Genomic DNA, 57,671 nt, shown 5'->3' on the forward strand with positions numbered 1-57,671 from the left:
ACCGCGACCATCACCGACGGCGATGGCGACACCGCCAAGGCCTCGGTCGACCTGGCGGGCCTGGTGGCCTTCGAGGATGACGGCCCGGACATTGTTGAAGCTTCACAGTCAGCCTCTTTGGCTAACTCGGATACGGGACATGTTGAGGGCACCTATACCGTTGATCTTGGTAGTGATGGTGCTGGCTATGGTGACTTAACGGGCAACATCTCTGGCTGGAATGGAACCACCACTACTTATGCGGCTAGTATGTTGACCTCAAATGGAGACACTATCTATTACTACGTGAATCCGGTTTCGCCGGGTGCCTTGTTTGCTTATACCAGCACTGTGCCAAGTGCATACACTGGTGGCAGCGGACAGGATCTGATCTTTACCATGACCCTGGATGCTACTGGCCACTATGTCATTGACATGGACGGTAAGGTTGATGGGGCAATAGAAGAGTTCTCTGCAACGTTCAACAAGAGTATCGGCGGCTATCAGAACTATCTGGTTATTACCGATACAGGTGGTATTTACAAGCCTGGTGATATTATCCCCAATGGGCAGAATGTCATCATGACGGTAGATTCACTGGAGGGGACTGTTAACTCAAGTACGCAAGGTCTGGCGACTGACAATCAGTGGATCGAGGGGGTGAATAAGATTTACTTTGATTTTTCAAACCCCGCATTAGAGGTTTCTTTCTCTGTTGAAAATAAATCGAATGCAGCCACAAATTTAGTGAGCTGGACTGTCTATGGTACTAACTCGAATGGTGATCAGGTAACTCAAAGCGGTAGCACACTCTTTACAAATCACATAGAGGCAACCATCCCCACTACGTTGACAAATATCACACGAGTGGAGTTGTCTGATGCTGGTGGTGATGGTTTCAGAGTTACTGGAGCGAATTTGCTCGAGCGTATTGAAGAAGACCCAGTGCTCACAGATTTCAATGTTGCCGTAGTTGATGGCGATGGTGACAAAGATACATCAATATTGCAGGTGACCTTTGAACCGGTCGTTGCTCCTGTCCTTATCGTTGGTAGTAATGTAGACGATGTCAGCGGCAGCTCAGTGCCATTTGTCGTGTCTGGTGACGCTGGCGAAATCGATGGAAAAGGTGGCAATGATGTCTTGATCGGGGATGCCGGAGGTTCGAACCAGTTACCTGGACAGAAGGCGAATATCGCTTTCGTGCTGGATAACTCCGGCAGCATGATCAGCAATACAATTCAGTTCACCAATGCTAATGGCGTCACATCCAGTATCACTCGCCTTGAAGCTATGAAGCAGGCAGTGATCAGTGCGATTAATGGGCTTTACAACTCGGGTGCGAGCGATATTCGAATTCATATTGATGCGTTCGCTACCCAAGTCAACAGCTCCGCTAGCTTCACTTTGACAACTAGCGGAGTTGATGACAATGCCCAACGCTTGGCTGCGATTGCTTTTGTCAACGCCATTACGGTGCCAAGTGCAGATGCAACAAACTATGAAGCGGGATTAATCGCAGCTAATAATTGGATTGAGTCGGTCGGCCCTAACGCTCCGATTGCAGCGGCGGATGTGAACAAGGTGATTTTTGTTTCTGATGGGGAGCCCAACCGGGCATACAATGCAAATGGCATAACGACAGTTGATAATGTCAGCAGTAATGTGGCAATGCAGCATGTGCTCGGGACATATAATCCTAGTGGCTCAAGCAATGATGATAATGTCAGTGAAGTAAATCGTATTGAGAATATAGGTTCATCAGCCGGACAGACTTTCACCATTGAGTCTGTTGGAATTCAGGTCGATGCAAATGCATTGACGCTACTTGGCCAAGTTGAGGGAACAGGAGGTAGTGCAACCAATGTCAACAATGCCAACCAGCTTAATACCGTTATTGGTCAGCTTACTGGCGGGGGGAGTGCAGCTGCTTCGGTAGGCAACGATCACCTGCAAGGTAGTGCTGGCAATGATGTGATCTTTGGTGACAGCATCTATGCCAATAATGCAGATGGTGGCTGGGCGGCATTTGTGGCTGCGCATCCTGGGCTTACATCAAATCAGTTGCTAGCAGAATTGGCAACCAACCATGCAACCTATGCTCAAGAAGGCTCAGTCGGTGGCGATGACATATTGGATGGTGGGGTTGGCAACGATATCCTCTATGGTCAAGGTGGCAATGATGTCCTGATCGGCGGTTTGGGTGCGGATACCCTGGAGGGAGGGAGTGGTAACGATACCTTCAAGTGGCAGGCGGGAGATGCCGGTGGTACCGACGTCATCAAGGACTTCACGACGGGGGTCAACGGAGATGTACTGGATCTGAGCGAACTGCTCAGTGGCGAGCATGCCAACGCAACCTCTCTGGATCAGTATCTGACCTTTGCCCCTGGTCCGGGAGTGAATAAATCGACCCTGACGATCGATCTGGATGGTTCGGCTGGGGGCACAACGACCCATACCATCTTCTTTGACAATGTGGATCTGACGGCCAATTCGACACGGACCGATTTGCAGATCATTCAGGACCTGTTGAACCAAGGCAATCTCAAGGTTGATCCATAATCAAAGCGTGGGGGCCGGGTCTGCCCGGCCCCTGTTATTTGATGAAGTGGACGGCTAAGATAGCGTCAGTATCAGGAGAGGGTCACCATGCAGTCATTCAACTGGGTCGACATCGATGGCATTCGCTATAGCTGGGATGGGCAGGACAGCATCGTCTGCTCTGGCCGCTTTGGCTATCAGGCCGCGATGACGGGTGACAAGCTCAATGGTCTGGAGCTGGAGAGTGAAGATGGCGATGTGGCGGGGTTGCTCAATGTGGACTTTGCCGCCTCCAGCATCAGCTTCACGCCGGCAGAGGATGCGCCCTTGCCTCACATGATGGTGCTGGTTGGCCATGAGTGGGGGCAGCAGGAGTATTCGTTGCAGAGCCTGAGCGACAGCTCCTTGCAGGGGCTGCTCAGCCATGGTGAAGAGCTTGACTGGAGTAGTCTGGCGGTGGTGACGGCTTCCGAGCCGAGCGTGCCATCGCAAGGTCACGTTCTGTCGTGGGATTCATTCCATTTCGAGGATGAGTCTCTGCTCGGAGCCGAGGTTCCGTCGTCCGTGATCGCGAGCCATGGCAATCCGCTTGGCGCAGAGATCAGCATCAACATCGACATGACCAATCAGGTGCTGGAGCAGATCCCCCCATTGCACGATATATGAATCCCAATCGACGACGTGCATAATGGCCTCCATCTAATCGATGGAGGTTTTTTTCTATGTGGCGTCCCCTTCTTACCCTGTCTGCGCTCGTTGTCAGTGCTCCGCTGCTTGCCATCGAGGTGCCCCAGGCTCCTCATCTGGTGGTCAGCGGCTACGCGGAGCAGAAGGCCGAGCCCGACATGCTGACGCTCAACGTCGCCGTGACCGCCCTGGAGAAACAGGGCCTCAAGGCCAAGCAGCAGGTAGATACCAAGGTTGCCGCCTTCTTTGGTCAACTGGAGAGCCTCGGCATCAAGCGCAGCGATGTGGAGGCCGGCAATCTGGTGATCTCCCCCGAGTACCAGTATCCGCAGAACAAGCAGCCCGAGATGGTGGGTTACCGTGCCCAGCGCCAGCTGGCGGTCAAACTTTACCAGCTCGACAAGCTGAGCCAGCTGATGGATACCGCCCTCAAGGCGGGTCTGGAGTCCGTCTCCCAGATTGAGTACGGCCTCAAGTCACCACAGATCATCAAGGATCAGGCCCGTCTTGGCGCTGTGGCAGATGCCACCAGCAAGGCGGAATCCCTGGCCAAGGCCTTTGGCATGAAGCTTGGCAAGGTGTACAGCGTCGAGTATCGCAACAGCTCCCCCATTCCTGTGTATAGCCGTGCCATGAAGGCGGCCGCCGCGCCTGCCGCCGACATGGTGGAGAACAGCTACCAACAGCAGCAGATCAGCATCACGGACAACGTGGAAGCCGTCTTCCTGCTGGAATGATGGACCGTTCAACCGGCCCTGATCTCTCCAAACCCGAGGCTTCTGCCTCGGGTTTGTCGTTATAGGGTCTGTGCATGGGCGCTGAGTGAAGGTGCACAAGGGGCGCATCTTATCTGGGCAGGCCAGGGGAGTGATGGACGGCTTCGCCCATGCCAGGGGAGCTGGCGCATAAAAAAATGCCGGTCACTGACCGGCATTTTCGTAAGAGGATCGGGGAGGCTTAGCCCAGATTGGTGGCCACTCGACCCTGGCGCTTCTGCTTGAACAGATAGCCCATACCCAGCACCAGTACCCAGGCCGGGATCAGCTCGACCGAGATGCGGGTGCCGTCGTTCATGTACATGATCACCAGGATGGCGGCCATGAAGGCGAGGCAGAGGTAGTTGCCAAAGGGGCTCCAGAGCGCCTTGAACTTGGGTTCAACCCCCTCGGCTGCCTTGACCTTGCGGAACTTGAGGTGCGCCAGGCTGATCATGGCCCAGTTGATGACCAGGGCGGAGACCACCAGGGACATCAAGAGGCCGAAGGCCTTGCCCGGGATCAGGTAGTTGATCAGCACGCATAGCAGGGTGGCGGCCGCCGAGATGGAGATGGCCATCAGGGGCACACCGCTCTTGTTGGTCTTGAGCAGGGCCTTGGGGCCGTTGCCCTGTTTGGCCAGGCCGAACAGCATGCGGCTGTTGCAGTAGACGCAGCTGTTATAGACGGAGAGGGCCGCAGTCAGCACCACCAGGTTGAGCACGTTGGCCACCAGGTTGCTGTCGAGAGCATGGAAGATCATCACGAACGGACTGCCGCCTTCCACCACCTTGCCCCAGGGATAGAGGGAGAGCAGCACGGCCAGGGCGCCGATATAGAAGATGAGGATGCGGTAGATCACCTGGTTGGTGGCCTTGGGAATGCTCTTCTCGGGGTTGTCGGCTTCCGCCGCCGTGATGCCGACCAGCTCCAGACCGCCGAAGGAGAACATGATGAAGGCCATGGCCATCACCAGGCCGCCCACCCCGTTGGGGAAGAAGCCGCCCTGGGCCCAGAGGTTGCTGACGGAGGCATCGGGGCCGCCGGTGCCGGAGAACAGCAGGTAACCGCCGAAGCCAATCATGCCGAGGATGGCCACGACCTTGATGATGGCGAACCAGAACTCCATCTCGCCGAACGCCTTGACGTTGGAGAGGTTGATGGCGTTGATCAGCACGAAGAAGAAGGCCGCCGACATCCAGGTCGGGATCTCGGGCCACCAGTACTGCACGTAGATGCCGACAGCCGTCAGCTCCGCCATGCTCACCAGCACATAGAGTACCCAGTAGTTCCAGCCGGAGGCGAAACCGGCAAAGTCACCCCAGTACTTGTAGGCAAAGTGACTGAACGAGCCGGCTACCGGCTCTTCCACCACCATCTCGCCGAGCTGGCGCATGATGAGGAAGGCGATGAAGCCGCCGATGGCGTAGCCAAGCAGCACCGAGGGGCCTGCCATCTTGATGGTGTCGGCAATGCCGAGGAACAGGCCGGTACCTATGGCACCGCCCAGTGCGATGAGCTGGATGTGGCGGTTTTTCAGGCCGCGCTTGAGCTCTTCGCCGTCTTGTTGAAGATCCATTCTTCCTTCCTTACGTCGCTGAATTCACTCGTCTCGCGCCTCGTCTGCCATGGCACCTCCTGTGCCAGGCGCGGCATCTTGTGCCGAAAACGTGACGAAATCCGTATTAATATCGTTACGGTTTGCCGCGCACTGTTTTTTATGGCGGCTACCAACCCGAGCAGAATAGTGATAATCGACCGCTTGTGCACCTGTTTTCCTCATCAATGGTTTGCTTTGTGGCCAATGTTCAGGTTTTTCATGATCTGGAAAGGGTTTTTGGAAGTGATTGATGGTTTTGTGCGCGGTTGATTTTTATGCTATTGACATGGCGGTGGTTTGATGTGCTAGTAGCCTTTTTTCAAGAAAGGACTCATATGATCGAAAGTATTGTCGGTGGCTTGCTGCTCGCCGCGCTCTGGCTGGGAGTCTGGCTCTCCCCCATGTTGTTGACCATGGCAGCGGCCTGCTTGATGGTCTGGGGATGGCAGGGGGCAGATTATCTGGTGAACAACATCGCCATGGTGCTGACGCTCGCCGCCGGACTTGGCCTGCTACCCGCCTGCTGGTTGAGCGAGCGGGTGCGCAAACGCCACGGCTTGCTGCGTTTTCATGGCATCTTGATGAACAACCGGGAACTCAACAAGCCAGGCACCCACCCTCGCCCCTGAACCTCATGACGCCGGTGGATCCGCCGGCGTCATTTCTCCCACTCTTGCTGTCTCATTATCTTGCCACTCGGCAATCTGTCTGATAGTGCTTGATATGGCTATTTTCATGCCGGCTAGCAGAGTTGGCGGCGCAGGCCGGTTGCCTCCAGGATCTTGGCGCTGATCTCCTCCACCGAGTGGGAGCTGGTGTCGAGGAAGCGGATCGCCTCCTGGCGGAACAGCCGCTCCACGCTTGCCAGCTCCTGTTCGCACTGCTCGAGAGAGGAGTAGCGACTGTTGGCGCGGCGCTGGTTGCGGATCTCGTGCAGCCGTTGGGGGGCTATGGTGAGACCGAACAGCTTGTGGCGGTTGGCCTTGAGCGGGGCGGGCAGCTCCAGCGAGCCCATGTCCTGCTCGATGAAGGGGTAGTTGGCGGCACGGATGCCAAATTGCAGCGCCAGATAGAGGCTGGTTGGCGTCTTGCCGCAGCGGGAGACCCCGATGAGGATGATGTCCGCCTCGTCATACTCCTTGGTGGTGATGCCGTCGTCATTGCTGAGAGCGAAGTTGACCGCCTCGATGCGATCGTCGTACAGCTTGCGGTTCTCCATGCCGTGGGTGCGGTGGAGCCTGGGCTCGGCCTTGATCCCGAGCTCCTGCTCGAGGGGGCTCACGAAGGTGTTGAGAAAATCGTGGCTGCTGGCCTGGGCCTTGAGCACCTCTTCCCGTACCAGGGGGTCGACTATGGTGTGAAACAGTATGGGGCGCACCCCGGTCTGGCGAAACTGTTCATCGATGCGGGCCCGCACCTGGCGCGCCTTTTCCTGGGTCTCCACGAAGGGGATGGTGACCTGTTCGAAGATCAGCGGAAACTGGCTCAGCACGGCGTGGCCGAACACCTCGGCGGTGATGGCAGTGCCGTCGGATACATAGAATACGGTGTGCACAGCGGACTCCTGTGGTGTGCTCCTGGGGGGTTGCGAGCATTCAGTATCTCTCGAAACCATATCTCTTTTGTCAACAGGTCTGCCATTCCCAAGTTGTGAACTCGCTTGCAAACCTGAGTCGTTACCTTTTTGTGTCGCCATTGTAGAATGTCTGTGTCAGACGGCCATCCCCAAATCTTGCTCGGGGATTTTTTTGATAATCAGTAGAAAACGTTTTCATGGTCGTTGGCAACACACACATACAAAAACACATGATTTGGCACAGCAGGTGCTCGGCACCCTGGCCCACCAACCTGGAGACATGCAAATGCAACAGTACGTACTCTGGTACGAACAGCTCGGAATGCAGGACGTTGAGCGCGTTGGCGGCAAGAATGCATCCCTTGGCGAGATGATCAGCAACCTCTCAGGTGCCGGCGTGTCCGTGCCGGGCGGCTTTGCGACCACCGCCTTTGCGTTTAACGAGTTTCTGGAGTTAAGCGGCCTCAATGGCAAGATCCACGACCTGCTCGACAGCCTGGATGTGGACGACATTGCCGCCCTCAACCGGGCCGGTCAGCAGATCCGTGACTGGGTGGTGGATGCCCCCTTCCAGCCTGCGCTGGAGCAGGCGGTGCGTGCCGCCTACGACAAGCTGAGCGCCGGGATCGAGGCCTCCTTCGCGGTGCGATCCTCCGCCACCGCCGAAGACATGCCGGACGCCTCCTTCGCGGGTCAGCAGGAGACCTTCCTCAACGTGCGCGGCATAGACTCTGTCATGACCGCCATCAAGCATGTGTTTGCCTCCCTCTTCAACGATCGCGCCATCTCCTACCGGGTACATCAGGGGTACGATCACAAGGGCGTGGCCCTCTCCGCCGGGGTGCAGCGCATGGTGCGCTCGGATCTCGCCGCCTCCGGCGTCATGTTCACCCTGGATACCGAATCCGGCTTCAACGACGTGGTCTTCATCACCGGCGCCCAGGGCCTGGGGGAGATGGTGGTGCAGGGGGCCGTCAACCCGGACGAGTTCTATGTGCACAAACCGACCCTGAAATCCGGTCGCCCCGCCGTGGTGCGCAAGACGCTCGGTTCGAAACTTATCAAGATGACCTACTCCGAGGACGCCGGTCACGGCCGCCAGGTGAAGATCGTCGACACCGTGGATACCGAGCGCAACCGCTTCTGCATCACGGACGAGGAAGTGATGGCGCTGGCGAAGCAGGCCCTCATCATCGAGCAACACTACGGTCGCCCGATGGACATCGAGTGGGCCAAGGATGGTCAGGATGGCAAGCTCTACATAGTCCAGGCGCGTCCGGAAACCGTGCGCAGTCGCCAGGAGGCGAACACCCTGGAGCGCTTTGCCCTCAAGCAATCCGGCAAGGTGCTGATCGAGGGGCGCGCCATCGGCCACAAGATAGGGGCGGGCCCGGCGCGGGTCATCAGCTCCATCAGCCAGATGGACGAGGTGCAACCCGGCGACGTGCTGGTCACCGACATGACGGATCCGGACTGGGAGCCCATCATGAAGCGGGCCTCCGCCATCGTCACCAACCGGGGTGGCCGCACCTGCCACGCCGCCATCATAGCCCGTGAGCTCGGCATCCCGGCCGTGGTCGGCTGTGGCGATGCCACCGACCGCATCGAGGCGGGTCAGCTCATCACCGTCTCCTGCGCGGAAGGGGACACCGGCTTCATCTACGACGGCGAGCTCGACTTCGACGTGGCGGTGACCGAGGTGGGCAACATGCCGCGCCTGCCCATCAAAGTCATGATGAACGTCGGCAACCCGGACAGGGCCTTCGACTTCGCCCAGTTGCCGAACGCCGGCGTGGGTCTGGCGCGCCTCGAGTTCATCATCAACCGCATGATAGGGGTGCACCCCAAGGCGCTGCTGGAGTTCGACAAGCAGACGCCCGAGCTGCAAGCCACCATCACCAGGATGATCGCGGGCTACGAGAGCCCCCGCGAGTTCTACGTCGCCAAGCTGACGGAAGGGATCGCCACCCTGGCCGCCGCCTTCTGGCCGGAGCGGGTCATAGTGCGGATGTCGGACTTCAAGTCCAACGAATACGCCAACCTGGTGGGGGGCCGTGGTTACGAGCCTCATGAAGAGAACCCCATGATCGGCTTCCGTGGCGCCTCCCGCTACATCGCTGACAGCTTCCGCCCCTGCTTCGCGCTGGAGTGCGAGGCGATGAAGCGGGTGCGCGACGTCATGGGCCTGACCAACGTCGAGGTGATGATCCCCTTCGTGCGTACCGTGGGCGAGGCGGAGCAGGTGGTGGAGATCCTGGCGGAGAACGGCCTGCGCCGTGGCGAGCGGGGGCTGAAAGTCATCATGATGTGCGAGCTCCCCTCCAACGCCCTGCTGGCGGACAAGTTCCTCGAGCACTTCGACGGCTTCTCCATCGGCTCCAATGACATGACCCAGTTGACCCTGGGGCTGGATCGGGACTCGGGCCTCATCGCCCACCTGTTCGATGAGCGCAACGAGGCGGTCAAGGCGCTGCTGGCCATGGCCATCGCGGCCGCCCGCAAGGCGGGCAAGTACGTCGGCATCTGCGGCCAGGGGCCGTCGGATCACCCGGACTTCGCCGCCTGGCTGGTCGAGCAGGGCATAGACTCCGTGTCGCTGAACCCCGATACCGTGGTCGACACCTGGCTCTATCTGGCCGAGCAGAATAAGGCAAGCTGAGCCAGCACAGGCAGCTCACTACCATAATCCATGACGGCACCTTCTCGGTGCCGTTTTTTATTACCAGCAAGGGGCTGCGTCGATGATTCGTATGTGCAAGGTGAATTGGATCTCGTCTCTCGCACTCTCTATGGGGGGTCATCGCCGGGTGGGGATTGGAGGATGAGGTTGCTGCGGCGTCGTGGCTAAAGACGAGGGGGCCCATGGCCCCCTCGATGAGATGACAGCTTCAGAGCGAGGCGCGCGTCACCTGGGCTGCTGCTCGGCGCCGGCCAGCTCGATCTGCACCTTCACACCTTCCTGCTTGAGTCGGGCGCTGACGGCGTTCAGATCGGTGCCTGGCTTGGCCTCCAGCAGGGCGATGCCGCCACTGCTCTGCTTGAAGCTCAGACCGTGGCGCGTGGCCAGTGCCCTGGCTTGAGGCTCGTCGGCCTCGATCAGCAGGGTACCGCTGACGGTGAGCTCGGGGCTGGCGACCCCCTGCAGCAAGACGTCACCGCTGCGCAGGCCAGGTTGTGCCGTCTTGCCATCCAGGCTGCGGGCGACGCGCTTCTTGCTGCCGTTGTCCGGCGTGAGGTAGGTCTGACCGTTCACCTCTATGGTGCTGTACTGCTTGCCCTCGATGACCACCGACTCTTCGGCCGTGGCCTGAGCGGAAACCGAGGCCAGCAGGCTTGCCAGGGCAAGGCTGAGTAAGCTGTGTTTCATGTTGTGACTCCTGTGGAATTAGAGGGAGGTTGCTTCATGGCCGATCACCCGCAGGGACCAGTTGAGCAGTTGACCCGGCTGGCTGTTGTTGCGCTCGGTCAGGGTCGTGCGGACATTGGTGCTGCGATTGAGCAGCGAGACCTGACGGGTGCCGCTGGCGACGTCGGTCACCGCCAGTTGCCACTCGCCCTCGGCGGATTCCCCGTAGAACTTGTGGGAGAGCATGCGCATGTCGCGCAGCCCCTTGGTACGCACATAACCCAGCTGCTGCCGGTCGAGGGATTGACCCACCAGGCTGTTGTTGGGGTTGAGCAGCACGCTGCGGGTGCCGGAGGGGGAGACCAGCTCGATCAGCAGATCGGGCAGCCGCTGGTGATCCAGACTGATCTGCACCTGCACCGCTTCCACGGTCAGCGGCTGACTGACCCGGGTGCTGGAGGTGGTCGGGCTGCTGCCCAGATCCGGGATGGCGCCCTGGGCGCCTTGCACAGTGACCTTCTGCCAGGGCAGCTGTACCAGCGGCGGCAAGGGATTGTGGGTGGCGGCGCTCGCCAGGGCCTTGTTCACATCGATGAGGCCAAAGCCGTAGGTCGGGTTGAACCAGACCCCGGCGGCGTTGCGCTCCCAGCCTTCCAGCCCGGTCACCCGGCGTTGCTGACCATTGGCGGCTGTGTAGCTCAGTGTGACCGCTGCCTGGTTGGCATCGATGCGGGTGGCATTGCGCGCCAGCAGATCCCGCAGATCCCGTACCGACAAGTCCGGATAGGCCGACATCAGCAGTGCCATGGCGCCAGCTGTGTTCGGGGTGGCCGATGAGGTGCCGTTCATGGTGCCGTTGTAGTCGCAGCTGGCATCCAGCGCCGGGTTGCCGTGCAGTCGGTTGGTGCTCTGACGATCGGTGCGGTTGTAACCCAGGTCGCAGCCGGGCAGATCCGTGGTCACCATGGCCGGTGAGGCGGTGCCGTACTCGCCGCCCGGGGCCGTCAGGAAGACGTTGCTGCCGACGCTGGAGTAGGAGGAGCGCACGCCGTCCGCGTTGCTTGCACTGACCACCAGGTTCCAGAAGTTGCTGTTGGAAGGATCTATGTTGCTGTTTTCAAACGGCAGTCTGAGTTCGCCGCCGGTGCGGTTGAGCACATAGTTGCCGGCGGCAATGCGGCTGAAGCCGTTGCCCGCGGCCTTGATGTAAGCAGCCCCTTGCGCCTTCAGGGTCATCTGCTCGAACAGGCGATCCAGTTGCACCTGGTTGAGCCCGCCGGCCCCCTGGGGATCGACCAGGCTCATGCCGTAGCTCTGGTTGAAGACGCGGTTGTCGCGGCTGGCCTGGCTGTTGCCGAGGGCATAGAGCCAGTCTTGCTGCAACTGCTGGCTATTGTCGTCGAGCAGGTTGAAGCCTTGCAGCTGGGCACGGGGGGCCACGCCCCGAGTGCCGATGGCGTTGTCGACCGCCGCTATGATGCCGGAGACAGAGGTACCGTGGGCACTGTCCGGATCGGTCGGCGTCGGGTCGTCGCTGCCTGTCACCACGTTCTTCGAACCGGGGCGGACGTTGTCGGCGAGATCCGGGTGGGCGATGGCCAGGCCGTCGTCCACGACGGCCACATTGATCCCCTGGCCGAGCACCTCTGTGCGGTGGGCCCACCAGAGGTTGAGATCATTGCCCGCCACGCCGCCACGGGCACTGAAGGCATGCTGGCCACTGTTGAGCAGGTGCCACTGCTGGTCTTGCAAGGGGTTGATGCCGGGCAGACAGCGCTGTGCGCTGGTGCGGCCGGTATCCATGTCGACTTCTCTGCCGGTGAGGGGGGCACAACTCTCTGCAGCCTGCGCCGAGACCACAGGCAGGGCCGAGAGCAGGGCCGTGATTGCCAATGCTAACGATGTTTTTCTCATTGATAAACTCCATCTTAAGGGCGCACCGTCCGAGGTGCGACGGGCATCTATACATGAGAAAAGACGATTCAAAAGGCTCTCGTTCCGGAGTTGAGAGGGGGCTCAAAGAAATCTCATTTGAGCCCATATGGGGGTATCAATGGGGCAGATTACGTGTTTAATTGAGAGTTATTCGCATTCAACGCTAATGATCTTTTTGTTGATAGAAGGGCCTGTTGTGAAGCGCCCTCACCCCAGTCATGGCTGCCGCTGGTCGCTATCCCTGTTAAGGTAAGGGCAAAACAGCACTCAGGACGGATCCATGACTCTTTTGCAGTGGCAATCGGCCAGCTTGGCTCTTCACGGCGACCAGACCCTCTTCATCCCCGACCTCAAGCTGGCGCCTCAGGCGTGCTGGGCCTTCGTCGGCAGCAACGGCAGCGGCAAGACGGCGCTGGCCTCTGCCCTGTGCGGCGAGCTGGCCGTCCGTGCAGGGGAGGTAACTGGCCGGGTGAGGGCCGAGCGCCTCTCCTTCGAGTCGCAGCAGCGGCTGGGGGAGCTGGACTGGCAGCGGCGCAACACCGACATGCTGGGGGAAGAGGAGGAGGCAGGCTATCGGGTGTCTACCCTGATGCTGGAGGAGGGGGGCGAGGAGGCCCAGGCCCGCTCGCTGCTGGCGCGCTTCGGCATCGAGTCCCTGTGGGATCGTCCCTACCGCCATCTCTCGAGCGGGGAGGGGCGCAAGCTGCTGCTGGCCCGCGCCCTGCTGGGGCGGCCCGAACTGCTGGTGCTGGACGAGCCCTTCGATGGGCTGGATCAGGGCTCTCGCCAGGAGCTGATGAGGCTGCTGGCAGAGCTGGTCGGGGAGGGACAGCGGTTGGTGGTGATCGTCAACCGCTTCGACGAGATCCCCCCCTTTGCCACCCACCTCGGCCTGCTCGGGGAGCTCAGCCTGCTGCTGGCGGGGGAGCGTGACGCCGTGCTCGGCAGCCGGGAGGTGGCCCAGCTGGCACGGGCCGAAATCGCCTCACCCCGCTTACCGCCACCGCTGACGGCACCCGCACCCTTGCCCCCCGGCCCCCGGGTACAGATGCGCGCCTTGCGCGTCGCCTACGGGGAGCAGGTCATCATCGACGGGCTCGACTGGACCATAGAGGAGGGAGAGCACTGGCAACTGGTGGGGCCCAACGGTGCCGGCAAGTCGACCCTGCTCGCCCTGATCACAGGGGATCATCCGCAGGGGTACAGCAATGATCTGCGCCTGTTCGGAGTGCGCCGGGGCAGTGGCGAGAGCATCTGGGAGATCAAGCGCCACATCGGCCTGGTGAGCCCGGCCCTGCACCTGGACTATCGCGTCAATTGTTCGGTGCAGGCGGTGGTCCTCTCCGGCTTTTATGACTCCATCGGCCTCTATACCCACCCGGGGGATCGCCAGCTGGCGCTCGCCAACCAGTGGCTGCTCCAGCTGGGGCTAAAGGAGCAGGGGGCGCAGCCCTTTCACTCCCTCTCCTTCGGCCAGCAGCGCCTGGTGCTCATCGCCCGGGCCCTGGTCAAGCATCCGCCGCTGCTCATTCTGGACGAGCCCCTGCAGGGGCTGGATCCCTTGAACCGCCACCTGGTGCGGGAGATGGTGGTGCGCCTCATAGGGGAAGGCACCCAGTTGCTGTTCGTCTCCCACCACCCCGAGGATGCGCCCCCCGGCCTCAGCCACCGGCTGAGCTTCGTGCCAGACGGCGTGGAGGGGTATCGCTATCTACAGGAGAAGCTGGATGAGGGGTCTGCATAGGCCTATTTGACGAGCACCAGGACCTCCCGAAACGCCGGATGGTGGTAATCCCCCATCAGCTGGTAGAGGCACATCTCCACCGAGGTGAGGGATGCGCCCCGGGTCGCCAGCTGGCCGATGGCGAGCTCCCGGTTGGCGGCGGTGCGGGACGACACCGCATCCACCACCAGAGAGACCCGGGCGCCGCTCGCCAGAAGCCCCAGCACGCTCTGGTAGACGCAGATATGGGCCTCGATGCCGCACACCAGCCAGTGGCCGACCCCGGTTCCGGCGAGGGCATCGGCGACCGTCGGCTCCCCCAGGGCGCCGAAGCTGAACTTGGCCAGCACAAGGGCACCTGCCTGCAGCGGCTGCAACTCGGGCACTGTGGCCCCGAGCTTGTCCGGGTTCTGCTCCAGCCAGACAACCGGCAGCCCCAGCGCCTTGGCTCCCTGCACCAGCCGGGCCGTGTTGGCGATGAGCGAGTCGCTCCCCTCTACCAGGCGGGCCAGCTTGCCCTGGATATCGACCACCAGCAGGCCTGTGTCGCGGCTTTCAAGCATGATTTTCTCCTTTGTTTGTGGCGAGCCTCCCGGTCCCGAGCTCAACGACGCCGGGCTCTTGCTGACAAAGCTGCACGGCGCCCCTTCACGCGCTCGTCATGCCAGGGGGGTCAAGGTAGGCCAGGGCCTCTATGTTGTTGCCGTCCGGATCGAGCAGGAAGGCGGCGTAGTAATTGGGGGCATAGTGGGGGCGCAGCCCCGGCTGCCCGTTGCAGGCAAAGCCGGCCCTGACGCCAGCCTGGTGAAACTCATCCACCTGCGCCGCGCTGCTTGCCGCGAAGGCGAGATGGCAGGGGGCACCCTGCTGGCCCCGCTCTATCAGGAAGCCCACCTTGTCGTGACCAAACCGGCCAAAACCTGCGGCGTCTTTGTCTGCCCATTTGAGTGTTATCAAGAGGGGGGCCAGCACGGTTTCATAGAAGCGTCGGCAGTCGTCGACGCGCACCACCTTGATTTCAACATGATCGAACACGGTTACTCCTTGTGCTGTCTGGGGGCTGAGCAGGCTCTCGGCACCCTTATGGGATCCCGTGAAGATGGGTATCGAATGACCACAATAAGCCGGTTTTGCGTCAAGCGGGGAGAGGGCAAGCCGCATAACTGCGTGCTCCGTCAAAGATTTCTCATCCAGGGGGCGGATGGGCTTTGCCTCTATTTGGCCAACCTTGCCCGGTTTTGTTGCTTGGCGAAGGGGAAAAGCTCTGTTATGGTGTCCTTAATTAGCCGTTTGGATGGCTAGATGGTTGTGGTGTCGGACTTCATGATGACAACCGCGGCCCCACCATTTTGATGATCATTTCGACAGGGAGTTTCTATGCAGCGTCGTTCCTTCTTCACCCTCTCCGCCCTCGCGCTGCTCGCCAGCAGCCTGCCGCTGTCAGCCTTTGCCATCGATGAGGCGAAGAAAGAGATAGTGATAGGCACTACTGTCGGAGACTTCGCCGACATGGTGACCGACTCCATCAAGCCGCAGCTCGAAGCCAAGGGATACAAGGTCAAACTGGTGGAGTTCACCGACTACGTGACCCCCAACATCGCCCTGGCGGACGGGTCCCTGGACGTCAACTGCTTCCAGCACAAACCCTATCTGGAGAGCTTCTCCAAAGACAGGGGCCTCTCCCTGGCACCCATCACCCAGGTACCGACCGGTCCCATGGGGCTCTACGCCGGCAAGCTGGGGGACCTCAAGGCCCTGAAAGAGGGCAGCACTGTCGCCATTCCCAACGACCCCACCAACCAGGCGCGGGCCCTGCTGATGCTGCAGGACCTGGGCTGGCTCACCCTCAAAGAGGGGATCAACCCCCTCAAGGCGAGCGAATTCGATGTGGTGAAGAACCCCCACGACATCAAGCTGGTGTTGCTGGAGGCGGCGCAACTGCCCCGCTCCCGTGAAGACGTGGACTTCTCCGTCATCAACGGTAACTTCGCCGCCTCGAGCGGGATCCCGTTCAGCACGGGTCTCTTCCTCGAGCGCAGCTACGACTTCATCAACTGGGTGGTGGTCAAAGGAGCCGATGCGGACAAGCCGTTCGCCAAGGATGTGGCGGCGGCCTACAACTCCCCCGAGTTTAAGGCCTATGCCGCCAAGCGCTTCGTCGGCTACAAGTACCCTCAGGGCTGGCAGAGCCAGGGCTGAGAGCAGCACCTGCAACGAAAAACGGGCACCCTGGTGCCCGTTTTTTCATCTGGGAGATCAGTAGCGGTGCAGCCACCAGCGGGCGGCGACGAGAGCGGTGAGGCTGCCAAGCAGGGCGCTCGCCAGCACGTCCAGGGGCCAGTGCATGCCGATCAGGGTGCGCGACAGGCCGATGCCGATGGCCCAGAGCGGCAGCAGCCAGACCCCGGCGGGGGCCCGGGCCAGCCAGATCAGCCCGAAGAACTGGGCCAGGCTCATGGCGGCGATGCTGTGGCCGGAGGGGAAGGCGTAGTTCACCTCCGTCTGCCAGTGGTGGCCGAGCCAGGCGGGCAGCGCCAGCAACTGGGTCGCGGCGTGGACCTGTTCGCTGCGAAGCGCACTGCTGCCGGCATAGAACTGGCGGATGGCGGGGATAAGCTCCTGGCTCTCCAGCCAGAGCAGATAGGGCCTTGGCTCCTCGGTCAGCTGCTTGATGAGGCTCTTGATGATCCAGTCGCTCGCGAGCGCGGCAAAGAGGGCGCCCGCAAGGGCCAGCAGGGCGGTGTGGCCGAGCGTCAGCTTGTGTCGGGTCAGCAGCAGCAAGGCGGCGATGGTGATGGCAAGGCCGGGCAGGTCCACCATGCGGGTGAGGGCATAGGGCCACCAGAGCCAGTCCGATTGCAGGGCACCCGTCATGAAGGGCTGCCAGGGCAGGCAGACCAGCAGCAGTAGCGGCAGCAGCAGTATGGCGTTGAAACCAAGCACCCGGCGGCGTGGCAACGAAGAGGCATGAGTCGGCATGAGAGGGCTCGTAACAGGTGCACATGACAGGGTGGATGACAAAGAGGCGCCATTGTGCCAGCCCGTCCCCCCTGGTCAAGCCAGGGGGCGCGAGGGCAACATGTTGTTACATATGAGTGCGACGCTCCATCTGTGGATGCCCGGGAACCCGCTTCGACGCCCTGGTTCCCTGTCACCTTAAGAGAGCGGCGCACTCTTTGCCCACGATAGCCCGAGAACAAGTCTCTGAAAATTCGGCCCGCTTGGGCTAGAATGGCGCGCCTGTGGCCGGTTGTGGATGAGAAGAGAGCCGATGAAGATCGTCGTTGATGAAAATATGCCCCATGCCTGCGAGCTGTTTGCCGAGTTTGGCGAGGTCGTCCCCCTGCCCGGACGGCAGATAGGGGCGGCGGATCTGCAGGATGCCGACGTGCTGCTGGTGCGCTCGGTGACCCGGGTCGATGCCGGGCTGCTCGCCAGCTGCCCGCGGCTGGCTTTCGTCGGCACCGCCACCATAGGCACGGATCACATCGACACCGCTCTCCTGGCCGAGCGGGGCATCCCCTTCTTCAGCGCCCCCGGCTGCAACAAGTATTCGGTGGGCGACTATGTGCTCTCGGCCCTGCTGGTGCTGGCGGAGCGCCATGAGCTCAGCCTCGATCGGATGAGCCTCGCCGTCATCGGTGCCGGCAACACGGGGGAGTGCGTGGCGGGCAAGGCAGAAGCGCTCGGCATGAAGGTGCTGCGCTGCGATCCGCCGCGGGCACGCACTGAGGGCGGTGCGGGTTTTGTCGATTATCAGACGGCCCTTGGGGCCGATATCGTCAGCTTCCATGTGCCCCTGACCCGCAAGGGACTGGAGCCGACCTTCCACCTGCTGGGGGAGCGCGAGATAGCCGCGCTGCCCGGGGGCCAGTTCCTTATCAATGCCTCCCGGGGAGAGGTGTGGGACAACCAGGCCTTGCTGGCGCGCCAGCAGAGCCAGGCGCCGCTCAAGCTGGTGATGGACGTGTGGGAAGGGGAGCCTGAGCCACTGCGTGCCCTGGTGCCTTACACCGAGATAGCCACTCCGCACATCGCCGGCTACAGTCTGGAGGGCAAGGCCCGCGGCACCTGGATGCTCTATCAGGCGCTCTGCCAGCAGTTGGGGCGCACGGCGCGCCAAGATCTGCAATCCCTGCTGCCCGCCCCCGAGGTGCGCGAGCTGACGCCGGGTCAGCCCGCCGATCAGGGGTTGATCAAGCAGCTGGTCCACCTCATCTATGACGTGCGCCGGGACGATGCCCGCTTTCGCAACCGGATCGGGTTGCCCGGCAGCTTCGATGGGCAGCGCAAGGACTACCCGGAGCGGCGCGAGCTCTCCTCCTTGCAGGTCAGCGGCCCCTTCGCCTGCGACAGGCTGGCCCGGCTGGGCTTTGCCATCTCGCAACAATAAACCGGAATTCATGCGGGGGCTCCGATCACCGGATCGGGGCCCTCCGTCTCGGCCCGCACCCTGCTGGCCGACCATCAGACAGATCACGCCTGCCGCCCCTGATGCCGACCCGGTCGGCCTCATCGGCGGGCAATATCACAGGAGAGAACATCAGTGAGTCAACAATTCAACGTAGCTGTACTGGGCGCGAGCGGCGCCGTGGGTCAGGCCATGATCGAGATCCTGGAGGAGCGCGCCTTCCCGGTCGCCACCCTCTATCCCCTGGCCTCCAGCCGCAGCGCCGGCGACACAGTGCGCTTTGGCGGCAAGAACATCGAGATCAAGGATGTCGAGGAGTTTGACTGGAGCCAGGTGCAGATCGCCCTCTTCTCCGCCGGCGCCGAGGTCTCTGCCAAGTGGGCCCCCATCGCGGCCGAGCAGGGCTGTATCGTCATCGACAACACCTCCTGCTTCCGTTACGACGAAGACATCCCCCTGGTGATCCCGGAAGTGAACCCGGATGCCCTGGCGGATTTTCGCAACCGCAACATCATCGCCAACCCCAACTGCTCCACCATACAGATGCTGGTTGCCCTCAAGCCCCTGCAGGACGAGGTGGGCATAGCCCGCATCAACGTGGCGACCTACCAGTCCGTCTCCGGCTCCGGCAAGGAAGGGGTGAGCGAGCTGGCGGGCCAGACCGCCCATCTGCTCAACGGCCGTCCGGTGGAGCCGACCATCTATCCGCAGCAGATCGCCTTCAACCTGATCCCGCAGATCGACAGCTTCACCGACAACGGTTACACCCGTGAAGAGATGAAGATGGTGTGGGAGACCCAGAAGATCCTGGGGGATGCCAGCATAGCCGTGAACCCCACCTGCGTGCGGGTGCCGGTGTTCTATGGTCACGCCGAGGCGGTCCACGTCGAGCTGCACCAGCCGCTGGACGCCGAGCAGGTCAAGGAGCTGCTGCGCAATGCCCCCGGCGTCACCCTGTTTGACGACGATGCCGACTACCCGACCCCGGTGCGCGACGCCACCGGCAAGGACGAGGTGCTGGTTGGCCGGGTGCGCCAGGATATTTCTCATCCGAGCGGTATCAATATGTGGATCGTGGCCGATAACGTTCGTAAGGGCGCGGCGACCAACAGCGTGCAGATTGCCGAGCTGCTGGTGCGCGACTACCTCTGAGGCCGTTTTGCGGTCTGCGGCGGGGAGGGAGCCCCGCCCGAGGAGATGAGCCAGGGTCCCGGGATGTGACCGGGGGCGCACTCTCCGGTTTTAAGAATGTCGCGTGATATCAGTGAGCTAGGTTTTTTTCTACACTCGGGTTCGCGTCTGGGGCCGTTCTCTGGCGGCATGGGGACGCGAAATATGTCGGATCGCTGGCTTGAGACCAGCGGCTGATTTATATTGAGCCGATTGTTTTGGGGTAACTATCCAGATTTTTCAATGTGATAGGGCCATCATACGAAGGAACGAATATGGGACATTCCCGCATAACGCTGGCAACGCTACTCGCATTGGGTCTTCTGGGCACGGCTCAGGCCGATGAGGCGGGGCGAGAGCCTTTCTTTGTCGAGCTCAAGGGCCCGGACGGTGCCGCGCCTCCTGTCGTTCAGCCTCAGGCCCAGCCCGTGGCACCGGCCCAGCCGGCTCCCAGGGCCCAGCCCATAGTGCGTCAGGCGCCCAGCGCCGCCGCCGGCAGCTATGGCCCTGTCCGTTCCACCGATACCCTCTGGAGCCTGGCGAGCAAGCATCGCCCCTCCAGCCGGGTGACCGTCTACCAGACCATGGTGGCGATCTATGACAAGAATCCCAAGAGTTTTGCCGACGGCAACATCAACCACATCCTGGTAGGATCCCGCATTCTGCTGCCAAGCGCCGCCGAGGCGGGCCGCATCACGGACGCCGAGGCCCGTCGCCGTTTCAACAGCGACAACGCCAGCTGGAAGGGGCTGAGCCCCAAATACCTGGCCGAGAAGCAGACCCATCCGGTGGCGACCAAGCCGGCGACCAGCGCGCCGGTCAAGGCCGTGGCCAAGGCGGCCCCCCTCCCGACCGCCCCCAAGGTGAGCGCGCCCCAGGCGGCGACCGAGGTGACGGCGATCGCCAAGGCTGCCGCTCCGGCGGTGAGTGCCGCCGCGCCAACCGCAGCCCCGGCCCCCTTGCCGGTCAGTGCCGCCGCCGTGGTGGGCAAGCCCTCCACCGAGATGGCGCTGGCGCTGGAAGATGCCAACGCCCAGCTCGGTCAGGTCACCGAGATGAACCACAGGCTCAAGCTGCGCCTGCAGTCCCTGACCGAAGAGGTGGAGACCCTCAAGGCCCAGCTGCAGGATCAGACCGCGCTGCAAAAAGAGGTGGCGGAGCTCAAGGCCAAGCCGGTGCCGCCCGTGGTGGCCCCCGCACCCAAGCAGAACTGGGTGATGGAGCTGCTCGCCTCGCCGCTCAACCTCGCCATGATCATTCTGCTGCCCGTGCTGCTGGTGCTGGCCCTGGTGACGCTCTGGCTGCGGGCCCGCGCTCGCCGCGAGCTGGAAGAGCAGGAGAAGAGCCTGTCGGAGTCCACCTCCATGGTGATGGGGGAGGAGAGCAGCGAATTTGACCAGCTGATGACGGTCGGCATCGCCGATGACGAGCCCATGCACGCCATGCCGGATCTTGGGCCGGGTGACAATGGCCGTCAGGAGGGTGCCAAGGCCTCGACTGACGTCGTCTTCAGCGATGATGAGATGGCCCTGTCCGCCTTCGATGTGGAGCCTGCGGTGACGACGGCCAACCGGGATCCGGATCTGGTGCCCGAACTCGACCTGGCCCACGAGGGTGACTTCAGTCTGCCCTTGGCCCCCGAGCTGGATCTCTCCGGCGAGTCCGAGGCCAAGGCCAAGGCCCGGGCCGACGACGAGCTCATGAGCGAGGAGGAGCTGCAAGCGGCCCTGTTCGCCGAGCTGGATGCCGATCTCGAGGCCGATCTCAGCCAGGCGCAGGAGCAGAGCAGAAGCCAGCGCGATGGGGCGCTTGCCAACTTCGATCTCAGCGATCTCGAGACCGACTTCCACGAGCCTGCCACCGACACCGCTGCCCGAGGCGACGACGCCTATGGCAAGGATGATATCGATGACATGCTGGCCGAGCTCGGGCTGGAACCCACCAAGCCGGCGGCGCCGGCCTGGGATCCCAACGAGCTGGCCCTGGCGGACTTCGAGGATGCCTTCACCGAGGTGGAGCCCCATCAGGGCGATCTGAAGCCCCGTGAGCAGGCGCAGGCGAACGACTACGTGGAGATAGACAAGCTCCTGGCCGAGGCCAACGCCAGCAGCACTGAGCAGGAGCCCTACCAGGGCTTCTCCCTGGACGTGGGACTGGATGGCTTCCCCGAGGTGTTGCCCCAGTCCACCGGGTTCGATGTGGATGCCGATGACGGCGGCGTGGGGGCCAAGCTGGATCTGGCCCGGGCCTACCTCGAGATCGACGACAAGGAGAGCGCCCGCGAGCTGCTGCAAGAGGCGGCTGCCCAGGGCAGCGAGCACCAGCGCAGCGAAGCCGAGAAGCTGCTCAGGCGCCTGGGGTGATCCCCTTTGCCGGTGATGAACACAGAGGGCAGCCCGCGGGCTGCCCTCTTTCATGCCGGTCGCCGGCACGGGATGCCGGCCCGAACTGGGACTTTTGGGCCCAAGGGCGTATAATCCGGCCCGTTTCTTTCATCCTTTCCCCACAAGACAAGATTCATCCATGCGAATTGCCCTAGGTATTGAATACGACGGCAGCCGGTATTTCGGCTGGCAGCGTCAGCGCGAAGTGATCAGCGTGCAGGCCGAACTGGAAAAAGCCCTCAGCCGCATCGCCAACCACCCTGTCTCCATCCAGTGCGCCGGTCGTACCGATGCCGGGGTGCACGCCACCGGCCAGGTGATCCACTTCGATACCGAGGCGAACCGCGCCGAGGGGGCCTGGACCCTGGGGCTCAACTCCAACCTGCCGCCGGACATCGCCGTGCGCTGGGTCAAGGAGGTGGACGAGAGCTTCCACGCCCGCTTCAGCGCCACCGCCCGTCGCTACCGTTATGTCATCTACAACCATAACTTCCGCCCGGCCATCCTCGGCAGCGGCGTCAGCCACTACCACGAGACCATAGATGCCGAGCTAATGCACCAGGCGGGCCAGAGCCTGCTCGGGGAGCACGACTTCAGCACCTTCCGCGCCATCGCCTGCCAGTCCAACACCCCCTGGCGCAATGTGACTCACCTGTGCGTCAGCCGATCCGGCCCTTACATAGTGCTCGACATCAAGGCCAACGCCTTCCTGCACCACATGGTGCGCAACATCACCGGCTCCCTGCTGCTGGTGGGGCAGGGGCAAAAACCTGTGGAGTGGATAGCCGAGGTGCTGGCGGCCAGGGATCGCAACCTGGCGGGGCCGACCGCCAAGGCGGGGGGGCTTTATCTGGTGGACGTGGACTACCCGGCAGAGTTTGCCCTGCCGCAGTTGCCCCTCGGCCCGCTCTGGCTGCCGGACTCGGCACCGGGTACGACCAGTTTTTAGTAACTGGGCCCGAAAATTTGTGGTTTAATGACCCGTTATTTATTGCCATCGAGCCCTTAAGTCATTGAACAACCAAGGCCCGATGTGTTTTGTCAGGCACAAAAGCATTAAGGAATTCCATGAGCTGGCTTGAGAAGATCCTTCCCAAGAGCAAGATCACGACACCGCGTCGTCACAACATCCCGGAAGGGGTGTGGACCAAGTGCACGTCTTGCGAACAGGTACTCTACCGGGCAGAACTGGAGCGCAATCTCGAAGTGTGCCCCAAGTGTGATCATCATATGCGGATCAGTGCCCGCGCCCGTCTCGAGAGCTTCCTCGACGTCGAAGGCCGCAGTGAAGTGGCTGCCGAGCTGGAGCCGCAGGACATCTTGAAATTCAAGGATTCCAAGCGCTACAAGGATCGTTTGTCTGCCGCTCAGAAAGAGACGGGAGAAAAAGATGCGCTGGTGGTGATGAAGGGGACCCTGAAGGGGGTGCCGGTCGTCGCCTGTTCGTTCGAGTTCTCCTTCATCGGGGGCTCCATGTCCTCCGTGGTCGGTGCCCGCTTCGTGCGCGCCGTCGAGGAGAGCATCAAGGAAGGCCGCGGCCTGGTCTGCTTCTCCACCTCGGGTGGGGCGCGGATGCAGGAGGCCCTGTTCTCCCTGATGCAGATGGCCAAGACCAGTGCGGCGCTGGACAGGCTGACCAAGGCCGGTCTGCCCTTCATCTCCGTGCTGACCGACCCCACCATGGGCGGTGTCTCCGCGAGCCTGGCCATGCTGGGTGACATCAACGTGGGCGAGCCCAAGGCACTGATCGGTTTCGCCGGCCCCCGCGTCATCGAGCAGACAGTGCGCGAGAAGCTGCCGGAAGGCTTCCAGCGCTCCGAGTTCCTGCTGGAGAAAGGCGCCATCGATCTCATCATCGACCGCCGCGAAATGCGCAACCGCCTGGCCGGCCTGCTGGCCAAGCTGATGAATACTCAGGTCATCGAAGACTGAACATGAGTTCGCACATGCAACAATCTCAAAGCCGGTCGCTGGTCGACTGGCTTTCTTATTTGGAACAGATCCACCCGGTCAACATCGACATGGGGCTGGAGCGGGTCGGCGCCGTTGCCCGGCGCATGGGCCTTACCCAGTTGCCGTTCAAGGTGATCACGGTGGCGGGCACCAACGGCAAGGGATCCTCCTGCGCCATGGCCGCCAGCATACTGATGGCCGCCGGTTACAGGGTGGGGGTCTACTCCTCGCCGCACCTGCTGCGCTTTACCGAGCGGGTGCGCATCGACGGTGCCGAGCTCTCCGATAACGCGCACTGCGAGGCCTTCACCGCGGTGGAAGCCGCCCGCGGCGAGATTGCCCTCACCTTCTTCGAGTTCGCCACCCTGGCGGGCCTGTGGCTCTTCTGCCGCGCCGCCCCCGACGTGCTGCTGCTGGAAGTGGGGCTGGGCGGCCGGCTCGACGCCACCAATGTGGTGGAGTCCGACGTGGCCCTGATCACCTCCATTGCGCTGGATCACTGCGACTGGCTGGGTGATACCCGCGAAGCGGTGGCGGTGGAGAAGGCCGGGGTGTATCGGGCGGGCAAACCCGCCATCAGCGGCGAGCCCAATCCACCAGCGACCATCGCCAGCGAAGCGGCGCGTCTCGGCGCCTGCCTGCGCCAGGTCGGCCGCGACTTCCACGGCGATGAGCACGATGCAGACTGGGATTACCATGGCCTGAATCACTGGCTGGGGCTGCCCAAACCCGCCCTGCCGCTGATGAACGCGGTTACCGTGCTGGCGGCGCTGGAATCCCTCGGCTTGCCGCTCTCTGAGTCCGCGATCCGTGACGGGCTGGCCAATGCCCGGCTGGCGGGGCGGATGCAGCGGCTGCAAAACGAGCCCCTGGTCATCGTCGATGTGGCCCACAATCCCCATTCGGCGGCTTATCTCGCGAGCCAGCTGCGTCAGATCCCCTGCAAGGGCAAGCGCCGCGCCGTGGTGGGCATGCTGAAAGACAAGGACATGGCAGGGTCGCTGGCCGAACTCGATGGCCTCATCGACCAGTGGTTCCTGGCAAGCCTCACAGGCCCGCGTGCCGCAACCGCAGAGCAGCTTGCCGCCGCCCTCGGGGGCGGGCAGGGACCAGCGGCGACCTTTGACGGCGTGAGCGCGGCTTATCGGGCAGCCCTGGCCGCATCGAGTCCTGATGATATGGTCATCGTCTTTGGTTCGTTTTACACTGTCGCCGACGTGCTGGCCGGGCAGCTGGCCTGATGAATCCGGCCATCATCGTTGTCCATAAAAAGCAGCAGGTTCTAAGCAACATGGGTGGGAATTAACTTGGCTTCGAAGTTTCAAAATAGATTGGTGGGGACCGTCATCCTGGTCGCCCTGGTTGTCATCTTTTTGCCGGATCTGATGGACGGCAACAAGCTGGAGCAGAAGGAAGAGGCATTTGCCAAGATCCCGCTGCGCCCCGAGCTCGAGCCCGCCAAGCCCGCCTTGCAGGTCTCTGCCGCCAGTACCCTGCCGGCCGATCACCTGGCGAGCCAGCAGCAGGCCTCTGCCGCCACCCAGTGGCAGGTAGAAGAGATCGGGGATACGGTGACCCTGGCCGCCAATCAGGCCTCTGCCGCCGCCCAGGCACAGCCAGCGACCCAGGCTGCGGCCAAGCCTGAGCCCAAACCCGTGCCCAAGCCCGAGGTGGTGGCCAAGAAACCGGTGGAGCAGCCCAAGCCCAAGCCGGTGCCCCCCAAGCCGGTCGAGGTGAAGAAGCCGGTGGAGAGCAAGCCGCAGGCGGGCCAGATCAAGTCCATGGACGATCTCATCGCCAGCAAGATGACGACCCAGGCGGCTACCCCGGCACCCGCGGCGGCAGCCCCGGCCCAGGGCAGCTGGATCCTGCAGCTCGGCGCCTTCAAGAATGCCGACAGCGTCAATGCCCTGGTGGGCAAGCTGAGGGCGGCCGGCTACTCGGCACAGACCTCGCCGAGGACCCCGGTGCAGGGGCAGATCAACCGGGTCTTTATCGGGCCGGATGTCTCCAAGGCCAAGCTGCAGGGCATGCAGAGCAGGATAAGCCAGATGACGGGGCTGAGCGGCTCCGTGGTGGCCTATAACCCCTGATGGGGGTTTGACGAACGCCGAACAAAAAATACCGCGCCTCATTTGACAGATGGGCGCGGTATTTTTTTGGTATCTGTTGATGGTCTCTCAGGGAGAGGCCGGGCTGGTTTTTAGATGCACTTCACCGGCTTGGGCAGGCCGGCGATCTTGGTGGCCTGCTTGGCGGGCCCCTCGGGGAACAGCTTGTAGAGGTAGCGGCTGTTGCCCTTCTCGGGGCCGTACTGCTTCTCCATCGCCTTGACCAGGGCGCGGATGGCGGGGGAGGTGTTGAACTCCAGATAAAACGCCCGCACGAAGCGCACCACTTCCCAGTGCGGCTCTTCCAGCACTATGCCCTCCTGCTCGGCCAGCACCAGCGCCAGCTCCTCGCTCCAGTCCTCGATGTGGCGCAGATAGCCCTTGGCATCGGTCTCGATGAGTTGGCCGTTGAAATGCAGCTGATGGTGTTCGGACGGGTGCTCGGACATGGAGGCTCCTCGGGCTGTCGGGATTGGGCGGGCATGGTAGCGCCTTGATCTTCGGCGAGCAACCGGCGCAGACGCGCCAGGGCGCACAATTCACCGGGCAGGGTGTCGCCCCGCCCGGTGAGCACTCGCTGGATTGGTGCCTTTCTTCGCTCGTCAGGCGTTGCCTTGCCGGGTGAGCAGCTGGCCGTCGTTGGCCAGCATCAGCAGTTCATCCGCCAGCTGGCTGATGAGGGTGAGCTGCTGGGTCAGCATCAGCTGCTCCTCGCTGCTGTCCGGGGTTATGGCCGGGCATACTCCCTCGAGCCGGGCCGGCATCTCCCCCGCCAGGTGGCCGGCGGCCCGCTCCAGGGTATGGCTGATGTGGCGGCTGATCTCGTCAAGGCCCTCGATGGGCTCCAGCCTGTCCCGATGGGCCCCGAGGGCCGAGATATAGGAGAGCAGGGCGTGGTTGCGCCAGGTGAGGGTGAAGCAGAGGTCGAGGAAGCGGCGGCGCTTGCTCGGCTCCACCAGCATGCTCTGCCAGGCCATGGCCAGCTCGCTGTCGGCGAGGTGGGCACACTTGCGGGCCACCCGGTAGTCGAGGGACTCGTCGCGCTGGCGGTGCAGGCTGGCGAGCACCGCCGACAGGTAGCGGGCGTTGGCGGAGAGGGAGTTGGCAATCAGGGTCGGCAGCCGCTTGTATTGCCAGTCCGGCCAGAGCCAGGCCACCAGGGCGTAGGAGAGCAGGCAGCCGAGCAGGGTATCGAGCAGGCGCGGCCCCAGGATGGCGAAGCCGATGCCGTCCAGCAGGTTGAACGCCATCAGCACGTAGAGGGTGATGAAGCAGACGGCGGCGCTGTAGTTGCTGCGCACCTGGGTGAAGAACAGGAAGGCGGCCAGCCCCATGATCCCCAGTTGCAGGTGCAGCTCGGGGAAGAGCCAGAGCACGGGCACGCCTATCAAGATGCCGGCGAAGGTGCCGAGCATCCGCTGCACCAGACGGCGCCGGGTGGCGCTGTAGCTCGGCTGGCAGACGAACAGCACCGTCAGCAGTATCCAGTAGCCCTTGTCCAGGCTGAAGGCCTGCAAGATGCCGTAACCCACCACCAGCCCCAGCGACAGTCGCAGGGCGTGGCGAAACACCATGGAGTTAGGGGTCAGGTGCTGCTTGAGCAGGGTCAGCAGCGGCAAGGGGGCAGGCCTCGCCAGGGGCGGCAGGCTGGCGGGAGGGGCGGCGGGGTTTTGCAGCTCCTCGGCGCTGGCCAGCAGCTCGTTGATGCTGGAGAGGTTGCGGCGCAGGAACTTCATCGGCGTCAGCAGGGTCTTGGGATAGTGCTGCTTGAGATGGGTGAACTCCAGCTGGTCGCCGAGGGCCTCCAGGGTCCAGTGGATGCGCTTGTGGTGGGCATAGGGCTTGTGCACCAGGATGGCGTAACCGAGCCGCTGGCACGCCTCCGAGAGCTGCAGGAACACCTCCTGGAAGCCGTCGAGGACGATGCCCTGCTTGAGCTCCGCTTCCAGCTTGCTGTAGGGGTAGTGGCTGGAGGTGGCCCGCTCCTGGATCTCCAGCGCCAGCAGGTAGAGCCGCAGCAGGCCGGCGAGCTCGGGCGCCGCCTGATGGCGGGTACTGAGGCGGGCGTTGAGCGCCGTCTTGGTCAGGTTCAGGGCATTGACCAGGTTGATGTTGAGCTGGGCCAGGTTGTGGCGAATGGCCTGGGCGCCATGCTCGTCAGCCGGGAAGAAGCGGGATTTTTCCAGCAGGTAGCGGCCGAGGGCGAAATAGCTCTGGGCGAGCTGCTCGTGCAGTGTCTTGTAGGGCAGCAGCCAGAGCCAGACCAGCGACACCAGGCCGTACCAGAGGGCGCCGGCACCGAGCGCCAGCGGCTGGTAGAAGAGATCCGGCGCCTTGGCGGCCCCCAGCATGGTGTAGATGGCGATGAGCAGGGAGCCGAAGCTGATGGTGGCGTAACGTTGCCCGAGCGCCCCCACCATCACGAAGAGGAAGGTGGATCCCGCGAGCCCGATGGCAAACAGCCAGGGGGTGGGGAAGAGGTACTGCACGCACAGGGAGGCAAACAGGAAGCAGACCAGCGTCATGGCGAGGTTCTTGACCCGGCCCCACAGGCTGTCATCGGTCTCGGCGATGGCCCCCGCCACCACCCCGAGGGAGAGCAGCACGGTGAGCTGGATGTCGCCTGTGGCCAGGGCGAAGGCGAGCAGCCCCAGGATGGCCAGCAGCACCTTGAGGGCGAAGTAGATATGGCTGTCGGTCAGCAGACGGCGCAATAAACCTGAGAAATCCATGGGCATGGGATAGACGCAACCCTTGAGCGAAACGAAAGCGACAGCATAACTCGTCGGCAACGAAGTGGCCCTGATTTGGATCAGGGCCACTTTGCTTCATATCCTTGATTTGCAACTTATCCTGACAGAAACAGGTGCCAATAAAAACCCCGCCGAAGCGGGGTTTTTCATCAGTTGCGGTTGCCGCCAAGCAGGCTCAGCAGACTCAGGAAGATGTTGTAGATGGAGACGTACAGGGTCACGGTGGCGGAGATGTAGTTGGTCTCGCCGCCGCGCACTATCTGCTGGGTGGTCAGCAGGATGGCGCCGGAGGAGAACAGCATGAACATGGCGGACAGGGCCAGGCTCAGGGCGCTCATCTGCAGGAAGATGTTGGCAACCATGGCCACCAGCAGTACCCAGAAACCGACGAACAGCATGCCGCCGATGAAGGAGAGGTCACGCTTGGTGGTCAGGGCATAGGCCGACAGACCGAAGAAGGTGAGCGCCGTGCCGCCAAGGGCCGTCATCACTATCTCGCCGCCGCCATTGTTCATGTACATGTTGATGATGGGGCCCAGGCTGTAGCCCATCAGGCCGGTCAGGGCGAAGGTGAACACCAGCCCCATGCCGTTGTCACGGTTCTTCTCGGTCAGGAACATCAGACCGTAGACACCGACCAGGAAGATGGCCCAGTGCAGGGGCGGCATGTTCATGACGGTGGCAACCCCGGCAACCACGGCAGAGAAGCCAAGAGTAAGGGAGAGCAGCATATAGGTATTGCGCAGCACCTTGTTGGTGTCGCGCACGGCACCCTGGGTGCCAGTGTAGATAGAACGGGTATCCATCTTGATGTCCTCTTGATTTCCGGGGTGAGGCGACCAATTGCGCCTCGTTAACGCATTGTATGCACTGAATGTGTGGATGACGAGCGCTGATTTCAAGCGCCCCCCCACTGTGTCGGCCTCTACTATTCCAGAGCAAAGATGTATTGCGCATGAACAAGAGGATGAAGCCGCGCGAGCGACAGGGCGGGCATCTGCATGTGCAGGCTGGCCGTCGCGCCTACTGAGTGTGCGTCCGCACGTGCCGGCTGGCCTGTCTGGGCGAATAGCCAAACAGCTTGCGAAACGCCGTGATGAAGTTCGCGACATGGCTGTAACCCGCGTGCTCGGCGGCTTCCTGCAGGGAGAGGCTGCGCTCTTCGAGCTTCGCCTTCGCCTGCTGCAAGGTTCGCTCGCGCAGATAGCGCTGCAGGCTCATGCCCAGCTCTTTCCTGGCCGTGCGCTGCAAGGTGGAGAGGCTCATGCCCAGGGTATCGGCGATGTCGGCCAGGGTCATGTGGTCCACCTTCTCATCCCGAAGCAACATCTTCAGGCGAGTCGGTTGCTCGCTGTGCCGCTGGCCACACACCTGGGAGATCTGCTGGAGGTTGCTCATCAGGCTCTCCCACAGGGTGAGGGCGAAGGCCTCCCGCATCAGCATCTCGGGGGCATTCTGGCTGCTGGTGAGGTTCAGCGCCTCCGCAATCTGCCCCAGATGCGGGGGCAGCGACCAGTCGACGCGGCTCAGGTGATGGCTGAATACCCGCTCGAACCGCTCGCGCTGGGGGCCCGTCATCTTGCGCTCAAGCCAGGCGGGACTGAGCGACAGGACTATGCTGCGACTGCGCACCTGGGCCTTGGCGGCGCCCTGCACCATGTCGGGTCTGGCATAGAAGATGGCGGTGGCGACGATGGGATCGGACGTGTGAAAACGGCAGCCCCGCAGCTGATGGGTGGCCCCATAGGTCATCAGCGCCTTGCTCTCGAGGGGGATGGCGATGATGAGCTGCGGCGGCAGCTCCCGCTCGGTGGCAAAGTCGGCCTTGTGGACTATGTCCTTGTTGTGAAAGAGGATGCCGTCCTGAATCATCAGGTTCTCTACTCTTCCTGTGAACAAACCCCGTTTGCGAACGCGGGTATCTCTTACCACAGTGTCAGTCATGCTCACTTTGACCATTTCGAAGTATTAAATGACCAACCCGCAAAACTACTGCGGATACTCGAATGCTATATTAGCCCCCGCAAAATCAAATGAAAATGATTATCATCTCTGTTTGGGGGTCACTCTTTCTATGGTTGTCTTCAAGGATAAAGCGCCGAGCCCGCTGGCTCTGGCCGTCTCTGCCGCCCTGGCTGTCACTGTCGTTTCCCCGGTCCGGGCACAAACGGCGAACATCGAGCCGGATGAAACCCTGGTTGTCTATGGCAACCCGCTCTACGGGATGGCGCCGTCGGAGGAGATGGGGGGCTACGGCGTCGACTCGGCCACCGTCGGGACCAAGACCCCGGCGGCCCTGAAAGACATTCCCCAGTCGATCACTGTGCTGACCAACGACTACATAGAGGAGCGCAACTTCGTCGCGGTGGACGACTTGGCCAAGTACACGCCGGGCCTGCGCACCATGGTCAACGACAGCGGCCGCTCCTCCATCTTTTCCCGCGGTTACGAATACGATGAGGTGAACCTCAACGGCCTGCCATCGCCGATGCAGAGCAAGTTCGGCACCCTGCCGTCTCTGGCCGCCGTGGACAGGGTAGAGATCATGCGCGGCCCGTCCGGCCTGTTCAACAGCACCAGCGAGCTGGGGGGCGTCATCAACATGGTGCTCAAGCGCCCGACCGACGAGTTCAAGGGCTCGGTCACGGCGCGCTATGGCAGCTGGGACAGGCACTATCTGGAGGCGGATCTGGGCGGGGCACTCAACGAGGAGGGCTCGGTGCTCGGTCGCCTGGTGGTGGCCAACGCCGACATCAAGAACCAGGTCGACTACAACAACAACGACAACGGCACCTATTACGGCACCCTGGAGTTCGACCTGTCGGATCGCACCCTGCTGTCTGTCTATGCCCTGCACCAGACCAAGGACATACTGCCCACCAATGGCCTGCCGGCCTACCGCGATGGCACCATGCTCGACATCGGCCGCAGCACCTATCTGGGCTCGGATGAAGATTTCTTCGATGCAAGCACCACGGATGTGGGGGCCGCCCTCCAGCATGCCTTCGCCAACGGAGGCGTGGCGCAGTTCTCGGCCCGCTACATGGACCACGACATGCGCCTGGAGCAGACCTACACCAATGGCCCAGTGGATGCCGCAGGGAACACGGGGCTGATGTTCAATGCCCAGGCGAACCAGCAGAAAAACATGGCGTTCGATGCCAACTACAGCCAGCTGTTCGGCCTGCTTGGGCACAAGAGCGAGTTCGTGCTGGGCTCTGACTACAAGCGCTACGAGTCCGATATCCAGACCTACACCAACCGCAACATCGGCAAGATCAACGTGTTCGACTTCGATCCGACCGGGGTCGCCAAGCCGAACTACCAGTACACCAAGAACGACCACGAAGAGCAGTCCGAGCTGGGCCTCTATGGCAAGGTGACCTGGCGGCTGCTGGAGCCGCTGGCGGTGATCACCGGGGCCCGGGTCTCCTGGTATGACACCGAGGTCGTCAACACCCCCCTGAGCTCGGGGGCGCAGAGCAGCCAGTCCGGTGACTTCAAGGGGAAATTTACCCCCTATGCCGGGGCCGTCTATGACCTGACCGGGGAGCATGCGCTCTATGCCAGCTACTCCAAGGTGTTCAAGCCGCAGACCAGTCAGGATGAAAAGGGGGAGATGCTCACGCCGCGGGAGGGTAGCCAGTGGGAAACCGGCATCAAGTCCTCCCTGCTGGACGGCCTGCTCAATACCCGGGCGACCGCCTTCCTGATGAAGGACGCTAACATCGCGGCCCAGGCCTATGACGATCAGGGCATCGCCATCACCAACACCTACTGGGCCACCGGCAAGGTGGAGACCCAGGGGGTGGAGCTGGAGGCGACCGGCTACCTGAGCCAGCACTGGATGGTCATGACCGGCTATACCTTCACCGACATCGAGGAGAAATCCGGCGATCACAATCCGAAATTCGATGCTATTCCGCGCCACACCCTCTCCCTCTGGACCGACTACCACCTGGCGGACTGGGTACAGGGGCTGCATCTGGGGGGCGGGATGACGGCGGTCAGCGACTACTCCTTCAACCAGAAGGGGATCTCGACCCATCAGGGGGGCTATGCCCTGTTTGATGCGGCCGTGCGCTACGAGATCAACGACAGGATGCAGGCGACTCTGAACCTCTACAACATCCTGGATCGCGAGTACTTCTATCGCGTCGGCTCCACCACCACCTTCAACATGTATGGCGAACCGGCCAACCTGATGGCGGGCTTCAGCTACAAGCTGTAACCCAGGTGACAACAGGGCCCGGTGGCCCTGTTGTCCTCTATCCGAACCCACTCGTCCGATTCACCCTATGACAAGACTCATCGCGATACTGCTCACCATGATCACTCTCTCGTCTGCCCAGGCCGACATGCGCCATTACGCCGAGCGCTTCACCCACCACTCGACCCTGCTGGGAGAGGCGCGGCAATACAGCGTCTATCTGCCAGAGGGCTATGAACAACAGCCGCAGCAGGCTTTTCCCGTGCTCTATCTGCTCGATGGGGAGAAATTCTTGCTGGAGGTCGCGGGCATCACCCAGGCCCTGCGGGCCGGACTCAATCCGGCGATCCCGCCTCTCATCATCGTCGCGGTGCACAACACCGACCGGATGCGCGACTACACCCCGAGCCACACCCTGGTGCTGCCCAATGGGGCGCCGGCCGGCGCCGGTTATGCCAAGACCGGCGGCGGTCCGGCGTTCATGGAATACCTGACCCGGGAGCTGCGCCCCCTCATCGAGCGCCGCTATCGCACCGCCTCGCCGGCCCTGCTGGTGGGCCACTCCCTCGGGGGCCTGCTGACCCTGGATGCGGTGGCCAGAGACAGCGGCCAGTTCCAGGGCTACATCGCCATCGATGCCAGCCTGTGGTTCGATTATCCGGCCAACTACCAGCGCATCGAGCGGGCCTTGCTTGGTCCGCTCAAGCATCCCGCCTCGCTGTTTGTGGCCGTGGCCAACAACCCCTTCACGCCTGGGTTTGGCCGCTCCGAGTTTCATCGGGATCAGTTGCGGCAGTTTGCACGCAGCCTGGTGGCGCACCCCGGCCACAACCTGCACGTCACCAGTCGCTACTTCGAGGAGGAAGATCACCACTCCGTCTATCACCTGGCGGTCTATCAGGGGTTGCAGCAGCTGTTTCGGGGTTACCGGCTGGATCTGACCCCGGGCCTCTTCAGCCGGCAGGCTGTCATCGCCCATTACGAGGCCCTGAACCGGCGGCTTGGCAGCCAGCTTCGCCCCCAAAGGGAGAGCCTGCAGGCTATCAGGGAGAAGGGCGAGCGCTGGCCCCAGATGCAGATCTCCGTGCCCGAGGTCGATGCGCTGCTGGAACGCTATTACGGGCAATGAGTTGGGAGACGGGAGTAATGAAGACGGGCAGTGACGCCCCCTGGGGCAAGGGCCCGGCCACTCCCGGGTGGCCGTCGGTACCCAACCGGGCGCGGATACTCACGTCTGGAATCGTCACAGCACCGCCCAGGGTGGCTGTCGGCCCTGGGGGATGGCTGGCACACTGCCAGTGTGCACGGAAACTGCGTGCCCGTGTGCATAAGCAGATCACGACAGGGAGTGACCTATGGCTGTCAGATGGAAGAGCGTGCTGTTGTCAGGGGGATTGCTGAGCCTGGTGTCGGGGTGCGCCCATTTCGCGCCTACCCCCATCACCTATCTGAGCCAGGATCCCGCGCCGGGCAAGCTCCCTTATGGGAAGGTTGCCTATGTGGATGACGGCCAATGCCCGGCTGATCAGGTGAAGCGGCTGATCGGTGGCGATGGGAAGAAGAACATACCGCGTCTTGTGGAGTGCGTGGCGCGCCCGCAACAACAGGCGGATCAGTGGTGGAGCAGCCCCGCCAGCGACCAGGGGGAGAGCACTCCTTGAGGTGAACATCATCACAAAGAGGCCCAGGCAATCGCTTGGGCCTCTTTCATGCCGGTGACGAAGGGGCTAGAAGGCATCCCCCGGCACCCGCACCCAGCCTTCCATCAGGATGCGGGCTGAGCGGGACATCACCGCCTTGGTCACCGTCCACTCGCCATCCACCTGTCGCGCCTCTGCCCCCACCCGCAGGGTGCCGGAGGGGTGGCCGAAGCGCACCGCCTCGCGCTCGCCGCCACCGGCCGCCAGGTTCACCAGGGTGCCGGGAATGGCCGCCGCCGTGCCGATGGCCACGGCGCAGGTGCCCATCATGGCGTGGTGCAGCTTGCCCATGGAGAGGGCCCGCACCAGCAGATCGACCTCATCGGCCTTCACCCGTTTGCCGCTGGCGGTGCGGTACTCCTTCGCCGGCGCGACGAAGGCGACTTTCGGGGTGTGCTGGCGGGTCGCCGCCTCGGCGGGCGTCTTGATGAGCCCCATGCGCAGGGCCCCGGCAACCCGGATCGCCTCGAAGCGGGCCAGGGCCTCGGGGTCGCCGTTGATCTGCTCGCGTAGCTCAGTGCCTTCATAGCCAATCTCTTCGGCGTTGACGAACACCGTCGGGATACCGGCGCTGATCAGGGTGGCTTTCAAGGTGCCGATGCCCGGCACCTCCAGCTCGTCCACCCGGTTGCCGGTGGGGAAGAGGGCGCCGCCCTCCTCGCCATCCTCGGAGGGGTCGAGAAATTCCAGCACGATCTCGGCGGCGGGGAAGCTGACCCCGTCCAGCTCGAACGCGCCGGTCTCCTGCACCTGGCCATTGTGCACCGGTACATGGGCCATGATGGTCTTGCGGATATTGGCCTGCCAGATCCGCACCACGCAGGTGCCGTTGTCCGGGATGCGGGACGGGTCCACCAGTCCGGCGTGGATGGCGAAGGCGCCGGCGGCGGTGGAGAGGTTGCCGCAGTTGCCGCTCCAGTCCACGAAGGCCTTGTCGATGGCGACCTGGCCGTAGAGGTAGTCCACATCGTGATCGGGCTGCTGGCTCTTGGCGAGGATCACGCACTTGGCGGTGGAGGAGGTGGCGCCCCCCATGCCGTCCATGTGGGCCGAGTAGGGGTCGGGGCTGCCGATGACGCGCAGGAAGAGTGCATCCCGGGCCGGGCCGGGTTGTTGGCAGCGTTCGGGCAGATCAGATAAGCGAAAGAAGACCCCCTTGCTGGTGCCGCCGCGCATATAGGTGGCCGGGATTTTCACTTGAGGTTCGTAGGCCATAGAAATCGTCCTGATTTGGATTGATGGCTTGCGGGAGTGGGCGCGAGACCCCCTCCCGGCCTCCCCCTTGAAAAAGGGGAGGCGTATCAGCCCCTCCCTTGTCAAAGGGGAGGGGTTGGGGCTTAGCTTGCCGCCTGTTGCGCCGTCGACGCCAGGAAGTCCTGGGCGAAGCGTTGCAGCACGCCGCCCGCCTCAAAGACCGAGACCTCCTCGGCGGTGTCGAGACGGCAGGTCATGGGCACCTCGACCACCTCGCCGCTCTGGCGGCGGACAACGAGGGTGAGATCGGCGCGCGGCTGGCGCTCCCCCACCACATCGTAGGTCTCGGTGCCGTCCAGCCCCAGGGTGAGGCGGCTGGTGCCAGGCTTGAACTCCAGCGGCAGCACCCCCATGCCGATGAGGTTGGTGCGGTGAATGCGCTCGAAGCCTTCCGCCGCTATCACCTCCACCCCGGCGAGCCGCACCCCCTTGGCAGCCCAGTCACGGGACGAGCCCTGACCGTAGTCGGCACCCGCCACTATGATGAGGGGCTGCTTGCGCGCCATGTAGGTTTCGATGGCTTCCCACATCCGCATCACCCGGCCCTCCGGCTCGACCCGGGCGAGGGATCCCTTCTTCACCGCGCCGTTCACCACCGCCATCTCGTTGACCAGCTGGGGGTTGGCGAAGGTGGCGCGCTGGGCGGTCAGGTGATCGCCGCGGTGGGTGGCGTAGGAGTTGAAGTCCTCCTCCGGCAGGCCCATCTTCGCCAGGTATTCCCCGGCCGCGCTGCTGCGCAGTATGGCGTTGGAGGGGGAGAGGTGGTCTGTGGTGATGTTGTCCGGCAACAGCGCCAGCGGCCGCATCCCCTTGAAGGTGCGCTCGCCCGCCAGAGCCCCCTCCCAGTAAGGGGGACGACGGATATAGGTGCTTTGGGGGCGCCAGTCGTACAGGGGCGCCACCTTGGGGCCACGATCCTCTTCAATGGTGAACATGGGAATGTAGACCTGACGGAACTGGGCCGGTTTCACCGAGGCCTTGACCACGGCATCGATCTCCTCGTCGCTCGGCCAGATATCCTTGAGGCGAATTTCGCGGCCGTTCACCACCCCCAGCACGTCTTTCTCGATGTCGAAGCGGATGGTGCCGGCGATGGCGTAGGCCACCACCAGGGGCGGGGAGGCGAGGAAGGCCTGCTTGGCATAGGGGTGGATGCGGCCGTCGAAGTTGCGGTTGCCCGAGAGCACCGCAGTGGCGTAGAGATCCCGGTCGATGATCTCCTGCTGGATGGCGGGATCCAGGGCGCCGGACATGCCGTTGCAGGTGGTGCAGGCAAAGGCCACCACGCCGAATCCGAGCCGCTCCAGCTCGCTGTCCAGCCCCGCCTCTTTCAGGTACAGGGCGACTGTCTTGGAGCCGGGGGCCAGGGACGACTTGACCCAGGGCTTGCGGACAAGCCCGAGCCGATTGGCGTTGCGGGCCAAGAGGCCCGCCGCAATCACGTTGCGCGGGTTGCTGGTGTTGGTGCAGCTGGTGATGGCGGCGATGATCACGGCGCCATCCGGCAGCAGGCCGTCCGCCTCCTGGGTGCGGGCCTTGTCCAGGTCCACGGCTATGCCCCGCGTGGCGAGCTCGGCCACCGGCAGGCGGCGATGGGGGTTGGAGGGGCCCGCCAGGGTGCGCACCACGGTCGACAAGTCGAAGTGCAGCACCCGCTCGTATTGGGCGCCTGCCAGGGCGTCGGCCCAGAGACCCGCCTCCTTGGCGTAGGTCTCCACCAGCCTGACCTGGTCGTCATCACGGCCGGTGAGCCGCAGGTAGTCGAGGGTCTGCTGGTCGATGAAGAACATGGCCGCGGTGGCGCCATACTCCGGCGCCATGTTGGAGATGGTGGCCCGATCGCCGAGGGTGAGGGCGGCGGCGCCCTCGCCACGAAACTCCAGGTAGGCGCCGACCACCTTCTGCTGGCGCAGGAACTCGGTGAGCGACAGCACCAGATCCGTGGCCGTGATGCCGGGCTGGGGCTTGCCGGAGAGCTCGACGCCGACGATCGAAGGCAGCCGCATCCAGGAGGCGCGCCCCAGCATCACGTTCTCCGCTTCGAGCCCGCCAACCCCGACTGCAATCACCCCGAGGGCATCCACGTGGGGCGTGTGGCTGTCGGTGCCAACGCAGGTGTCCGGGTAGGCCAGGCCGCGATCGGCATGGATGACGGGGGACATCTTCTCCAGGTTGATCTGGTGCATGATGCCGTTGCCCGGCGGGATCACCTCTATGTTCTTGAACGCCTGCCTGGTCCAGTTGATGAAGTGGAAGCGATCCTCGTTGCGGCGATCCTCGATGGCGCGGTTCTTGGCAAAGGCATCCGGGTCGAAGCCGCCGCACTCCACGGCCAGGGAGTGGTCGACGATAAGCTGCACCGGCACCACGGGGTTCACCTGGGCGGGATCCCCCCCCTGATCGGCGATGGCATCGCGCAGGCCGGCGAGATCCACCAGGGCGGTCTGGCCCAGGATGTCGTGGCACACCACCCGGGCCGGGAACCAGGGGAAGTCGCGATCGCGCTTGTTGTGGACGATCTGGCCGAGGCACTCGCCGAGGATGGCCGGATCGCACCGGCGCACCAGGTTCTCGGCGTGCACGCGGGCGGTGTAGGAGAGCCTGTCCCAGGCGCCGGGGGCGATGACGTTCACCGCCTCCCGGGCGTCGAAGTAGTCAAGCTGTGTGCCGGGCAGGGGCTTGCGATATTGAGTGTTTACCATCACTTGCGCTCCTTGAGCGGCACGAAGGTCAGATCCTCCGGGCCGACGTAGTTGGCGCTCGGGCGGATGATCTTGCCGTCGATGCGCTGCTCGATGACATGGGCCGACCAGCCGGAGGTGCGGGCGATGACGAACAGCGGGGTGAACATGGCGGTGGGCACCCCCATCATGTGGTAGCTGACGGCGCTGAACCAGTCGAGGTTCGGGAACATCTTCTTGGCCTCCCACATGGTGGACTCCAGCCGCTCGGCGATGTCGAACATCTTGGTGTTGTGCTGCTCCTCGCTCAGTGAGCGGGCCACCTCTTTAATCACCTTGTTGCGGGGATCGGAGACGGTGTAGACCGGGTGACCGAAGCCGATGACCACCTCTTTCTTCTCGATGCGGGCACGGATGTCGGCCTCCGCCTCGTCCGGATTGTCGTAACGCTTCTGGATCTCGAAGGCCACCTCGTTGGCACCGCCGTGCTTGGGCCCGCGCAGGGCACCGATGGCGCCTGTGATGCAGGAGAACATGTCGGAGCCGGTGCCGGCGATGACGCGGCCGGTGAAGGTGGAGGCGTTGAACTCGTGCTCGGCATAGAGGATGAGGGAGGTATGCATGGCGCGCACCCAGGAGTCACGGGGCTTCTCGCCGTGCAGCAGGTGCAGGAAGTGGCCGCCGATGGAGTCGTCATCGGTCTCCACATGGATGCGCTTGCCGTTGTGGCTGAAGTGGTACCAGTAGAGCAGCACTGAGCCTAAGCAGGCCATCAGCTTGTCGGCGATGTCCCGGGCACCCGGGTGATTGTGATCGTCCTTCTCAGGCGACAGACACCCCAGCACAGAGACGGCGGTGCGCATCACGTCCATGGGGTGGGCGGAGGGGGGCAGCTGCTCCAGGGCTGTCCTGACCCCGGTGGGCAGGCCGCGCAGGGCCTTGAGCTTGGCCTTGTAGGCGGTGAGCTCGGCCACATTGGGCAGATGGCCGTGCACCAGCAGGTGGGCAATCTCTTCAAACTCGCAGCTGGTGGCCACGTCCAGGATGTCGTAGCCACGGTAGTGCAGATCGTTGCCGGAGAGGCCCACTGTGCACAGGGCGGTGTTGCCGGCGGCGGTGCCGGAGAGGGCGACGGATTTCTTCGGCTTGAAGCCGGTGGTTTCGGGCAGGGCGCTCATCACATGTTTCCTCATTCAGTCCGTTGAAGCGCCGGCCGCCAGCATGAGACGGCCGGTCGGCGTGTTATTCCTTGGTAGACAGGTCCTTGGTGAACAGCCTGTCCAGGGTCTGCTCGTAGTGGTGGTAGCCGAGGAAGTCGTAGAGGGACTCCCGGGTCTGCATGGTGTCGACCACGGCGCGCTGGTGGCCGTCGCGGCGAAGCTGCTGATAGACGTTGAGGGCGGCCTGGTTGGCGGCGCGGGCGGCGCTCAGGGGGTAGAGCACCATGTCGACGCCGTGGGCAGCGAGGGCCTCCTTGTCAAACAGCTCGGTCTTGCCGAATTCGGTCATGTTGGCGAGGATCGGCACCCCGGCCGCCTGCTTGAAGCGATCGTATTGTTCCAGCTCGGTGACCGCCTCGGCGAAGATCATGTCGGCGCCAGCCTCCACATAGGCGGCGGCGCGCTCCAGGGCCGAGCCCAGCCCTTCCACCGCCAGGGCGTCGGTGCGGGCCATGATGACGAAGCTCTCGTCCTGGCGGGCATCCACCGCCGCCTTGATCCTGTCCACCATCTCGGCGATGGAGACCACGGCCTTGTTCGGCCTGTGGCCGCAGCGTTTCTGGGCCACCTGATCCTCCATATGGACGGCGGCCACCCCACCGCGCTCGAAGGCGCGAATGGTGCGGGCGATGTTGAAGGCGCCGCCCCAGCCGGTGTCGATGTCTACCAGGAGCGGTACCTGGGTCGCGGCGGTGATGCGCTCTGCGTCGATCAGCACGTCGTTCATGGAGGTCATGCCGAGATCCGGCAGGCCGAAGGAGGCGTTCGCCACCCCGGCGCCGGAGAGGTAGAGGGCCTTGAAGCCGCTGCGCTCGGCCATCAGCGCCATGTAGGCGTTGATGGTGCCGACGATCTGCAGGGGCTTCTCGTTGGCCAGGGCAGTGCGAAAACGCGTCCCGGCCGAGGATAGGTTGGACATAGTGACTCCTTTCATGGGGTGCTTGTCTGCTGTGGATGCTGGCTGTGAATACCCTCATCTCACACTACGTTTACGTCAACGTCAATTATGCTAAGGTCCAAGGCCCGTCAATGGGCGGGCACCCGCGGCTTCTCTTCTGATAACCACTTTTCATTCAATCAGATAGCGCTTCCTTCCCCAGGTGCGCCTGGCCAGTGCCATGGCGCCGCCGTGGTGGATCAGGGCCGATTCTGTCGTCTTCCACGAGGGGGGGCAACGGATTCGAAGGGGGGTGTCATGAGATGAAAAGTGGCTGTCGCCCGATGCAAAGCGGGCGTTCATGTAAATCCCTAGATTCACTCTGGACGATGTTTTCACCCATGAATGAATCTGGAGAACAGCCATGGCCAATGCCATTCGCTTTTATGAAACCGGGGGCCCCGAGGTCCTGCGCTACGAACACGTGGCGGTGGGCGAGCCCGGGCCTGGCCAGGTGCGCCTGCGCCATGAAGCGGTCGGCCTCAACTATGCCGACACCTATTTTCGCAACGGCACCTACCCCATCCCCATGCCCAATGGCCTGGGTGTCGAGGCGGCCGGGGTGGTGGAGGCGGTGGGCGAGGGGGTGACCAATGTCGACGTCGGCGATCGCGTCACCTACACCGGCTTTATCAACACCCTAGGCGCTTACTCGACGATGCGGCTGATCCCGGCCGCCCCCCTCATCAGGCTGCCGGACAGCATCAGCTGCGAGACCGCCGCCGCCATGACAATGCGGGGCCTCACCTCCGCCTACCTGATGCGCCGCATCCACGACTTCAAGCCAGGTGACAGCATCTTGCTGCACGCGGCCGCGGGGGGCGTCGGCCTCATCGTCGCCCAGTGGGCCAAGCTGCTGGGGCTGACGGTGATAGGCACCGTCTCCAGCGGGGCCAAGGCCGAGCTGGCCCGTGCCCACGGCTGCGACTTCACCATCGACTACAGCCGTGAGGACGTGGCCACCCGGGTGCGCGCCCTGACCGGGGGCGCCGGGGTCGACGTGGTGTTTGACAGCGTCGGCAAGAGCACCTTCATGGGCTCGCTCGATTCTCTTAAACGCCGCGGCCTCATGGTCTGCGTCGGCACCGCCTCCGGCCCCATCGACGGCTTCAACCCGCAGCTGCTGGCCATGAAGGGCTCCCTCTATCTGACCCGGCCGGCGCTCGCCGACTACATCGCCGATCCCGCCGAGAAGGAGGCCCTGGCCGGGGAGCTGTTCGATCACGTGGCCAGCGGCCGGATCAAGATAGAGATCAACCAGCGTTACGAACTGCAGGATGCGGCGGCGGCCCACCGGGATCTGGAGGCGCGCCAGACCACGGGCTCCTCCGTCTTCATCATCTAGGCCAAGGATCCCAGGCCAGCCCGCACTCAAGGGCGGTGCCTGCAGCACTGACTTGTCATTCAGGGAGAGAGACATGCGTGTAGAACAACTGACCTGCCACATCGGCGCCGAACTGAGCGGCGTCAACCTGGCGGACGCCGTTCACGATGAGGGGCTGTTCGCCGAGATCCGTGCCCTCCTGCTCAGGCACAGGGTGCTGTTCTTGCGCCGGCAGGAGATAAGCCGCGCCGATCACGTGGCCTTCGCCCGCCGCTTCGGCGAGCTGGAGGATCACCCGGTGGCGGGCAGCGATCCGGACAATCCCGGTCTGGTGCGCATCTACAAGTCCCCGGAGCTACCCAACGATCGCTACGAGAACGCCTGGCACACCGACGCCACCTGGCGCGCCCAACCGCCCATGGGGTGCGTGCTGCGCTGCGTGGAGTGTCCGCCCGTGGGGGGGGACACCCTCTGGGCCAACATGGTGGTGGCCTATGAGCAGCTGCCGGAAGAGATCAAGGGGAAGATCGCCGGCCTGCGCGCCCGTCACAGCATAGAGGCGAGCTTCGGGGCGGCCATGCCAATAGAGAAGCGGCTCGCCCTCAAGGCCCAGTTCCCGGACGCCGAGCACCCCGTGGTGCGCACCCACCCGGAGACGGACGAGAAGATCCTGTTCGTCAACGCCTTCGCCACCCACTTCACCAACTACCACACCCCGGCCCATGTGCGCGTCGGCCAGGACTACAGCATGGGGGGCAGCGATCTGCTGCGCTACCTCATCAGCCAGGCCTATATCCCCGAGTATCAGGTGCGCTGGCGCTGGCAGCCGGGCAGCATCGCCATCTGGGACAACCGCAGCACCCAGCACTATGCCGCCATGGACTACCCCCCCAGCCATCGCAAGATGGAGCGGGCCGGGATCATGGGGGATACCCCCTTCTGATCAAGCCCCGGGCCCCGGGCCCGGAGGATGTCACCACCCCAGGCGCTTCATGGAAGGCCAGCCAATTTAAGGAATGAACAGATGCAATTTTTTGACGATTCCCTGCACCCGGAAAACATGGAAAAGGTGGTCATCACGGTGGCCCCCTATGGTCCTGAGTGGGCCCCTGGCGACTTCCCGGAAGACATCCCGGTGACCATGGAGGAGCAGATCCAGAAAGCGGTCGACTGTTTTGATGCCGGCGCCACCGTGCTGCACCTGCACGTGCGCGAGCTGGACGGCACCGGCTCCAAGCGGCTGTCCAAGTTCAACGAGCTGATCGCCGGGGTACGCAAGGCGGTGCCGGACATGATCATCCAGGTGGGGGGCTCCATCTCCTTCGCGCCGGAAGGGGAGGGCGAGGCGGCCAAGTGGCTCTCCGACGACACCCGCCACATGCTGGCGGAGCTGACCCCGAAACCGGATCAGGTCACGGTCGCCATCAACACCACCCAGATGAACATCATGGAGCTGCTCTATCCGGAGTACCTGGCAGGCACCTCCCTGGCGAACCCCGCCTACCAGGCGGCCTACAGCGAGATGACGGTGCCGGCCGGCCCGGCCTGGGTGGCGGAGCACTTGAAGCGCCTGATGGCGAGCGGCATCCAGCCTCACTTCCAGCTGACCGGCATGCACGCCCTGGAGACCCTGGAGCGGCTGGTGCGCAAGGGGGTCTACATGGGCCCGCTCAACCTCACCTGGATCGGCATCGGCGGCGGTTTTGATGGTCCCAACCCGTTCAACTTCATGAACTTCGTCCACCGTGCGCCGGACGGAGCCTGCGTCACCGCCGAGTCGCTACTGAAAAACGTGCTGCCCTTCAACATGATGGCCATGGCCATGGGGCTGCACCCCCGCTGCGGCATCGAGGACACCATCATAGGCCAGCACGGCCAGCGCATGAGCTCGGTGGAGCAGATCCGCCAGTGCGTGCGGGTCGCCCACGAGCTGGGCCGCGAGGTGGCGAGCGGCAAGGAGGCGCGCGCCATCTACCGCATCGGCGTGCAGTACGACAGCGTGGAGGAGACGCTGCTGGCCAACGGCATGGCGCCGAACCGGACCCAGGGCCAGAAAGGGGTGCCACAGCGGTCCTGAGCCAGATGGGTCGCCGCAACGCAGGCGGGGCGGCGACCCTCCGACTCTGTTTGCCAAACGGCCTTGCGCCTTGCACTATGCAGCACGCAGGGTAACTGAGTGATAAGTCAATATTCTCTGGCCGGTGGCCTCTGCCGCCGGTCCGTTGACCGGAAAACCGAACCCAATTTGCAGTAGCGCGAGGGATTGTATGGCTACGTATCATATCGATGACGACCCAGAGGCCGGCAAGGTTGCCGTGCCCCGTCGTTATGCCTGGATAGTGTTTGCGCTGACCTTCGGTCTGCTCATCTCCGATTACATGTCGCGTCAGGTGCTCAACGCCGTCTTCCCCATGCTCAAGGGGGAGTGGGCGCTCTCCGACACCCAGCTTGGCCTGCTCAGCGGCATAGTGGCGCTGATGGTCGGCCTGCTGACCTTTCCCCTCTCCCTGCTCGCCGACCGTTTCGGCCGGGTCAAGAGCCTGGCCATGATGGCCGCGCTCTGGAGCCTGGCGACCCTGGGCTGCGCCCTGGCCCAGAACTACGAGCAGATGTTCATCGCCCGCTTCCTGGTGGGGGTGGGGGAGGCCGCCTACGGCAGCGTCGGCATCGCCGTGGTGGTCTCGGTGTTCCCGCGGGAGATGCGGGCCACCCTCTCCGGCGCCTTCATCTCCGGCGGCATGTTCGGCTCAGTGCTCGGCATGGCCACCGGGGGCGTGCTGGCGCACTTCCTCGGCTGGCGTTGGGCCTTCGCCGGCATGGCCCTGTTCGGCCTGGTGCTGGCGGCCATCTATCCCCTCATCGTCAAGGAGGCGCGGATCTCCCAGACCGGCCGGGCGGCACGGGGAAGCACAGAGACGGGTCGCAATCCCCTGCGCAGCCTCTACTCCAGCCGCTCGGTGATCTCGGCCTATGTGGGCAGCGGCCTGCAGCTGTTCGTCGGCGGCACCGTCATCGTCTGGATGCCGAGCTATTTCAACCGCTACTACGGACTGGACACGGACAAGGCGGGGCTCATGGCCGCCATCATAGTGCTGTGCAGCGGGGCCGGCATGATCCTCTGCGGCATGCTGAGCGATCGGCTGTGCCGCAACCGGCCGGATCGCAAGATCAGCCTCGCCATCGCCTACTGCCTCGGGAGCTGTCTGCTGCTCTCCCTGGCGTTTGCCCTGCCGGCCGGGTTGCCCCAGCTGCTGCTGATCGGGCTGGGGATGTTCATCGCCACCGGCACCTCGGGCCCCGCCGGTGCCATGGTGGCCAACCTCACCCACGCCAGCGTGCACGGCACGGCGTTTGCCACCCTGACCCTTGCCAACAACCTGCTCGGGCTGGCCCCGGGCCCCTTCATCACCGGCAAGGTCTCCGACCACATCGGCCTGGACAACGCCTTCCAGCTGGTGCCCCTCATCAGCATCGCGGCGGCCGCCGTCTTCTTCTACGGCAAGCGCCACTACCACAAGGACGTGGCCCGGCTCGAAGGGGATGCCGGCCGCCGGGTCATCACGGGCCCCCAGGGCACGGAGGTGAGGGCATGAGGCTCAGCATCGAGGTCTATATGGATTTCATCTGCCCCTGGTGCCTCATCGGCAAACGCCAGCTGGCGCAGGCCCTGACCCAGCTGGGGGCAGAGCGGCCCGAGGTGCGGGTCGATGTGCACTGGCGCGGGGTGCAACTGCTGCCCGCGCTGCCGGTGCAGGGGGAGGATTTTCACGACTTCTACCTGCGGCGCCTTGGCAGCGAACAGGCCATGGGCCTGCGTCAGGCCCAGGTGCGACAGGCGGCGGCCGGCGTCGGCGTTGCGCTGGACTTTGGCAAGATCCCCCGCATGCCGAACACGGGCGATGCCCACCGCCTGTGGCAACGGGCCTGCCAGCTGGGATCGCCGACGCAGCTGGACGAGCTGCTGGAGCGGCTGTTTGCCTGCCACTTCCTGCACGGCGGGGATCTGGGGGATGGCGCTACCTTGCTGGGGCTGGCCGAGGCGGCGGGCTTTGGGCCCGCCGATCTGGTGAGCAGCCTGCAGGGGGACGGCACCCCCTTCCACTGCGATCCGCCCGGGGCGGCCCACCAGGGGGTGCCCAGCTTCGTGTTGGGGGAGGGGCTGACTCTCAGCGGGGCCCAGCCGGTGGCGCAGCTGCTGGCCAGCCTGCGCCAGGCCCTGGATGCGGCAACCGGGGCGCCGGCGGCGCGGATCTTGGTGCCGGCCGAGCGGGTGCCTGAACCGGGCAAGCGGATCCTCATCGAAGCCCAGGGCAAGAGCCTGGTGCTGTTCAACATCGATGGCCGCTTCCACGCCATCGACGACGGCTGCCCCCACCAGGGGGCCTCATTGTGCGGCGGTCGGCTGGAGGGGGAGGTGATCCAGTGCCTGGCCCACGGCCTGCGCTTCAACCTGACCACGGGGCTGCTGCTGAACTCGACCCGGCTCGCGGTCGGCCGCTACCCGGTCGAGCAGGCGGGTGATCAGCTCCATATCGTCATCCCACAAGAGGAAGCCGTCCCATGCACGCGCTGAACCCCACCAAGACCGCCAGCGCCCGCTTCTCACGGGTGCGCGAACTGGCCCCCGGCATGGCGGTCAGCATCACGGTGGCGGCGGCCGCCACCTTCCTCTCCGAGCACTACGGCGCCCCCGTGCTGCTGTTCGCCCTGCTGCTCGGCATGGGGCTGAACTTCCTCAGCGCCGAGGGGAGCTGCAAGGCGGGCATCGAATACACCGCGCGCAGCGTGCTGCGGATCGGGGTCGCCCTGCTCGGCATGCGCATCACCCTGGGCCAGATCGCCGAGCTGGGCTGGATGCCGGTGCTGCTGGTGGTCACCCTGGTGGTGGTCACCATCAGCCTCTCCGTGGTGGCGGCCAGGGCGATGGGGTTCCAGCGCCTGTTCGGCATGCTGACCGGCGGGGCGACCGCCATCTGCGGCGCCTCCGCCGCCCTGGCCCTGGCCGCCTCCCTGCCCAATCACCCGCAGAAGGAGCGGGCCACCCTGTTCACCGTGATCGGGGTCTCGGTGCTCTCGACCCTGGCGATGATCCTCTACCCCATGATCGCCCGCTTCTTCGAGCTGACGCCGGTGGAGGCGGGGGTCTTCCTCGGCGCCACCATTCACGACGTCGCCCAGGTGGTGGGGGCCGGCTACAGCATGTCCACCGAGACCGGGGACGTGGCCACCGTGGTCAAGCTGATGCGGGTCGCCATGCTGCTGCCGGTGATCGTCGTCGCCGCCATGATCACCCGCAGGCAGGGGGCGGATGGCCCCTTGGGCAAGCGTCCGCCCCTGCTGCCCCTGTTTGCCGTCGGCTTCCTGGTGCTGGCCTGTATCAACAGCACAGGCTGGGTGCCCGTGCCGTTGCAGGAGGGGGTCAACGGCCTGTCACGCTGGTGCCTGGTCATCGCCATCGCCGCCATCGGCATGAAGACCCAGCTCAAAGAGCTGGCGGCGGTCGGCATCAAGCCCATCCTGCTGATGGTGGGGGAGACTGCCTTCCTGGTCGCCCTGGTGCTGACCCTGATGCATTGGGGCATCAAGCCTTAGGGAGGCCATCCATGCCGAGTCAACAAACAGCCATACAACGAACGCGCCCCCGTGGCCAACGGACTAGCCAGAGAGCAGAGAGGTCTTTATGAACAAGGTTTATCCCTGCGCCCAGGCCGCCCTGAGCGGTCTGGTGCAGGACGACATCACCATCGCCTCGGGGGGCTTCGGCCTGTGCGGCATCCCCGAGCAGCTCATCGAGGCGCTGAAGGAGAGCGGCAAGGGCGGCTTCACCATCATCAGCAACAACTGCGGGGTGGATGAGTTCGGCCTGGGGCCGCTGCTCCACAGCCGCCAGATAAAGAAGATGATCTCCTCCTACGTGGGGGGCAACAAGGAGTTCGAGCGCCAGTACCTCGCGGGGGAACTTGAGCTTGAGTTCACCCCCCAGGGGACGCTCGCGGAGAAGCTCAGAGCCGGCGGCGCCGGCATCCCGGCCTTCTTCACCCGCACCGGCTACGGGACGCTCATCGCCGAGGGCAAGGAGACTCGCCAGTTCGACGGCGAGTGGTATGTGATGGAGCACGCCCTGACGGCAGACCTGGCCCTCATCAAGGGGGCCAGGGCCGACAAGGCGGGCAACCTGATGTTCAACAAGACGGCGCGCAACTTCAACCCGCTCTGTGCCAAGGCGGGGCGGGTCTGCGTGGCCGAGGTGGAGGAGATAGTCGAGGTGGGGGAGCTGGCCCCCGACGACATTCACCTGCCCGGCATCTATGTGCAGCGGCTGGTGCTGAACCCCAACCCTGAGAAACGCATCGAAGTGCGTACAGTGAGGAGCTGACGATGGCCTGGACCCGTGAAGAGATGGCGCCGTGTTGCTCACAAGTGCTGCCGGCAGCGTTCGTTTTACAGCATTGCGCACTGAGGAGCAGATAGCGATGGCCTGGACCCGTGAAGAGATGGCGCAGCGCGCCGCAAGGGAGCTGGAGGACGGCTTCTACGTCAACCTGGGGATAGGCCTGCCGACCCTGGTGGCCAACTACATCCCGGACGGCATGGAGGTTTGGCTGCAGAGCGAGAATGGCCTGCTCGGCATAGGCCCCTTCCCGAGCGAGGCCGAGCTCGATCCCGATCTCATCAACGCCGGCAAGCAGACCATCACCACATTGCCCGGCAGCAGCTTCTTCGACAGCGCCGAGAGTTTTGCCATGATCCGCGGCGGCCACATCAACCTGGCCCTGCTCGGGGCCATGCAGGTCTCCGAGCGCGGGGATCTCGCGAACTGGATGATCCCGGGCAAGATGGTCAAGGGCATGGGGGGCGCCATGGATCTGGTGGCCGGAGTCAAGCGGGTGGTGGTGCTGATGGAGCACTGCGCCAAAGGGGGCGAGCACAAGATACTGGAGTGGTGCTCCCTGCCGCTGACCGGGGTCGGCGTGGTGGATCGCATCATCAGCGATCTCGCCGTGCTGGACGTGACCCCCACCGGCCTTCGCCTGGTGGAGCTGGCCCCCGGCATCGAGTTCGAGGCGCTGCAGGCCGCCACCGGCTGCGCCATCGCGCGCTGATCGTCTGACTGTCGGCGGGGAGGGGGCCTGGGCCTCTCCCCGCCGTTTTTATGTCTGACACCCCGCTTCCCCTTCGCCGAAACGCTTCCCCACGCATGCTGCCCATCCCGCCAGACAGGTGAACAGGCCCGTAATCGGGGTTGTCTGACACCGCTTTCGACGTCCTTTGCCATCCTCCTCCTGCGCTGTCATCAAATGAAAAGTGGTTGACGTTCAATGGCAAGCGTGGCCCGGGAGGGAGGCCTTACAGTCGGCACACAAGAGAGAAAAACCGAGCTCATCAGAGCGAGCGACACCCCGGGGCCGATGCAAAAACAGAGCTGCATCCTCGAGTGCCAAACAAGGTGGTGCGCCATCAGCCAGGTCATCTCCCTTGCATCAAAGCCAACGGAAACGGCGAACAAACAGATAACAACAACTAAATCAGATGACGACACTCGGAGAGACTGTAATGGATTACATGCACACGAGTCATGGTGGCGGGGCCTTGCGCCTGCGCCTGCTGGCGACGGCCATCGCGGCCGTCCTCACGCCCACCGTTCAGGCGGTCGAGGTCGATACCGGGAGTGAAGAGTGGTCCGTTCGCTTCGACAACACCGGCAAGTTCAACTACGGCATGCGCACCGAGAGTGCCGACGAGCGGATGCTCGCCACCCCGAACAACAACGACGGGGACTACAACTTCAAGGATGCCGGGGACACCGTCACCACCCGCCTGGATCTGCTGACCGAGCTGGACGTGGTGAACAAGGGCAACACCGGCTTTCGCCTCAGCGCCGCCAGCTGGTATGACTACGCCTACCGCGACGTCGGCGCAGACGAGAACCCCTTCATCAACGGCAACAGCGCCAGCTCCGGCATCGTCGGACTGCCCCCGGTGGCGGGCAACCGTCACCTGAGCGACTATGCGGATCGCTACTACCATGGTCCCTCCGGCGAGCTGCTCGACGCCTTCGTGTTCCACAACATGGAGCTGGGCGACGAGTCCCTGCTCGGGGTCAAGATAGGGCAGCACAACATCTTCTGGGGGGAAACCCTGCTGAGCCCGGTGCACGCCCTCAGTTATGGCCAGTCGGGCCTGGATCTCGCGAAGCTCGCGGCCTCCCCGGGGACGGAAGCGAAAGAGCTGTTCGTGCCCCGCAACCAGATCTCCGCCTCCTTCACCCTGAACCCGGAGTGGACCTTCGCCGCCCAGTACTTCCTGGACTGGAACGCCGCCCGCCTGCCGGAAGCCGGCACCTATTACGGCAGCTCGGATCTGGTGGGCTTCGGTGCCCAGTCGTTCCTGCTGGGCCACACCGGCGGGCCTGGCCTGGCCGGGCCGAGCGGCACCCTCAGCAACATTCGCCGGGGGGATGACATCGAGCCGGGCAAGCACGGTGATTGGGGCATCATGGCCAAGTGGTCCCCCGAGGCGCTGGATGCGACCCTGGGGGCCTTCTACCGCCGCACCGCCGACATCCTGCCCCAGGCGGTGCTCGATGCCCGTGGCATGACCATTCGCGGGGCGGCGCCCCTGCCGGCCGGGGCCGTGCCCAACCTGCGCCAGTCCATCGCCAACACCAGCTACGCCCTGGCCTATGGCGACGAGATCGACATCTTTGGCCTCAGCCTCTCCAAGGACGTGGCCGGGGTCAGCGTCGGCAGCGATCTCAACTATCGCCAGCACATGCCCCTCTCCAGCATCCCGGCCCTGCTCAGTGCCACCGGGCCCGGGGGGCTGGCCAACGGCTTCGGGATCCCGGCCCCCGTGCTCGGCCCCCGTCATCCGGACACCGGGGTGATCACCGATGGCTCCGATGGCTACAGCGCCACCGGCGATACCCTGCACTGGACCCTCAACGGCCTGATGACCTTCGCGGACACGGCGCTGTTCGACGGCGCCGCCCTGCTCGGGGAGCTCTACTACAGCAACCTGCTGAGCCTGGATGACCACAACAAGGCGCTCTACAAGGGGGAGGAGAGCTATCAGGGCATCGACAAGCCCACCCGGGACAACTGGGGGCTGGCGGTCAACTTCACCCCGACCTGGTATCAGGTTCTGCCGGGGGTCGACATGACCATGCCGCTCTCGGTGAACTGGGGGCTGGCGGGCATCTCTCCGGTCCAGGCGGGCGGGGCGAAAGACACCGGTAGTTACGCGGTGGGGCTCGGCGCCACCCTCTACAACCAGTACTTCGTCGATCTGAAATATGTGGACTCCTTTGGCAAGTCTGCCGAGTGCAATGACGGTGCCGAGGACGGTGCCACCCCCAATGCCCTCGATGGGGCCCAGCGCAACACCTGTTATGCCGGTGGCTACGCCTCCTTCTCCGGTGGCGGCGCCACCACGGAAGACAGAGGCGCCATCTACCTGACCCTGAAGACCACTTACTGAGTCAATCGACCGAGTCGGAGAACGAGATATGACATTTAACAAGACCATGCTGGCCGCCTCCCTCACCCTGGTCCTCGCGGGCCAGGCACTGGCCGCCGTCTCCAGCAGCGAAGCCGCACAGCTCGGCACCAGCCTGACCCAGGTGGGCGCCGAGGCGGCCGCCAACGCCGATGGCAGCATCCCCGCCTACAGCGGGGGCCTGACCACCCCGCCAGCCGGCTTCAAGGCCGGTGACAGTATGCGCCCGGATCCCTATGCGGGCGAGCAGCCGCTCCTGGTCATCACCGGCAAGAACGCGGCCCAATACCAGGGGGCGCTGACCGCCACCACGGCGGAGCTGCTCAAGCGCTTCCCGGACTTCAGGGTGGACCTCTACCCGACCCACCGCAGCGTGGCGCTGCCCAAGGCGGTGCTGGACAACACCAGGCAGAACGCGCTGAACGCCATCACCCTGGCGGGGGGCATGGCGGTGGACAAGGTGCTGCCGGGCATTCCCTTCCCTATCCCCAAGAGCGGGGCCGAGGCGATGTGGAACTTCCTGCTGCGCTACCAGGGGGTGAACATCGCCACCAAGTACGACTCCTGGAACGTGGACGCCGCCGGGGTGGCGGCCCTCTCCACCACGGGGCAGGCCTTCATCAACTACGCCATCTACGAGGACATGAACAAGCCCGTCTCGGCCAGGGACACCTACTACCAGATGAAGCTCCATTACACCGGCCCGGCCCGCCGCGCCGGCGAGGCCATCATGCTGCGCGACGCCGCCAACCCCCTGGAGCAGCCGCGCAAGGCCTGGCAGTACCTGCCTGGCCAGCGCCGGGTCAAGCTGGCGCCGAACCTGGCCTACGACACCCCGAACCCGGGCACCTCGGGGGCGGGCACCTATGACGACGTCTTCGTCTTCAACGGGGCGCTGGACCGCTTCGACTGGAAGCTGGTGGGCAAGCAGGAAATGATAGTCCCCTACAACACCTATCGGCTGACCTATCAGCCCGATGCCAGGGCGCTGACCACCCCCAACTTCCTGTCACCGGATCACGTGCGCTGGGAGAAGCACAGGGTCTGGGTGGTGGAGGGCAACCTCAAGGCCGGTGAGCGCCACATCTACGCCAAGCGCCGCTTCTACCTGGACGAAGACAGCTGGGTGGCGCTGGCCTCCGATCAGTACGACGCCCGTGGTCAGCTCTATCGCGGCTCCTTTGCCTTCCTGAGCCAGAGCTACGACAAGGAGACCCCGGACGCCACCCCCTTCATGATCTATGACCTGGTGGCGGGCAGCTACAACATCAACGGCGTGGTGGGCCCCCATGGCGGCATCAAGTACGGCGATTCGCTGTCCAAGGCGAAGTGGTCGCCAGAGTCCCTGGCCGGGGCGGGGATCCGCTGATCCTGACGGGAGCCAGGTTCGCCGCAGGCGAACCCGGCTCCCGCTTTTCGCGCCGGGGTGTCCGGCGCATCTGGAGACAAGGACGTATGGGTTCATTCAACAAGTTGGCGCCCTGGCTGTGCTGCGCCCTGCTGCTGCCGGGACTCGCGCAGGGGGCGGAGACGCAGGCTGCGCAGGGGCCCGAATACAGGGACGTGCTGGATCTGCCGGCCAGGGCGAGTGCCCTGGCCCGATACAGCCCCCTGCTGGATCTGACCCGTGCCGGGTCGCGGCTGGTGGCGGTGGGGCAGCGGGGTCACATCCTCTACTCCGACGACGAAGGCAAGGGCTGGCAGCAGGCCAGGGTGCCGGTGAGCTCGGATCTGAACGCCGTCACCTTCCCCACTCCCGAGCAGGGCTGGGCGGTGGGGGGGGATGGCGTGGTGCTGCACAGCCAGGATGGTGGCACCAGCTGGCAAAAACAGCTGGATGGCCGCCAGATCGGGGAACTGGTCTTGCGTCATTACACGGCGCTGGCCCGTGCCGAGCCAGGCAACGAGTCCTGGCCGCAATGGGTGGCGGAGGGGCAGCGGCTGGTGGAGGAGGGGGCCGACAAGCCGCTGCTCGACGTCTGGTTTGAGGACGACAGGGTCGGCTACGTGGTCGGGGTCTTCAACCTGATACTGCGCACCCAGGATGGCGGCCTGCACTGGACGCCCATGCAGGATCGCACCGACAACCCGGACGGGCTCCACCTCAATGCCATCGCCCCCGCCGGTGACGCCCTCTATCTGGTGGGCGAGCAGGGGCTGCTGCGCAAATGGGAAGCGCAGAGGCAGCGCTTCGTCTCACTGCCCAGCCCCTATGACGGCAGCTTCTTCGGCCTGATCGGCCGCTCGGATGAGGTGATCGTCTATGGCCTGCGGGGCCATGCCTATCGCAGCACGGATGGGGGCGAAAACTGGACCCGGCTCGTGAGCCCGCTGCCCATCAGCATCAGCGCCGCGATGCAGGGGGCCGATGGCCAGTTCCGCCTGTTCACCCAGGCCGGCCATATGCTGCGGCAACGGGGCAACGAGCCGTTGACCCTGGCCCCCCTGGCCGAGCCATCGCCGGTGGCGGGCGCCGCCCTGACCGTCGATGGCGCCCTGGTGCTGGTGGGCCGCCGCGGGGTGCGCACCCTGGCGGCGGTCAAATAAGCCGTCTCAACGCAGGCCGTCACCGGATGACGGCCCAATAACGATAACGAGGATCCAGACATGGGCCATGTGAAGCAAGATTCGATGCCGGTGATCCGCGAGCTGAGCGCGTTCGACAGGCACTCAGGCAACCTGCTGGAGCGGCTGGTGTTCAACCACAGAGCGCTCTTCATGATGATGATGACGCTGGCGACCCTGGTGCTTGGCTACATGGGCGCGACCCGCCTGGCGCTGGCGCCCAGCTTCGAGAAGATGATCCCCCAGAGCCAGCCCTACATCAAAAACTTCCTGGAGAACCGGGACTCCCTGCGCGGCCTCGGCAACTCGGTGCGGGTGGTGGTGGAGAATACCCGGGGGGACATCTTCGACCCCGACTATTTGAGCGTCCTCAAGCGGGTCAATGACCAGCTGTTCCTGACCGAAGGGGTGGACAGGGCCTGGATGAAGTCCCTCTGGAGCCCGGCGGTGCGCTGGACCGAGGTGACGGAGGAGGGCTTCCAGGGCGGGCCCGTGATGCCGGATGCCTATCAGGGCTCGGCCTCTGACATCGAGCAGCTGCGCCAGAACATCAACCGGGCCGGCATCGTCGGCAGCCTGGTGGCGAGCGACTTCAAGTCCAGCATGCTGATAGTGCCCCTGCTGGACAAGGCCTCTGTCACCGGCAAGCCCCTCGATTACCATGACTTCTCCCGGCGCCTCGAGCAGTTGCGCAGCCAGATTGAATTTGACGGCAAGCCCCACCAGGCGGGGGAGGAGGGGACGGGCCAGTACAGGATCCGGGTGATCGGCTTTGCCAAGCTGGTCGGGGATCTCATCGACGGCCTCATCCAGGTGATCCTCTTCTTCGCCCTGGCGGTGGCGACCTCCCTGGTCATCATCTTCCTCTACACCCGTTGCGTGCGCAGCACCCTGCTGGTGGTGGGGTGCTCCCTGATCGCCGTGGTGTGGCAGCTCGGCATCATCGCCTGGCTAGGGTACGCCATCGACCCCTACTCGGTGCTGGTGCCCTTCCTCATCTTCGCCATCGGTGTCTCCCACGCGGCCCAGAAGATGAACGGCATCATGCAGGACATCGCCCGCGGCACGCACCGCCAGATAGCGGCGCGCTATACCTTCCGCCGCCTCTTCCTCGCCGGGGTCACGGCGCTGCTGGCCGATGCGGTGGGGTTCGCGGTGCTGATGCTGATCGACATCCCCGTCATCCAGGATCTCGCCATCACCGCCAGCATAGGGGTGGCGGTGCTCATCTTTACCTCTTTGCTGCTGATGCCGGTGGCCCTCTCCTATGTGGGGGTGGGCCGCAAGGCGGCCGAGCGGGCGCTCAGGATAGACACCCATGCCGCAGCCAATCAGGGCTTCGGCCAACTCTGGGCACTGCTGGACTGCTGCACCGAGCGCAAGTGGGCCACAGTGGTGGTGATCCTCGGTCTGGCGATGGGGATCGGCGGCTACCTGGTGAGCCTGCACCTCAAGATTGGCGATCTGGACAGCGGCGCCCCCGAGCTGCGCGCGGATTCGCGCTACAACAGGGACAACGCCTACATCACCGGCCACTACGCCCTCTCGAGCGATCTCTTTGCGGTGATGATCAAGACGGCGCCGGAGGGGTGCCTCGACTACCGGACCCTGATCCTGGCGGATCGCCTGGGGTGGGAGCTGCAACAGCATCCCGGCGTGCAGGCCACCAGCTCCCTGGTCAATGCGGTGCGCCAGATCACCGCCGGCACCTACGAGGGCAACCCCAAGCTCGCCAGCATCCAGCGCAACCAGAACGTGCTGAACTATGCGGCCCAGCAGGCCTCGGTCAACAGCCCGGAGCTGTTCAACACCGACTGCTCCCTGATGCCGGTGATCGCCTACTTGAAGGATCACAAGGCCGAGACCCTGAGCGGCGTGGTGGCCATCGCCGAGCGGTTTGCCCGGGAGAACGGCACGGCGGATCGCCAGTTCCTGCTGGCCGCGGGCAGTGCCGGCATAGAGGCGGCCACCAACCTGGTGGTGCACGAGGCCAACCGCACCATGCTGCTCTATGTCTACCTGGCGGTGACCCTGTTCTGCCTCATCACCTTCCGAAGCTGGCGGGCGACCCTGGTGGCGCTGGTGCCCCTGATGCTCACCTCTGTGCTGTGCGAGGCGCTGATGGTAGCCATGGGCATAGGCGTCAAGGTGGCGACCCTGCCGGTGATTGCGCTCGGGGTCGGTATAGGGGTGGACTACGCCCTCTACCTGCTGAGCGTGCAGCTGCACCATCAGCGCCAGGGCATGTCGCTGGTGGACGCCTATCGCCAGGCCGTGGCCTTCACCGGCCGGGTGGTGGGGCTGGTGGGCATCACCCTGGCCGCCGGCGTGGTGGCCTGGGTCTGGTCCCCCATCAAGTTCCAGGCCGACATGGGCATACTGCTCACCTTCATGTTCCTGTGGAACATGCTGGGGGCCCTGATCGGGGTGCCGGCGCTCTCCTGCTTCCTGCTGTCCGGGACCAAGGCGGTGCCAGCCCAGGTGCGGCAGGAGGGGGATGCCGAGGAGGGGGCCAAGCCCTGCCGGGCCCCGGTGGTGACCGACGTCAGCTAGCAATAGCCGTGACACAGGAAAAAGAGAAGGGAGGCTTTATGCCTCCCTTCTCTCGTCTGGCGGATGGCACCGGCCCTCAGCCGTAGGCGAGGCCGGCGGGGGCGGGCTGGGCCACCTTGGGCAGGCCCTTGTGGCGGGAGCGCCAGGTGGCCGGCGGCATGCCGAACTGGGCGCTGAACCAGCGGGTGAAGGAGCTTGGCATGGAGTAGCCCAGCATGTCGGCGATGTGGCCCAGCGAATAGCCGGAGTTTTGCAGGTAGCGCATCACCAGATCCCGGCGAACGTCGTTGACCAGCTCGCTGAAGGTGACGCCGCTCTCCTCCAGATGGCGCTGCAGGGTGCGCACGTTCATCCCCAGGGTGCGGGCTATCTGCTCTATGGTGGCGCGCCCCATGGGCAGCAGCAGGTAGATGGCCTTGCGCACGTCCGTCATCAGGGATTGCTGGGTCTCCACCAGCAGGGTATCGAGGTACTGGCGGGCATGACGGGCCATGGCCTGGTTGGCCAGGGGGTTCGGAATGTCCAGATCGGCGGCCTGGCAGACGATGCCGTTGAACTCGCTGCCAAACTCCAGCTTGCAGCCGAACAGCCGCTTGTGGATGGAGAGATCCGCCGGTGCATCATGGGTGAAGTTGACGCTGATGGGATGCCAGTTGGCGCCGACCCCGACCTGGGCCGCACAGAAGCGATACATGACGCCGACCGCGAGCTCGGTGGCCTGGCGCGACGGCATGGGGGCGTCGGTGATGATCTCCTCGCGAATGATCACCGCCTTGCCCGCCTCTTCGATGAAGATGGCCAG

The 57,671-nt window shown here is 63.9% G+C and carries 45 protein-coding genes (1 of these 45 running past the window's edge); 29 read left to right on the forward strand and 16 right to left on the reverse strand.

The features are described 5' to 3' along the window. The 3 genes from AC3WR3_RS08820 to AC3WR3_RS08830 all read left to right on the forward strand — a co-directional run. The coding region (locus AC3WR3_RS08820) for a type I secretion C-terminal target domain-containing protein (RefSeq protein WP_492291663.1) at positions 1-2,544 on the forward strand (2,544 nt) is incomplete at its 5' end. An 87-nt stretch (positions 2,545-2,631) separates the two neighbouring features. Beyond that, positions 2,632-3,189, forward strand: coding sequence for a hypothetical protein (locus AC3WR3_RS08825; RefSeq protein WP_492291664.1), 558 nt, complete (start codon positions 2,632-2,634; stop codon positions 3,187-3,189). Between the two features lie 56 nt (positions 3,190-3,245). Next, on the forward strand, positions 3,246-3,947 hold the full coding sequence (locus AC3WR3_RS08830) for an SIMPL domain-containing protein (protein WP_139439489.1): 702 nt from the start codon (positions 3,246-3,248) through the stop codon (positions 3,945-3,947). A 220-nt stretch (positions 3,948-4,167) separates the two neighbouring features. Here AC3WR3_RS08830 and AC3WR3_RS08835 read toward each other — a convergent pair whose 3' ends face one another. Then, entirely contained in the window at positions 4,168-5,544 is a 1,377-nt protein-coding gene (locus AC3WR3_RS08835; protein WP_492291665.1) for an amino acid permease, read from the reverse strand. A gap of 359 nt (positions 5,545-5,903) precedes the next feature. Between AC3WR3_RS08835 and AC3WR3_RS08840 the strand changes: the two genes are divergently transcribed. After that, a complete protein-coding gene (locus AC3WR3_RS08840; protein ID WP_492291808.1) occupies positions 5,904-6,194 on the forward strand; it encodes a hypothetical protein in 291 nt (96 codons plus the stop codon). Between the two features lie 113 nt (positions 6,195-6,307). Here AC3WR3_RS08840 and ppsR read toward each other — a convergent pair whose 3' ends face one another. Beyond that, complete coding sequence (gene ppsR / locus AC3WR3_RS08845) at positions 6,308-7,120, reverse strand: posphoenolpyruvate synthetase regulatory kinase/phosphorylase PpsR (protein WP_139439492.1); 813 nt, start codon at positions 7,118-7,120, stop codon at positions 6,308-6,310. A gap of 307 nt (positions 7,121-7,427) precedes the next feature. Between ppsR and ppsA the strand changes: the two genes are divergently transcribed. After that, positions 7,428-9,800, forward strand: coding sequence for a phosphoenolpyruvate synthase (gene ppsA, locus AC3WR3_RS08850; protein WP_492291666.1), 2,373 nt, complete (start codon positions 7,428-7,430; stop codon positions 9,798-9,800). A 246-nt stretch (positions 9,801-10,046) separates the two neighbouring features. Here the strand turns inward: ppsA and AC3WR3_RS08855 are convergent, their stop codons facing one another. Together AC3WR3_RS08855 and asp are read right to left on the reverse strand one after the other, a co-directional pair. Beyond that, on the reverse strand, positions 10,047-10,508 hold the full coding sequence (locus AC3WR3_RS08855) for a serine protease chaperone (RefSeq protein WP_492291667.1): 462 nt from the start codon (positions 10,506-10,508) through the stop codon (positions 10,047-10,049). 18 nt (positions 10,509-10,526) lie between these two features. Beyond that, positions 10,527-12,401 carry a serine protease Asp gene (gene asp, locus AC3WR3_RS08860; RefSeq protein ID WP_492291668.1) on the reverse strand — a complete coding sequence of 625 codons (1,875 nt, stop codon included), beginning with the start codon at positions 12,399-12,401 and terminating at the stop codon, positions 10,527-10,529. Positions 12,402-12,702: 301 nt separating this feature from the next. On the opposite strand from asp, the gene modF reads away from it, so the two are divergent. After that, positions 12,703-14,166, forward strand: a complete 1,464-nt coding sequence (gene modF / locus AC3WR3_RS08865; RefSeq protein WP_492291669.1) for a molybdate ABC transporter ATP-binding protein ModF — start codon at positions 12,703-12,705, stop codon at positions 14,164-14,166. A 2-nt stretch (positions 14,167-14,168) separates the two neighbouring features. Here modF and AC3WR3_RS08870 read toward each other — a convergent pair whose 3' ends face one another. Further along, positions 14,169-14,708, reverse strand: coding sequence for an isochorismatase family protein (locus AC3WR3_RS08870; RefSeq protein ID WP_492291670.1), 540 nt, complete (start codon positions 14,706-14,708; stop codon positions 14,169-14,171). A gap of 85 nt (positions 14,709-14,793) precedes the next feature. Next, complete coding sequence (locus AC3WR3_RS08875; protein WP_492291671.1) at positions 14,794-15,180, reverse strand: VOC family protein; 387 nt, start codon at positions 15,178-15,180, stop codon at positions 14,794-14,796. Between the two features lie 342 nt (positions 15,181-15,522). On the opposite strand from AC3WR3_RS08875, the gene AC3WR3_RS08880 reads away from it, so the two are divergent. Then, positions 15,523-16,344: a MetQ/NlpA family ABC transporter substrate-binding protein gene (locus AC3WR3_RS08880; protein WP_247626476.1), complete on the forward strand. Its 822-nt coding sequence runs from the start codon at positions 15,523-15,525 to the stop codon at positions 16,342-16,344. A gap of 57 nt (positions 16,345-16,401) precedes the next feature. On the opposite strand, the gene AC3WR3_RS08885 is transcribed toward AC3WR3_RS08880, so the two are convergent. Further along, positions 16,402-17,124 (reverse strand): phosphatase PAP2 family protein, encoded by a 723-nt coding sequence (locus AC3WR3_RS08885; protein WP_139439501.1) that lies wholly within the window; start codon positions 17,122-17,124, stop codon positions 16,402-16,404. A gap of 292 nt (positions 17,125-17,416) precedes the next feature. Here AC3WR3_RS08885 and AC3WR3_RS08890 point away from each other — a divergent pair, with 292 nt between their 5' ends. The 7 genes from AC3WR3_RS08890 to dedD all read left to right on the forward strand — a co-directional run bounded on the left by AC3WR3_RS08890 (position 17,417) and on the right by dedD (position 26,156). Then, the gene (locus tag AC3WR3_RS08890; RefSeq protein ID WP_492291672.1) at positions 17,417-18,538 is read left to right on the forward strand and encodes a 4-phosphoerythronate dehydrogenase; all 1,122 of its coding nucleotides are present in this window, start codon (positions 17,417-17,419) and stop codon (positions 18,536-18,538) included. A 153-nt stretch (positions 18,539-18,691) separates the two neighbouring features. Then, on the forward strand, positions 18,692-19,708 hold the full coding sequence (locus tag AC3WR3_RS08895) for an aspartate-semialdehyde dehydrogenase (RefSeq protein ID WP_139439503.1): 1,017 nt from the start codon (positions 18,692-18,694) through the stop codon (positions 19,706-19,708). Positions 19,709-20,001: 293 nt separating this feature from the next. Next, the gene (locus AC3WR3_RS08900; RefSeq protein WP_492291673.1) at positions 20,002-22,089 is read left to right on the forward strand and encodes a FimV/HubP family polar landmark protein; all 2,088 of its coding nucleotides are present in this window, start codon (positions 20,002-20,004) and stop codon (positions 22,087-22,089) included. Between the two features lie 160 nt (positions 22,090-22,249). Continuing rightward, on the forward strand, positions 22,250-23,059 hold the full coding sequence (gene truA, locus AC3WR3_RS08905) for a tRNA pseudouridine(38-40) synthase TruA (protein WP_492291674.1): 810 nt from the start codon (positions 22,250-22,252) through the stop codon (positions 23,057-23,059). Positions 23,060-23,178: 119 nt separating this feature from the next. Continuing rightward, positions 23,179-24,042, forward strand: coding sequence for an acetyl-CoA carboxylase, carboxyltransferase subunit beta (accD, locus tag AC3WR3_RS08910; protein WP_492291675.1), 864 nt, complete (start codon positions 23,179-23,181; stop codon positions 24,040-24,042). Positions 24,043-24,044: 2 nt separating this feature from the next. After that, positions 24,045-25,304, forward strand: coding sequence for a bifunctional tetrahydrofolate synthase/dihydrofolate synthase (gene folC, locus AC3WR3_RS08915; RefSeq protein ID WP_492291676.1), 1,260 nt, complete (start codon positions 24,045-24,047; stop codon positions 25,302-25,304). A 66-nt stretch (positions 25,305-25,370) separates the two neighbouring features. Beyond that, the gene (gene dedD, locus AC3WR3_RS08920; protein ID WP_342058251.1) at positions 25,371-26,156 is read left to right on the forward strand and encodes a cell division protein DedD; all 786 of its coding nucleotides are present in this window, start codon (positions 25,371-25,373) and stop codon (positions 26,154-26,156) included. Between the two features lie 110 nt (positions 26,157-26,266). Here the strand turns inward: dedD and AC3WR3_RS08925 are convergent, their stop codons facing one another. The 4 genes from AC3WR3_RS08925 to AC3WR3_RS08940 all read right to left on the reverse strand — a co-directional run bounded on the left by AC3WR3_RS08925 (position 26,267) and on the right by AC3WR3_RS08940 (position 30,886). Continuing rightward, positions 26,267-26,623 carry a TusE/DsrC/DsvC family sulfur relay protein gene (locus AC3WR3_RS08925; RefSeq protein ID WP_429160091.1) on the reverse strand — a complete coding sequence of 119 codons (357 nt, stop codon included), beginning with the start codon at positions 26,621-26,623 and terminating at the stop codon, positions 26,267-26,269. 153 nt (positions 26,624-26,776) lie between these two features. Then, positions 26,777-28,912, reverse strand: a complete 2,136-nt coding sequence (gene yccS / locus AC3WR3_RS08930) for a YccS family putative transporter (protein WP_492291677.1) — start codon at positions 28,910-28,912, stop codon at positions 26,777-26,779. Between the two features lie 164 nt (positions 28,913-29,076). After that, a complete protein-coding gene (locus tag AC3WR3_RS08935) occupies positions 29,077-29,733 on the reverse strand; it encodes a Bax inhibitor-1/YccA family protein (RefSeq protein WP_111874565.1) in 657 nt (218 codons plus the stop codon). A gap of 217 nt (positions 29,734-29,950) precedes the next feature. Next, the gene (locus AC3WR3_RS08940) at positions 29,951-30,886 is read right to left on the reverse strand and encodes a helix-turn-helix transcriptional regulator (protein WP_492291678.1); all 936 of its coding nucleotides are present in this window, start codon (positions 30,884-30,886) and stop codon (positions 29,951-29,953) included. Between the two features lie 115 nt (positions 30,887-31,001). Between AC3WR3_RS08940 and AC3WR3_RS08945 the strand changes: the two genes are divergently transcribed. The 3 genes from AC3WR3_RS08945 to AC3WR3_RS08955 all read left to right on the forward strand — a co-directional run bounded on the left by AC3WR3_RS08945 (position 31,002) and on the right by AC3WR3_RS08955 (position 34,798). Beyond that, positions 31,002-33,158, forward strand: coding sequence for a TonB-dependent siderophore receptor (locus AC3WR3_RS08945; RefSeq protein ID WP_492291679.1), 2,157 nt, complete (start codon positions 31,002-31,004; stop codon positions 33,156-33,158). Positions 33,159-33,225: 67 nt separating this feature from the next. Then, positions 33,226-34,266: an alpha/beta hydrolase gene (locus tag AC3WR3_RS08950; RefSeq protein ID WP_492291680.1), complete on the forward strand. Its 1,041-nt coding sequence runs from the start codon at positions 33,226-33,228 to the stop codon at positions 34,264-34,266. A gap of 226 nt (positions 34,267-34,492) precedes the next feature. Further along, positions 34,493-34,798: a DUF6719 family protein gene (locus tag AC3WR3_RS08955; RefSeq protein WP_342058255.1), complete on the forward strand. Its 306-nt coding sequence runs from the start codon at positions 34,493-34,495 to the stop codon at positions 34,796-34,798. A 66-nt stretch (positions 34,799-34,864) separates the two neighbouring features. Here the strand turns inward: AC3WR3_RS08955 and prpF are convergent, their stop codons facing one another. From prpF to prpB, 4 genes are all read right to left on the reverse strand, one after another. Beyond that, complete coding sequence (gene prpF, locus AC3WR3_RS08960) at positions 34,865-36,052, reverse strand: 2-methylaconitate cis-trans isomerase PrpF (RefSeq protein WP_454009346.1); 1,188 nt, start codon at positions 36,050-36,052, stop codon at positions 34,865-34,867. Between the two features lie 122 nt (positions 36,053-36,174). Then, complete coding sequence (gene acnD, locus AC3WR3_RS08965; RefSeq protein WP_492291681.1) at positions 36,175-38,793, reverse strand: Fe/S-dependent 2-methylisocitrate dehydratase AcnD; 2,619 nt, start codon at positions 38,791-38,793, stop codon at positions 36,175-36,177. Then, a complete protein-coding gene (prpC, locus tag AC3WR3_RS08970; protein ID WP_265436791.1) occupies positions 38,793-39,950 on the reverse strand; it encodes a bifunctional 2-methylcitrate synthase/citrate synthase in 1,158 nt (385 codons plus the stop codon). The genes acnD and prpC overlap by 1 nt, the downstream gene beginning before the upstream one ends. A gap of 64 nt (positions 39,951-40,014) precedes the next feature. Next, positions 40,015-40,911: a methylisocitrate lyase gene (gene prpB / locus AC3WR3_RS08975; RefSeq protein ID WP_265436790.1), complete on the reverse strand. Its 897-nt coding sequence runs from the start codon at positions 40,909-40,911 to the stop codon at positions 40,015-40,017. Between the two features lie 382 nt (positions 40,912-41,293). On the opposite strand from prpB, the gene AC3WR3_RS08980 reads away from it, so the two are divergent. From AC3WR3_RS08980 to AC3WR3_RS09035, 12 genes are all read left to right on the forward strand, one after another. Then, positions 41,294-42,274: a quinone oxidoreductase family protein gene (locus AC3WR3_RS08980; protein ID WP_265436789.1), complete on the forward strand. Its 981-nt coding sequence runs from the start codon at positions 41,294-41,296 to the stop codon at positions 42,272-42,274. A gap of 73 nt (positions 42,275-42,347) precedes the next feature. Next, complete coding sequence (locus AC3WR3_RS08985; RefSeq protein ID WP_139439519.1) at positions 42,348-43,196, forward strand: TauD/TfdA dioxygenase family protein; 849 nt, start codon at positions 42,348-42,350, stop codon at positions 43,194-43,196. Between the two features lie 81 nt (positions 43,197-43,277). Next, complete coding sequence (locus AC3WR3_RS08990) at positions 43,278-44,330, forward strand: beta-keto acid cleavage family enzyme (protein ID WP_492291682.1); 1,053 nt, start codon at positions 43,278-43,280, stop codon at positions 44,328-44,330. A gap of 190 nt (positions 44,331-44,520) precedes the next feature. Further along, positions 44,521-45,846, forward strand: coding sequence for an MFS transporter (locus AC3WR3_RS08995; protein ID WP_139439521.1), 1,326 nt, complete (start codon positions 44,521-44,523; stop codon positions 45,844-45,846). Next, positions 45,843-46,826 carry a DsbA family protein gene (locus AC3WR3_RS09000; protein WP_492291683.1) on the forward strand — a complete coding sequence of 328 codons (984 nt, stop codon included), beginning with the start codon at positions 45,843-45,845 and terminating at the stop codon, positions 46,824-46,826. The genes AC3WR3_RS08995 and AC3WR3_RS09000 overlap by 4 nt, the downstream gene beginning before the upstream one ends. Next, positions 46,814-47,845 (forward strand): YeiH family protein, encoded by a 1,032-nt coding sequence (locus AC3WR3_RS09005; protein ID WP_319916042.1) that lies wholly within the window; start codon positions 46,814-46,816, stop codon positions 47,843-47,845. Before AC3WR3_RS09000 ends, AC3WR3_RS09005 begins: the two co-directional genes overlap by 13 nt. A gap of 88 nt (positions 47,846-47,933) precedes the next feature. Then, positions 47,934-48,629, forward strand: coding sequence for a CoA transferase subunit A (locus tag AC3WR3_RS09010; protein ID WP_492291684.1), 696 nt, complete (start codon positions 47,934-47,936; stop codon positions 48,627-48,629). Positions 48,630-48,726: 97 nt separating this feature from the next. After that, positions 48,727-49,356 (forward strand): CoA transferase subunit B, encoded by a 630-nt coding sequence (locus AC3WR3_RS09015; RefSeq protein ID WP_492291685.1) that lies wholly within the window; start codon positions 48,727-48,729, stop codon positions 49,354-49,356. A gap of 460 nt (positions 49,357-49,816) precedes the next feature. Then, on the forward strand, positions 49,817-51,733 hold the full coding sequence (locus tag AC3WR3_RS09020) for a DUF1302 domain-containing protein (RefSeq protein ID WP_492291686.1): 1,917 nt from the start codon (positions 49,817-49,819) through the stop codon (positions 51,731-51,733). 28 nt (positions 51,734-51,761) lie between these two features. Further along, complete coding sequence (locus AC3WR3_RS09025; protein ID WP_492291687.1) at positions 51,762-53,120, forward strand: DUF1329 domain-containing protein; 1,359 nt, start codon at positions 51,762-51,764, stop codon at positions 53,118-53,120. A gap of 86 nt (positions 53,121-53,206) precedes the next feature. After that, complete coding sequence (locus AC3WR3_RS09030) at positions 53,207-54,298, forward strand: WD40/YVTN/BNR-like repeat-containing protein (RefSeq protein WP_492291688.1); 1,092 nt, start codon at positions 53,207-53,209, stop codon at positions 54,296-54,298. 60 nt (positions 54,299-54,358) lie between these two features. Beyond that, complete coding sequence (locus AC3WR3_RS09035) at positions 54,359-56,869, forward strand: efflux RND transporter permease subunit (RefSeq protein ID WP_492291689.1); 2,511 nt, start codon at positions 54,359-54,361, stop codon at positions 56,867-56,869. A 76-nt stretch (positions 56,870-56,945) separates the two neighbouring features. On the opposite strand, the gene AC3WR3_RS09040 is transcribed toward AC3WR3_RS09035, so the two are convergent. Further along, on the reverse strand, positions 56,946-57,671 hold the 3' portion of the coding sequence (locus AC3WR3_RS09040; RefSeq protein ID WP_454009334.1) for an AraC family transcriptional regulator. It continues 327 nt past the right edge of the window; the window shows 726 of its 1,053 coding nt (coding positions 328-1,053); its start codon lies beyond the right edge, outside the window; its stop codon occupies positions 56,946-56,948.

The sequence above is a fragment of the Aeromonas sp. EU05-FHT14A05 genome (assembly GCF_058791175.1).

Bases quoted from the DNA above. Each gene is read 5' to 3' on its own strand.
- AC3WR3_RS08825 (WP_492291664.1), top strand. From the start codon at position 2,632: ATGCAGTCATTCAACTGGGTCGACATCGATGGCATTCGCTATAGCTGG.
- AC3WR3_RS08830 (WP_139439489.1), top strand. From the start codon at position 3,246: ATGTGGCGTCCCCTTCTTACCCTGTCTGCGCTCGTTGTCAGTGCTCCG.
- AC3WR3_RS08835 (WP_492291665.1), bottom strand. From the start codon at position 5,544: ATGGATCTTCAACAAGACGGCGAAGAGCTCAAGCGCGGCCTGAAAAAC.
- ppsA (WP_492291666.1), top strand. From the start codon at position 7,428: ATGCAACAGTACGTACTCTGGTACGAACAGCTCGGAATGCAGGACGTT.
- AC3WR3_RS08855 (WP_492291667.1), bottom strand. From the start codon at position 10,508: ATGAAACACAGCTTACTCAGCCTTGCCCTGGCAAGCCTGCTGGCCTCG.
- asp (WP_492291668.1), bottom strand. From the start codon at position 12,401: ATGAGAAAAACATCGTTAGCATTGGCAATCACGGCCCTGCTCTCGGCC.
- modF (WP_492291669.1), top strand. From the start codon at position 12,703: ATGACTCTTTTGCAGTGGCAATCGGCCAGCTTGGCTCTTCACGGCGAC.
- AC3WR3_RS08870 (WP_492291670.1), bottom strand. From the start codon at position 14,708: ATGCTTGAAAGCCGCGACACAGGCCTGCTGGTGGTCGATATCCAGGGC.
- AC3WR3_RS08880 (WP_247626476.1), top strand. From the start codon at position 15,523: ATGCAGCGTCGTTCCTTCTTCACCCTCTCCGCCCTCGCGCTGCTCGCC.
- AC3WR3_RS08885 (WP_139439501.1), bottom strand. From the start codon at position 17,124: ATGCCGACTCATGCCTCTTCGTTGCCACGCCGCCGGGTGCTTGGTTTC.
- AC3WR3_RS08890 (WP_492291672.1), top strand. From the start codon at position 17,417: ATGAAGATCGTCGTTGATGAAAATATGCCCCATGCCTGCGAGCTGTTT.
- AC3WR3_RS08900 (WP_492291673.1), top strand. From the start codon at position 20,002: ATGGGACATTCCCGCATAACGCTGGCAACGCTACTCGCATTGGGTCTT.
- truA (WP_492291674.1), top strand. From the start codon at position 22,250: ATGCGAATTGCCCTAGGTATTGAATACGACGGCAGCCGGTATTTCGGC.
- accD (WP_492291675.1), top strand. From the start codon at position 23,179: ATGAGCTGGCTTGAGAAGATCCTTCCCAAGAGCAAGATCACGACACCG.
- folC (WP_492291676.1), top strand. From the start codon at position 24,045: ATGAGTTCGCACATGCAACAATCTCAAAGCCGGTCGCTGGTCGACTGG.
- AC3WR3_RS08925 (WP_429160091.1), bottom strand. From the start codon at position 26,623: ATGTCCGAGCACCCGTCCGAACACCATCAGCTGCATTTCAACGGCCAA.
- yccS (WP_492291677.1), bottom strand. From the start codon at position 28,912: ATGCCCATGGATTTCTCAGGTTTATTGCGCCGTCTGCTGACCGACAGC.
- AC3WR3_RS08935 (WP_111874565.1), bottom strand. From the start codon at position 29,733: ATGGATACCCGTTCTATCTACACTGGCACCCAGGGTGCCGTGCGCGAC.
- AC3WR3_RS08940 (WP_492291678.1), bottom strand. From the start codon at position 30,886: ATGGTCAAAGTGAGCATGACTGACACTGTGGTAAGAGATACCCGCGTT.
- AC3WR3_RS08945 (WP_492291679.1), top strand. From the start codon at position 31,002: ATGGTTGTCTTCAAGGATAAAGCGCCGAGCCCGCTGGCTCTGGCCGTC.
- AC3WR3_RS08950 (WP_492291680.1), top strand. From the start codon at position 33,226: ATGACAAGACTCATCGCGATACTGCTCACCATGATCACTCTCTCGTCT.
- AC3WR3_RS08955 (WP_342058255.1), top strand. From the start codon at position 34,493: ATGGCTGTCAGATGGAAGAGCGTGCTGTTGTCAGGGGGATTGCTGAGC.
- prpF (WP_454009346.1), bottom strand. From the start codon at position 36,052: ATGGCCTACGAACCTCAAGTGAAAATCCCGGCCACCTATATGCGCGGC.
- acnD (WP_492291681.1), bottom strand. From the start codon at position 38,793: ATGGTAAACACTCAATATCGCAAGCCCCTGCCCGGCACACAGCTTGAC.
- prpC (WP_265436791.1), bottom strand. From the start codon at position 39,950: ATGAGCGCCCTGCCCGAAACCACCGGCTTCAAGCCGAAGAAATCCGTC.
- prpB (WP_265436790.1), bottom strand. From the start codon at position 40,911: ATGTCCAACCTATCCTCGGCCGGGACGCGTTTTCGCACTGCCCTGGCC.
- AC3WR3_RS08980 (WP_265436789.1), top strand. From the start codon at position 41,294: ATGGCCAATGCCATTCGCTTTTATGAAACCGGGGGCCCCGAGGTCCTG.
- AC3WR3_RS08985 (WP_139439519.1), top strand. From the start codon at position 42,348: ATGCGTGTAGAACAACTGACCTGCCACATCGGCGCCGAACTGAGCGGC.
- AC3WR3_RS08990 (WP_492291682.1), top strand. From the start codon at position 43,278: ATGCAATTTTTTGACGATTCCCTGCACCCGGAAAACATGGAAAAGGTG.
- AC3WR3_RS08995 (WP_139439521.1), top strand. From the start codon at position 44,521: ATGGCTACGTATCATATCGATGACGACCCAGAGGCCGGCAAGGTTGCC.
- AC3WR3_RS09000 (WP_492291683.1), top strand. From the start codon at position 45,843: ATGAGGCTCAGCATCGAGGTCTATATGGATTTCATCTGCCCCTGGTGC.
- AC3WR3_RS09005 (WP_319916042.1), top strand. From the start codon at position 46,814: ATGCACGCGCTGAACCCCACCAAGACCGCCAGCGCCCGCTTCTCACGG.
- AC3WR3_RS09010 (WP_492291684.1), top strand. From the start codon at position 47,934: ATGAACAAGGTTTATCCCTGCGCCCAGGCCGCCCTGAGCGGTCTGGTG.
- AC3WR3_RS09015 (WP_492291685.1), top strand. From the start codon at position 48,727: ATGGCCTGGACCCGTGAAGAGATGGCGCAGCGCGCCGCAAGGGAGCTG.
- AC3WR3_RS09020 (WP_492291686.1), top strand. From the start codon at position 49,817: ATGCACACGAGTCATGGTGGCGGGGCCTTGCGCCTGCGCCTGCTGGCG.
- AC3WR3_RS09025 (WP_492291687.1), top strand. From the start codon at position 51,762: ATGACATTTAACAAGACCATGCTGGCCGCCTCCCTCACCCTGGTCCTC.
- AC3WR3_RS09030 (WP_492291688.1), top strand. From the start codon at position 53,207: ATGGGTTCATTCAACAAGTTGGCGCCCTGGCTGTGCTGCGCCCTGCTG.
- AC3WR3_RS09035 (WP_492291689.1), top strand. From the start codon at position 54,359: ATGGGCCATGTGAAGCAAGATTCGATGCCGGTGATCCGCGAGCTGAGC.